We start from the raw sequence: 57,671 nt of genomic DNA, 5'->3' as shown, positions 1-57,671 counted from the left end.
TTTTATATCATGTCATCCCGTCCGGTTCTGATGCGGGAATTTATTCAGAACGGGGAATATCAGAAGATTCTGTTTCACGGACAGCAGACGCCGCACAACCGGCTGTGGATCGGCATCGGCTACGGTGATACTCCCATGGAGGCGAAATCCCGCGCGGCGATGGCGCTCAACCACTCGATCGCGGACCGCTCCGGCGCGAACTATATTGCGGAGGATGAGCATCAGTTTACCGAAATTAAGATCAATGACCCGACCGATCACACGGCGTATCTTCTGCACCGGCTTCACATCAGCAGCAGTACGTATGAAAAACTGAAAGAGATTCTGCGGTCACATGATCAGGTAATCACTTCCGCACAGCTCGCTGCAGATATGGGGATCACGGAGCGGAGCGCCAACCGGCTGATTCTGCGGCTGGAACAGGAAAACTGTGTGACCACGATCGGCAAAATCAGCGGCGGCAAGGGACGGCCGGCACGGATTATGAAAATCACTTTATAAAACATAAGAAATGGAGAATGTTTATGGATAAAAGAACGGAACAGGCATTTGCCTATCTCGAGAAAAACGAACACAGTATGATGGAGCTGCTGAAAAATCTTGTCTCCATTGAAACGCCTTCGGCTGATCGCGAGGCGAATGAGCGGATTGCGGCGCATCTCGATACGTACTGTGATGCGCTCGGCATGGAGCGTCAGATTCATCACTTTGAGAAGGCTGGCCCGACGTTTGCCGCGTGGACCCGGCCGCAGGAAAAGAAGCCGATTCTTCTGCTTGGGCATATGGATACAGTTCATGCGGTTGGAAAGTTCGGCCCGGAACCGTTTCTTGTGAAGGATGACCGCGTGTACGGTCCAGGCGTTTATGACATGAAGGGCGGCGATGTGATCGCGCTGTTTGTGCTCCGCGCACTGAATGCGGTCGGGTATGAGGACAGACAGATCAAACTGGTGCTCACCGGTGATGAGGAAGTCGCCCATGCATTTTCCCACGGCGAGGCCGGAAAGCTTGTCGAGCAGTATGCCAGCGGCTGTGAGGCGGCTTTTAATCTGGAATCGGGCTACATCAGCGGCGAAGTGACTACGAGAAGAAACGGCGGCGCGATCATTCGCGTGAAAGTAAAGGGCAAAGCGGCTCATGCAGGAAAGGAGCCGCAGAAAGGCGCGAGTGCGATTCTGCAGGCGGCGCGCATGATTACAGAGATTGAGAGCCGCTCGGTGTTCGGCTATCTTTCCTTCAACTGCGGCCGTATTTCAGGCGGAACCGGAGCCAATGTCATCCCGGATTCCTGTGAGTTTTCCATCGGTATCCGATACGCGGCAAATGCGCAGTATGAAGAAGCCATCGCTTTCTTAAAAAATCTCTGCGAACACGTCACCGTTCCTGGCACAAGCTGCACCATGGAACAGAACGGCTACTACCCCGCCATGGAAATGGTCGACGGTGCCGACCGCCTCCTCTCCCTCTATCAGGAAAGCTGTAAACTCCTCGGCGAACCAATCCCGCAGGGCATCCAGCAGAGCGGCTGCTCCGACACCTCCTTCGTCACCCGCATCGGAATCCCCGCCCTCTGCAGCCTCGGTATCCAGGGCGCAGGCGCACATTCACTTGATGAGTATGCGATTCCGTCCTCACTGCTCGTGCAGTGCAAGAAACTGGTGGCCACGATTTTGGCGATGTAAAATGCTATGCGGTTCTTGACAAAACAGGAAAGTCATTTTAGCATAAAAAAAGAAACGGGTTTTTTGTCCGGTAAGCTCATCGTGAGCCAAGGGAGTTGCTCGTTTCTTTTTTATTATCTTATTTTCTTTACCCTATCACATCCGTAACCGCATTCACCGCTTTCGCCACAAAGCTGATCGTCTTTTCGCTGAACACTTCCCCGTCTTTTGAGATCGAAACGTGTGCGAGTCCGATCTCATCTTTCTCGCTCGCTTCGGTACTGCCCATGAGGGTTGTCCATTTGATCTGGACATCGTCGGCGGTGATGGCGTGGTCGCATGTTACGATGTACTGTGCTTCATCGAACAGCGGCGAATTGGATTCCGCATAGACGATGATGTCGTTGTTTTTTTCCTGATAGACGCGCACGGTGTAATTCACCAGGTCTTTTTCATCCGTGATATAGTCCTTATTCGGCGATACGGTTTCTTCGCAGATCAGGCTTGCATCTTTTGGAATTGTATTGTTCTCTTTCTTTTTTGTCATTCCGATCATCAGCATACAGTTGCAGAGTGCTGCGATCAGAACTGCAAGCAGCAGGATTTTTATTCTAGGTTTCATTGTTTTCTCTTCCTTTTCCCATGTCATAGTTTGTCACTGATGTTTCATTTCCATTATACATGATTCCCCCAAAATAAGAAACGCAAAAATGCATCCGCCCCCATAAAACCTTTTTGAAAAAATTTCTCAATGAAAAAGTTTTCTATTTTGTTCCAAATATGTTATGCTATACTGTCTGTTAGGCAATTCTAACTCGATGTACTCTCGTAATAAAGGAGGAACTGCATGCCTTTAAATTTAACCGATTTCAATCAGTTTTACGTCATCAATAAAATCTGCGGCCAGGAAAAGCAGCGTCATTATCTGGAGTCGCTTGGGTTTGTTCCCGGGGCCAGGATTTCGATTCTGTCGGAGCTTCACGGTTATTATCTCGTCATGGTGAAGGGCAGTAAAATCGGGCTGGATAAGAGTCTGGCCAAGAAAATTATTGTGTATGCCAGCTGAACCGATGGCAGGGTTCACTTTTTGCATACGCATTTAGAAAGTATGGAGTATTATGGAAAAGAACAAAAAAATCATCAAACTGTGCTATCTGCAGATCGCATTCTATGTCGTCTTTCTGACATCGCTGCTTCTGCATTTCAAGCGTGGGCTGGATCATCGCGCCTTTGCGCTTCTGATTATCCTTACGCTGCTCGGCTGCGCCTCTGCACTGACGCTTACCGATTATCTGAAAAGCCTGATCCGCCGCTCCGGCTTTGATGTCGCCGGCGTGCACGATAAAAAGTCGCTGGAAGAAAAGCTCCTCCAGCTTCAGAACGCGGACGATACACTCGATGTCGGCGTGATGATGTTTGATATGAACAATTTAAAGATGATCAACGACACGTACGGCCACGAAGAAGGCGACGTCTTTATCCAGACCTTCGCCTCCTATCTGACCCGCATTCTGACCGAGGACAGCTTTCTGGCGCGGTTCGGCGGTGATGAATTTGTCATTGTGCAGAATCATGCAACCTGGAACCAGCTGGAGCAGATGAATCTTCAGCTGCAGACGATGATCGACACCTACAACCAGACGGCGGATCACCCGCTGAGCTATGCCGTCGGATATGAGCTGAGCTGCAAAAATCATTATTATCTGATCATGGATCTGCTGCAAATGGCGGACGAAAAAATGTACCAGGACAAGCAGTATAAAAAACAGCTCCAGAAAAACGGACCTCTCGCCGCCCGCCGCAGTATGCTTGCTGAGAGCATTTCCACGGATTCTTTAAAAGAAAAAATTTTTACGCTTCTCAATAACAGAAGCGAAGAAAAGCAGTACGCCTTTCTGATGACGGATGTCGACAATTTTCATCTGATCAACGATTACTGGGGTTATGAGATGGGTACGAACATTCTGAATTTCATCCTGAAAAAGCTGGAACTCTTTCCGCAGACACTCTTTGTGAACCGCTATCACTCCGATATCTTTGTCGGCATTATCGATATCACCGGGCAGGATCCGGCCGTGGCGCGGGAAAAGATTTCCGCCTATCACAAGCAGGCGATCCGCGAAGTGCTGGAATCGTACCCGCTGAATTACATGACGCTGAACACTGGCGTCTATTATCTGAATGACACGGACACACCAGCGGAGGAAGTCATCTCTCATGCCAACATTGCGCGGCGGCGTGCGAAGGAAACTTCCACCTGCGTCTTCGAATACAACGCCGAGCTTTCCAGCACGGAACAGAAGCGCGCGGAGACCATTCATTCCTTCCAGAATGCCCTTGCGAAAAAAGAATTTCAGATTTATTTCCAGCCGAAAATCAGCGGAAAAACGCAGGAAATTGCAAGCGCCGAGGTGCTGGTACGCTGGCTGCGCGAGGACGGCACGCTCTGGTTCCCGGACAGCTTTCTGCCGATTCTGGAGGAGACCGGAGAGATTGAGTCGCTCGACTATTATGTGTATAATGCTGCTTTCCAGTGGCTCGTTGACCGCCGGGAAAACGGACTTCCGCTGCTGCCGCTCTCGCTGAATGTGTCGCCGGTTCATTTCCGCAAGATCGATACGTTCACACAGCGGATCACACAGCTGCTCGATCATTATCAGATTCCTTCGAAGTACCTGGTTTTTGAGATCACAGAGACAACGTACATTCATAACATTGATGCCGTCAACCAGATGATCCGCTTTTTCCACGACCGGAATATCCGCATTTCCATGGACGATTTTGGGTCTGGATATTCGTCCTTAAATTCGCTGAAGGATATTCTGTTTGATGAAGTTAAAATTGACAAACATTTCCTCTCGGCGGGCCTCTCCGAAAAAGGAAAAATTGTGCTGGAAGAGATGTTCCATCTTTTAAAACGCACAGACAAATGGATTGTCTGCGAGGGTGTGGAGACGAAAGAGATGGTAGATTTTCTGATCGCCGAAGGATGCGACGAGCTGCAGGGATTCTATTATTATAAACCGATGGAACAGAAAAAATTTGAAGAGCTGATCGCTTGACAAAGTCCGAATTCTATACTATGGTTATCTCACCCGGTAGTTACTACCGATTCAAATTCATAGCGACAGATTAAAACTCGTACGGCGGGTTTCCGGAAAAGTCTGCGATTACACCGTGTGCATTGTCCAGATAGAATACCTCGAAAATCGGGTTGTCAGCGGTCTGGTACTGGCCTTTTACGATCGGGTTCTGCATGCACACTTCTTTTACAGCCATGTTATTTTCAAACACTGCGGTTCCGTGCAGACGGATCCATGCGTAGGACGGGCTGGAAACAGAGATTTCGATTTCCGGATTCTCCTGCATATCTTTGTAAACATCTTTTGTGTTGTTGGTGCAGAACCACAGTTTTCCGTCAACCTCTCCTGCAAACATGAACGGGCGGCATTTTGCCTTTCCGTCACGACCTACCGTTGCCAGATACTGTACCGGATTCTCATTTAAAAATTCTACTGCTTTGCTCATTTTACTTTCCTCCATTTTGTTTTTTTCTTTCGATGGCTTTATAATAAGTCCATAGAGTTCTTTCGTAAAGTAAGCACAATATTGTGGTGTAGTTACCCAAAAGATACTATTGTGTAAAATCAGACGTTTCCGCCATCTTTCAAATCATTATTTTCTTCAAAAAGGAGGTTTTCTCTTATGTCATCCGCAGAAAAAACACCCGTTTCTCTTGCTGATCTTCCGCCCTGCCCGGTGGAAACTACGCTGACTCTGATCAGTGATAAATGGAAAGTTCTGATCTTGCGCGATCTGCTGCTCCACGGCACCATGCGGTTCGGCGAGCTGAAAAAGTCCATCGGTCACGTCTCTCAAAAAGTTTTAACTTCCCAGCTCCGCCAGATGGAACAGAGCGGTCTGGTCAACCGTAAAGTTTACGCCGAGGTACCGCCGCGTGTCGAATATTCCCTGACGGAACTCGGCTTCAGCCTCCACCCGATCATGGATGCGATGTGGGACTGGGGCGAGGCGTATAAGAAAAAGCTGGCGCAGGAAGAAGACGCTGCCGCAAATGCATGAACGAAAAAAGTCTGTTGAGAAACAGCCCATTCCGGTTTTTCTCAACAGACTTTTCTTCTCTTCTATCTTCCTTTCAGCACAATCGTCTTCCAGCTTCCGATCGTTCCGTCATACGTTCCCTGCCATACCGGATAGCGCTCGATCGGCAGTTTGACCGCAACGGCCTCCCAGCTAAAGTTCTGGACAAACACGTACCTGGTTCCGTCCTTCTGCTCGCGCATCGTGACTTCCACACCTTCCGGAACTTCTTCCACGATCCGCTCCACACCGGCCTCTTCTGCCAGTTTCCGGCAGACTTCATCGTACAGTCCCTGTTCAAAGTCCGCACAAACGGCATACGCTTTTCCCTTTCCATACACATTCCGGGTCATCGCCGGCATGCCGTCATAGAAATCTTTTCCGTATGTCATCAGCACTTCCGCCGTCGATGGCTGTACCAGCTCGCAGAGATGACTGCAGCGGTATGCCCGTTCCAGATGCAGCGGATTTTCCGGCTCCGGAATTCCTTCGTTCCATTCGCCATCGTATAAGCCGTCAATCTCCATACTCCGGAATCCCATCACATCCATCAGGTCATGCGGTGTTCCGCCTAAGTAACAGAGATCCGTCTCATCCACAATGCCGGACCAGTAAGTCAGCAGAAAAATTCCGCCGTTTTTCACAAAGTTCCGAACCTTCTCTGTCCATCCTTCCCGCAGCAGATAAACCATCGGCGCTGCCACAACACGGTATCCGTCGAGGCTGCACGTCTCATCAATCACATCCACATTGATGCCCAGTTTCCGGAATGCCTGATATGGTTTTTCCACGGTTTCTTTATAAAAAACACCTGCATTCCGCGGACCCGCCGCATCTTCCACCGCCCAGCGGTTTTCCACATCGTAAATCACGGCTGCTTCCGCCGGGTTCTGCGAACCGTTCACTTCCTGCAGCTGCTCCAGGGCTGCGCCGACTTTCGTCACTTCACGGAATACCCTAGTATCCGATCCGCCATAATGGTCGATCACGGCTCCATGAAATTTTTCGGATGCACCGCGGCTCTGCCTCATCTGGAAATACAGCACACTATCCGACCCATGCGCAACTGCCTGCAGTGACGCGGCCTGCAGCATGCCCGGTTTTTTCAGCTTGCTGACGGACTGCCAGTTCGTTGCGGAAGGACAACTCTCCATCAGATAAAACGGCTTTTTCTGAATGCTCCGCATAATGTCATGCTGCATACCTGTATCCATCGCTGTTACCGTCTCCGCCTCTTTATGCCAGGTCGGATAATTGTCCCAGGATACAAAGTCAATCACATCGGCAAACTTGTAGTAATTCAGTCCGGTAAAGTTATACATCATATTGATGGTAGACGGCTGTTCTGCCCCAGCGTCCCGCAGCGCTTTGATTTCCCATTTTACAAAATCCGCGGTCTGATCCGTCACAAACCGTTTCCAGTCCAGATTCAGTCCGTGCAGCGAAGAATCTCCTTTCGGAGACGGGCTCTCCACCTGGTCAAAACTCTGGTAAGTATGACTCCAGAACCCGGTATTCCAGGCACGGTTCAGCCGTTCCAGTGTGCCGTATTTTTTCTTCACCCAGCCGCGGAATGCCTCCTGGCACAGCGGGCAGTGGCACTCTCCGCCGTATTCATTCGAAATATGCCATGCAATCACGCCAGGATGGTCTTTGAACATTTCCGCCAGCTTCGTATTGATGATTCTCGTTTTTTCCCGGTAAACCGGTGAGGTATAGCAGTGATTATGGCGCTCCCCGTACAGATTCCGTTCTCTCGCTGCATTGACACGGAGCACCTCCGGGTATTTTTCCGCCATCCAGCGCGGTCTTGCCGCCGTCGGCGTGGAAAGCATAACCACAATTTCGTTTTCGTACAGGCGGTCAATCACCTCTTTTAACCATTCCAGACGGAAAACTCCTTCCTCCGGCTCTAAAAATGCCCAGGAAAACATGCCAAGCGAAACCTCGTTGATTCTGGCTTTCTTGAAATACGCCAGATCCTGTTCCAGAATCTCCGGGTAATCCAGCCACTGTTCCGGGTTATAATCGCCCCCGTGCAGGAGCTTTCCAAAATTTACTTCTTTCCCCATCTGCTTTTGTCTCCTTTTCTTTCGCAGACAGCCCATCCTGTCCACGGACAGAATGGGCTGAACGCATCAGATTCCCTTAAACGTAAAGGTAAACTCCAGTTTTTTATCAATCGGAATCAGGTACTCCGGATGGGTCTGTGCACCCCAGCTGTCGTCTCCGCCAACACCCATCTGCTGTTTTGCCACGCGCACAACGGTGTAATGTACCTGCGGCAGTTCATACGGATGCATCGCATTTTCCAGCTCGTGCGGTGTGTACGGCAGTGCGGAAAATTCCATCTTGTCGCCGCTGAACATCATACCGCGGCCCTTGCGGTTCGTCACGGTTGCCCAGCGTACACCAACCTTGTTGCCGCACTCCTGCGGAACGAGATATTTCGCCATATTATCTTCGACTTTATTCTTATAAACACCGAGCTTTGCTCCGGCACAGCGGTCCACATACGTCTCCTCCGGTCCCATGCCGTACCAGGTAACGTTGTCATAATCGGCATCCAGTTTGAACATCACGCCGAATTCCGGCATATCGCCGAGCTCTTTCACCGGATCATACGTCAGCGTCGTCTGAATGCTTCCATCGCCGAAGACACGGTAGGTCAGACGGCACTCGCTCGCCGGTGTGGTCGGCATTACATAGCGGTAGCTGACTTCTGCGCAGTCCTCGTGTACTTCGATTTCCGGCGCATACAGTCCCGGATAATGGCTGCCGTTCGGATATTTGTGGGACAGATACATTGAAGCAATCTTCCACTGGCTGTAACGCATCGGCATCAGGCTTCCGCAGTCATTGTCGATCGGCGCACGCCAGAAGTTCGGTTTCGGAATCATTTTGATCATCTCAACGCCGCCGTAACGGTACGATACGAGTCCGCCGTTCAGATCGGAGAACATCACATCGAAATTTTCGCCGCGCACACCAAAATCATGGTTGGAACGGATCACTTCAAATTTCGCCGGTTTTTCTGCTTTCGCCGGTGCTTCCACTTCATAAACACCCTGTCCGAATGCAACTTCATGGCCGCGCTTGCCCCATATGGTATCTTCTTTCAGGCGGAAGGAAACGGTCACCGCATACTCGCCCGGAAGGGTCTGTACGGCAATCGGAAGCTCCACTGTTTTTTCGGAAAGCGGCTCCACGGAAATTTCCATCGGCACTTCTTTCAGTTTCTTTCCTTCTTTTTCGAGAATTACCACGCAGTCAAACGCATCGGTATTCACAAACAGGTTCTTATTTTTTACAACTGCTTTGTCTTTCTGTACATCCACAGCAATGTTCTGATAGCAGAATTTTACTTCCTGCATCTTCGGGGAAGCATCGCGCTCGCCGCCGTATACAATACCATTTCCGCTGAAATTGTAATCGCATGGATGATCATCAAAGTCTCCGCCGTACGCCTGGAACTCTTTTCCGTAGCGGTCTTTTTTGTAGATTGACTGGTCGATATAATCCCAGATAAAGCCGCCCTGGAACAGCGGTTCTTCCTCGGCAAGATCCATATATTTCTTCATGGCGCCGCAGGAATTTCCCATCGCATGTGCATACTCACAGCAGACATACGGTTTTCTTCTGTCTTTCGACAAGAATTCACGGATTTCATTGACGGTGGTGTACATCCGGCTTTCCATATCGCTGGTGTCGTTGTATCTGCGGTCGTCATTAACTCCTTCATAATGAACGAGACGGGTCGGGTCCATTTTCCGGTATAACTGGGACATTTCAAAAATAACTTTTCCGCCAAACGATTCATTTCCGCAGGACCAGATCAGAATCGCCGGATGGTTTTTGTCTCTCTGATACATCGAATTGACACGGTCGAGCATACAGTCCATCCACTCCGGGCGGTCGCATGGTACAACACCGGAGAAATCTCCGCTTCGTACCGCATCCGTATCTCTCGTTCCATGGGACTCCATGTTGCACTCCGCGATCATGTAAAGACCGTATTCATCGCACAGATCATAAATGCCGACCGCATCCGGGTAATGGCAGGTACGGATTGCATTGATGTTGTTCTGTTTCATCGTCGTCAGGTCTTTGATCAGCTCTTCTCTCGAAACGACACGGCCGGATACGGAGCTGAACTCGTGGCGGTTGACGCCTTTAAAGACAACCCGCTTTCCATTCAGCATCATGATGTGGTCTTTCATCTCAAAGCGGCGGAATCCGACTCTCTGCGGAATCAGTTCCTGCACCGTTCCATCCTCTGCGGTGACTTCCAGCAGAAGATCATACAGCACCGGTGTCTCTGCGGACCACAGTTCCGGGTGATCGACTTTCAGAACAAACTGTGTTTCCCCATCCAGCACACCTTCGGTGCTCTGCAGTGCCGTTCCGTCTTTTAACAGGGTAATTTTTACCTTTCCTGTTCCGATCGTTTTCGTATCAATGACCAGATCTGCCTTCGTAAACGTATCATCCAGCAGCGTCTGTACTTTCAGATCCGAAACGTGAACCTCCGGAATCGTGTACAGATACACATCACGGTAAATACCGGAGAAACGGAAGAAATCCTGATCCTCGCACCAGCTTCCGCTCGTCCATTTGAAAACCTGCGCAGCCAGTTTATTTTCGCCCTCTTTCAGATACGGGGTCAGTTCAAACTCGGACGGAGTAAACGTATCCTCGCTGTAGCCAAGGAACGTTCCGTTCAGCCATACGGCAATACCGCTCTCTGCTCCCTGGAAGGAAACAAAAAGCCGTTTTCCTTTCATCTGCTCCGGCACTTCAAAATATTTCACATAGGAAGCCGTCGGATTGAACCGCTCCGGAATCTCGCCCGGCTGGATCTCTTCTCTTCCTTCCCATGGGTACTGCACATTGGCATACTGCGGTGCGTCATATCCCTCCATCTGGATATGTGCCGGCACGCGGATATCGTCCCATTTTGTGCAGTCATACTCCGGTGTCTCGAATCCCGGAATCGTGCTCTCGTAGTTCTTTGCGTAATGGAATTTCCACAGTCCGTTCAGACTGTGACGGAAGTTTTCCACATGCTGCTCCATTTCTTCCACCGATCCATAATATCTGTGATCGGAATGCGCCGCCACCCGGTTTTCTCCATAGTACGTCGGGTCCTTCACTTTTTCATACTGAAATACACCCATTTTTATTTTCCTCCTTCTGGAATTTTGTTCTTTTTGATCTTTTGAAAAAAAGGTGGATATTCATCCAAATATCCACCTTTTCTGTTCGATTCTTTTTCTTATTTTACGGCACCTGTGATACCTTCTGTGAAGCTCTTCTGGAAGCAGAAGAAAATAATTGCTGTCGGGATCGTACAGATAAATACGCCGAGCATCAGCACACCATAATCTACAGTGTAGCCGCCGAGCAGGTTCGCTACCAGCATCGGCATGGTGATGGATTCATTGTTCTGTAAGATAACCTTCGGCCACAGGTAGTTGTTCCATGCGTTCATAAAGGTGATGATTGTTGCTGCCGCATACGTCGATTTCATGGTCGGCATATACATACGAAAGAAAATTCCTGTCTCGCTTAAGCCATCGAGTCTTGCCGCTTCGATGATATCGTGCGGGAAGGAACGGGAAGCCTGGCGGAACATCATGATCATGAACGGTGTTGAAATCGAAGGAAGCATGAAAGCTGCCATCGTGTTGACCATCTTTAGCTGGGAAAACATACGGAACATTGGGATCATGATGGCTGCGAACGGAATCATCATCGCAGTCAGAAGTACGGTAAATACCGCATCTTTTGCTTTATCATGATAGATCTCAAATCCATAACCGGCGATCGAGCAGACCAGAAGACAGAGAATGGTCAGCACCGTCGCATTCCGGAAGGAGTTGCACAGTGCAAGGCGCAGGTTCTGCTGCGCAATCAGCGCTTTAAAGTTGTCAATCAGATACGTACCCGGAATCAGTTTTCCGGCAATGACATCAATACTTCTGTTTGTAGACGCGCAGAACATATAGTACAGCGGAAAAACAGAAAGGATCGACGCTACCGTTAAAACCAGATACATGAAAAATTTCTTTGCTTTTCCCATTATCGCTCGTCACCTACTTTCATCTGAAGCAGTGCCAGAATGGCTACCATGATCAGGATCAGGATGGACATTGCTGCCGCATAGCCAAAGTTCGGGCTCTGTACAAAGGACATATTGTAAATATAATGAGACATGGTCATGGTTGATTTTCCAGGACCTCCGTTTGTCAGGTTCAGGGACTCATCGAACAGCTGCAGAGTACCGTTGGTAGAAGTAATTGTGGTCAGCAGAATCATCGGTTTTAACAGTGGAACGGTGATCTTGAAGAAAGTCTGCAGCGGGCTTGCGCCGTCGATTTTGGCTGCTTCGTAGATCGAATATTCAATGTTCTGCATACCGGAGAGATAGAAGACCATGTTGTATCCGGTCCATCTCCAGATCAGGGCGATGATGATAACCGCACGGGCTGTCCACGCATTGGAGAACCACATGATCGGGTTCATGCCGAGGCCGCGGAGAACGGTGTTGATAAAACCGTCATTTGCAAACAGGGAACGGAAGATCATCGCGTAAGATACGAGAGATGTTGCGCACGGCAGGAAAATGCAGGTACGGAACAGTCCCTTAAAACGCAGATCTTTGTTGTTCAGCATGGAAGCAAACATCAGGCCGAGGATCAGCATGATCGGCACCTGAATAATCAGATAAAAGAAGGTGTTGCTTAAGGTCTGTTTAAAGGTCGGGTCTTTTAAAATACGGGCATAGTTTGCAAATCCGTTGAATTTTAGGTTGATGCCCATACCTGTCTGTAAAGACAGGATGAATGCCTGAATCATCGGATAAAAGCTCATCCATGCGATCAGGATCGTTGCCGGCATCAGGAAAGCCCAGCCGGTAAGATTCTGTTTTCTTTCCAAGTTCATTCCTTTTTTCTTCTGACTGCTCATGGAATCTTCCTTTCTTTTTTTACCTGGCGTGTGTTTGAAAAAATCTTTTTGCAGACAACATTTCATGTTCTCCTGCAGAAATCATTTTTCAAACACACACCGCATAGATACAGAACGGGCCTGCTTCTGTCTGTCCAGGAAGCAGACCCGTTTCTTATCGTCCTACTTTTTTATGTATTGCAGGATATCAGCCACCCATGTTGAACTCTACAGTTTCCTGTGCGGTCTGAAGTTCGCTGTCCATATCTGCTCCTGTCTGGATGATATTGGAAAGTGCGGTTCCGACAGCATCACGTGCATCGTAGTAGAATGCTCCAGTGATGTTGGATGGAGTCTTGGTTGCGAAATCAACGATCTTTGCGTAAACCGGGTCATCGCTGAAGAATGCAACTGGCTGTGCATATGCTTCGGAATCTCCTGCCGGTGCCCAGGTTGCCAGAGCGCCTTTTGCGATGATATCATCGTAAAGAGCTGTGCTGCCTGCGAAGGTAGATTTCATAAAGTCAATGGCAAGATCCTGTTTTTTGCAGTTGGAAGAAATTGCCCAGGAAGAACCACCGTTGTTGGAGTAGTTGGTTGCTCCGTCAACGCCGTCCAGTTTCGGCATATTGGTGATTGCCCATTTGCCGGACTGATCTTCATTTGCTGTGATGGAAGCCATGATCCAGCATCCGTTGATAACGCCTGCTGTAGTTCCGTTGTTGATGGATGCGATGTACTGATCCCAGTCAGTAACCTCTACAAGAGTGCCATCTTTTACCATCTGGCTGTAAATCTCAAGGATTGGTTTCAGTGCTTTGTTGTCTACGATGTTGACAGATCCATCTTCGTTGAAAAGGGACTCACCGCAGGACTGCAGCATTTCCATAACAAGGTCCGGAGATCCGGCCTGAGATGTCAGGATCGGCTGGCCTGTTTTCTCTTTGACAACTTTTGCTTTCTCCATAAAGTCATTCCAGGTGATATCTGTGAAATCATCTACGGTGAAGCCTGCCTGCTCCAGCATATCAGTACGCAGGCACTCGATAACGGCACCATTGTCGAACGGAATTCCGTAGTTCTTCCCATCCAGAGTAGAGTAAGCAACTTTTGCGGATGAGAATTCGCTGAAATCAATTCCGGAATCGGTCAGATCGGTGAAGATGTCCGGATAGTTGGTTGCATATTTCTGGAAGGAGTTATCCTGCATCAGGAAGATATCCGGCAGAGTGCTTAAGTCTCCTGCGGAAACTGCTGTGGTCAGACGGGTTTCAATGTCGTCGGACTGTACTTCGCTGACTTCTACTTTGAATCCTTCGTGATCCTGTGCATAAATTTCAGCTGCTTTCTTGATCGCGTAAACGTTGAAGTTCGGGTCCCAGGTCCATACGGTTAAGGTGTTGTCATCATCAGAGCTGCCCTCTACTACGTCGCTGCTCTCTGATTTTGCAGTGGTTTCACTTGCTGCTGATGCATCGTTTCCGCCGTTGCTGGAACTTGTTGTAGTTCCTCCGCTGGAACCACATGCAGCCAGTCCAAATACCATTGCTGATGCCATTACGATTGATACAATTTTTCTTTTCATATTGCACATCCTCCTTAAGATGTTATTTTACAACCGGAACCTCCGCACTTTTTACAGCGCAGAAATTTTTTGGTTGTTTTGTACATTTTTTATGTTTTTATTCCCTCAACATGTACAAAGTATAACATATTTTCCCGTCGTTTGTGCGCATTTTTAACTCTATACTATGCATTTTCAACCATTTATATGCATTTTGACGGACATCACCATCCTTCCTGTGTTTTTATATCAAAATTCAACAATTTTCGTTCATAATGTTCCGGTGCACTTCGCCACTGCTGTGGAGATACACCAAGAATCCGGCGGAAATTACGGTTAAATGTAGAAATTGTTGTGAATCCGCTTCGCATTGCAATCTCATTTACAGAAATATTTGTTTTCCGCAGTTCCTTACATGCCGCCCGGATCCGGACCCAGTTAATGTACTCAACCGGCGTCATCCGCATGGATTCCTGAAAAATACGGCGCAGATGTGTTTCGCTGATATGACATACCTCTGCCAGCTCCTCAATTCGAAGAATCTCTTTATAATTTTCTCCAATATAATCCAGCGCAGGCAGAATCAGAGCGATACTGGCATCATCTACAATAGAATTCTTTTCCTGCTCCTCGTCCCTTTCATTCCATCTGGCAATCTGCATCAGAAGCGCTCTGGTCAGTCCTTTCACTTCCTCGAGATAAAATTCCCGTTTTTCACCCATGCATTTAATGATCAGTTTGATCATCTCCGCGACCTCCGGCCTTTCCTCATTTTTCACAAAATGGGCCTTCTGGTTAATACGCGCAATCAGCTTTTGTGCCATGCGCATATTGCCCTTATACAGCTCTGTAATAAATCCTTCCACATCCACAAACACCCATGCCCAGGAACATACACTGTTTTCTTTTGAGTTTGTTGTATGCGGAAAGTTTTTCGGCACCACCGTAAACATACCGCCATGATACGGCAGTTCCTCATCTTCCAAAACAATCGTTCCCTCACCGTAATAGCAGAAACCGATCTCCATCAGGTTATGAAAATGCAGATAATCAATCTGGTACCCATAATTCTGCAACCATTTTTCTCCCTGCAGCACCAGCACCGGGCATTTTTCCGGCACTTCGTAATAGCGGTATTCCATTCTGGGCTTTTTCTTTCTGCTCATATCCGTACCTGCTTATTCTACTTTTTTCTGAATCATCGCCAGAAACACGAGCGGTTCTTCCCCTGCGCAGGAAACCGCATGGCCGCTGCCGTCCTCGCAGAACGTCGTCATGCCCGCCTGCACCGGGTAGGTTTTGTCGTTATCCTGATACATACCCGCACCGGACAGGATGTGATACGCTTCTGTCTCCCCATGATGCTCATGATACGGAAGCTCATCACCCGGTAAAATCGTTACTTTTGCAAAGAGTGTCACCTTTCCGGAAAGGCGTTCGCCCTCCAGCAATTTTTCTGTTGTGTGTCTGTCTGCCATTGTTCATGTCCTCGTTTTCGTAATCTTTTTTTGTTTTCCCTGTCTCCATCCTACACCAAATAGCGTAAGATTCGATCTTCTCTGTGTTTTTATTATATTCTCTGCTTCACCGGAAGACAATGAGATTCACCAAAAACGAGCAACTTTTTTCCGTCAGCCTACAATCTTTCCTCTGTCAATCTCCACCGTCGTATCGCACAGTGCTGCAATGTCTTCCCGGTTGTGGCTGGCAAGAAGAATGGTTTTTCCTTCGTCTTTCAGTTTCAAAAACAGCTGCCGCATCTCCTGCACGCCCTGGTTGTCGAGACCGTTCATCGGTTCATCCAGAATCAGAAGGGAAGGTTCCTCCATAATCGCCTGTGCAATACCGAGACGCTGGCGCATGCCGAGCGAATACTTGCCGACATGCTTTTTCGCTTCCGGATCCAGTCCGACTTTTCGGATGGCCGCATCGATCTCCTTTTTTCCGATCTTCCTGCGGATGCCGGCGAGAAACTGCAGATTCTGTCTGGCACTGTAGCCCGGAAGAAAGCCCGGTGTCTCGATGATGGCGCCAATACTCTCCGGCGCTTCGATCTCTTTCCCAATCTGTTTTCCATCCACAAAAACCGCTCCATCGTCCACCCGGAGAAATCCGCAGATGCATTTGAACAGTACCGTCTTCCCACTTCCGTTTCTTCCGATCATTCCGTGAATTTTTCCTTTTTCGAAGCTCAGGCTGATCCCGTCCAACGCCGCGTAGCTGCCAAACTTTTTTGTCACGTTTTCTATTCTTATCTTTTCTTCCATTCTTTCAGATTTCCTCCACAAAGTTCAGATCCTTTTTCCGGATCCCGAGATACGAAAGGATCGTGCATGCGCCGATGACAATCGCAAAGACACTGTAAACATATGCCATCGACGGCCCGTTTCCATATCCCTGCCACTTGTAGCTCGCAATATTCATCCAAAGCGGCGGCGCGCAGTAATAGCCGATTGTGATGCTGGAAAATTTGCTGAGCAGAAGCGCAGTGAGTGCGATGCCGCAGTTGATGACGATTCCAAATCCCCTGTGTACCAGAAAATTTCCGGCATAACTCACAACGCCTGTCATAACCGACAGGCACCAGATCGCAAGCATTGTGAGTCCCATTGCCTCCTGCGGCGAAAATCTCGAAAGGATCAGATAATCCAACGGTTCCTGGTCAAAGGTATATGCCGCATTCGTCTGAGCCAGCGTACTGATCACCTTCCCCCATCCGGTTTCCCACCCTACATTCGGAAACACAAGCAGTACCGGAATCATACTTAAGCATATGGTGTAAAAAAAGGAAACAACCACAATGTACAGCATGTTTCCCCAAAACCAGCTTTTCCGCCCGGCCCGCAAAATCTGCCACCCGCTGTTCGGTTCCAGAAACGGAGCATCACAGAAAAGCAGCAGAGCCCCAAGAACAATGATAATCTGGTCTCCATTATATCTGGTCATAAACGGCAGCATCCAAAAAGTCACATCAACTCCGGTCTGCTCGCAGAAGCCTCGAATACCCACCGTCATTACATGAAAAAGGATCGCAATCCACAACAGCGCAACATAAAACCGTGGTGTTGTGAATGTTTTCCGCAAACGTATCTGACATACCCGAAGGCTCATCCGTATTCTATCCATTCTGCGCCCTCCTCTTTACCACTCGCACGAAAATTACACCTTCCATTCCTGTCAGAATAAGGAAATAACCAGCTATCACAAAAAAATCCTTAAAATTCCGGATACTTCCCCCATGGAGCTGGTACCATCTCATCTGGCCCGGCAGCTGCAGCGCTTCTGCTACAAGCTGGCTTGCATAATAAAAAAGAGCCGGTGTGCTGACCAGCACAAACAGATTTTTTATTTTTCCCGATATCATAAGCGCAAAAACTGCCATAAATGCATACTTGACAGCCTCAACTCCAAATCTTGCGGCAAGGTAAAACGGCAGAACGAGTCCATTTCCATAGCTTAAACTGCCTGTTAATGTTTCAAGCTCTTCTTTTTTTATCCACGGTATTTTTAATGCCAAAACGCCATAAACAACTGCCATTCCCAGAAAAATACTGATCACAGAACCGAAAAAGGCAACCACCAGATGCGACCAGCAATATGCTGTTCTCCCTATGCGTGTCTCAATGCATCTAAGATAGCCATTTCTGCTGTCTTCCCAATAGCTCAGCGCAAACGGCAGCACAGCCAGCACAGAAAACACTTCAAAAAATGCCCCCACACCATGACTGCTGACAACCAGGTAATATACCGATGCATTCCACCGGCTCTGCATTGCTTCCTGACTGATGTTTAACACGGTAACCAGCATCGCACCTGCGATGGCAAAATAAAATTTTCCTGATAAAAACATTCTTTTAAAATCCATTTTTATCATTCGAAAAAAATTCATGAAAGATCACCTTCTTGTCCTTCCGCAACAATCTCTTATCCTCTTCGTCTTTTAAAAAGATGTGACCCGCTTAGCCCGGAGTCACATCTTCCGCAAAACAATTTATTCTTTGAGTAACTCGTAAATCTCAGACAAACTCACCCTGCAATTTCCCGTCCATCCAGTGCATTGATGTAAACATACTGTTCGATCTCATCTTCTATAAATCGAAACTGCCACGCAGGAATCATATCACACATCCAATGCCCTGTTTCATTTCTTCCCGTTGTCATCGGGTAATAAATCAGTTTCATCTGATTCAGCGTAATCGGCTCTGCAATTGCCAAATCATACTTATTTCTCAGCGTTTCCAAAATAATATCTTTTTCCGCAAGAGATACCGGTTCCTTTTCCCGAATAGCATAGTGATTAACTGCTTGAAGATATTGAATTCCGCCCTCCGTTATAACAGCCTGTATTTTAGATGACGGAATATAAAGATCATCCTGCCGGTTAATTTCATTGCATAATACAGGAACCCCATTCAGATAACCCTGAAAAAACAACAGGAAACAATCATCTGCTTTTGACCACTCATATTTCTGAATCTTCTGAGGCTTTAGCAATTCTCCATTCTCGATTGCCTGTTCCATTAATTCCTGCTGTTTTTCCATCTGTTCATACGAAAAACTGTATTTACTGGTCAATTCAACTTTTTCCCAGTCTCCAATCCATCTAACAAACTCTTTTCCTTCCTCTATCAGCTTTTCTTCGTCTTCCAATGAAATTTCCTGCTCATTGTCTCTGACCAAAATCCCTTCACCATAGGCTGATGTAATATATTCAACAGGCAAATTATAATAAACTTTTTTTCCTTCTTCCGTTTCCACTCCTAATATATTGCTGACAGACACCGTTCCATTTTGATTTTTTAATTGTTCGCCAAGTATTCCCTCATACGAATAACAAACGTCCGGCTCTCCTGTGTCTCCTTTTCTTGTTTCCAATCCACTTTCCGGAATTTTCCCAAGTATTTTATTGAACACACTTTCTCCTTGAAATCCATCCACTTCTATCACACATTTTTCAAACTCATTCCATTTTTTGTCCGGCATGTCAACAATCGCATCAATTTTGGCCTGACTGCCAAGCTGAAAACGGATGTGCTCACCATTGCTTAATTCCTGATCATTTTCAGGTGTCACATTTGTTTCCGTTTCATCATTGCTGATAGAACTATTCCGTTCTTCTCCATTTTCCTGTTTTTCTACCTGCTGCAAATTTTCTGACTCATTTCCCATATTCTGACAACCTGTAAAGAACAGTAATATTACCATAATTCCCAATACTTTCTTTCCCATATATCCCCTCTTTTCAAAATTTCGTTCTTTCTCTTCTGTTACTCGAAGCATAGCGAAATTTTTCTCCATCGTCAACGGATCTGGGATATCATGCTCTATCTGGGATAATCAGTACAGATAGCAAAAAATAAAACTTTGTTCTTTGAAATCCGCATTCTTTTTGCTTCCTTCATACAAATAAAGTCTTTTTTATTACGTTTTATCTTATTTTATCGGAAATACTGCCTCTGCGCAAAACAAATCTCCTGTCTCATAATACTTTAACGCGCCACCTACCTTTTGCATCGTCCGTTTTACACTTTTGTGCCCAATCCCGTGGCTGCTTGTATCTTTCTTCGTCGTATTCAAACTTGAATTTTCATTTAAAACAGATTTTTCTATTTTGTTTTGAATCTCCAACCGAAGATATCCCATTTTTTCCTCTACAAAAATTATAATTTCTTTCTTCTCTGTAACTTTCCGCTCTGCTTCAATCGCATTATCCATGAGATTTCCAAACACAGAGCAAAATTCCAAATCATCAATTCCTTCCATTTTGCTCAGAATCGTACACTTCACATCTACTTTTTCACTTCTCGCAAGAGTAATTTTTGTATTAATCATAGAATCCACATAACTGTTTCCTGTCTGAATTAGTGTCTGCACATCTTCAATTTTCTGATTAATTTTTTCCCATACCTTTACCATTTCCGACTGCGGCATGGTCTCCATTGCCTCTTGCAGAGGTAAAAGATAATTTTTCAAATCATGTTTAAATTCTCGTAATTCTTCATTACTTCTCTTAATAATTTCCATACTTTCCTTTGAATATTTCTCTTTTTCTTTCATCAGTTCATATTCTAGCTTTGTTTGATTATCCTTGCTCATTTGCTGTACTATAAAGTACATAATCAGGCACATCAGCCAGATACAGCATACGCACAGCAAAATCCATTTCTGTTCCTGCATCTGCACACTTGGCAGATCTCTTACTACCAAAATAATAGTATTTCCCGCAATAATTGAGAAAACAAGGTTGCATCCCATGACAATCCATTGCCAGCTTATCAGATTCTCTCGTTCAAACAAAAGACTATTTAGTAATTTACCAACAAAAAAATAAGAAATTTTTGATAATAGCATGATCGCAATTCTTACTGTATCCTGATCTTGAATAAACGATGCAACACTTTCTTGAAGGATAAAACTGCCGCCGAAAAGGATCGCTGTGTTTACCATCATCAATACTGCTCTCGCAACTACCGCTGCAGTAACCTTTCTCAGAACACTTCCCTGTGTACCCACCATCAAATAGACAAAAAGCCAAATCAATGTGATCCACATTTCCCACCTGTCATATAACGCAGGATACTTTTCCAACGCAGGAAAGATTAGCCCAAATAGCACTGCAATTCCCCACAAAATTTTACCTTTTTTCCCTTTGGGTTTCTGCTGCATAAAATCCATGCAGAATTCCAACAAAAGTATGTTTTCCCAAACAGAAATTGCAAGTTCAAAAACCTTCCAAAATGTTGCACTCATTCCATCACCACTCCCATAATTTTCATTCGAACCTGATTCAGATAATTTCTGCTGACAGGAATGCTTTTCCCGTTCAATAGCAGAAGTTCTTTTTCGCGCAACCGATATACATAGTTCATGTTAACCAAATATCCTTTATGTGTCCTTACAAATTTATGCGCTTCTAGTTTTTTCTCCGCTTCTGACATTTTCATTCTTACACGAATCGCCTCATCCCTCGTATCTTTTTCCCGATAGAAAAGCAGATAGTTCTTCTCGCTCTCCACAAACCAGATATCACGCAATGCAAGTTTTACACTCTGACGCCCTGTCTGCAGTTCTATTTGGGGAACTTTCTTTCCTGCCTTTTTCTGCAGTTCCAGCAACTGCGGCTCCAGTTCCTCATCCAGATGTGCCTTGCGGATAAAAAAGAATGGATGATACACCAATGACTGAAACACCAGATCATCCTTATTCGATACAAACACAATACAACATTCTCTGTTCCACTTTTTCAGATACGATGCAACCTCAAATCCATTCACTTCCGGCATATCGATATCAATAAAAAAAACAGAAATCTCATCAAGATTTTTGATTCCTTCCAGCATCTCCTTCGCAGATACGTAGCACTCCATTTTCACTGCAATCTTATGTTTCTGACATAAACCTCGAATTCTGATTTCCAGTTTATTTAAAAACACTTTATCATCATCACATAAAATTAAATTCATTATTTTCCCCCGTGCTTCTTATCGAAGATTCTACTTCTCAATAGCATACCAAATTTTTTCTTTTCTCTCAAGTAACCTGGGATAACATGAATGATCTGGGACAAACATCAGATCATTCTGCTCTGAGAGCTTTTTTGCCTGACGGGAAAATGTAACGAGATTTTCCCTCGAAAAAAAACAACACCTGAACCGTTTTGCCAACTCAGGTGTTGTTACAATAAATTTATATCGCCCGCAAAGGCTGTTACGCAACTATATCCTCAAACTGCGAATTGTAAAGGTTTGCATAGAACCCATTCTTCGCAAGCAGTTCTTCATGGTTGCCCTGCTCGATGATATCTCCGTCCTTCATGACAAGAATCAGATCCGCATCACGAATCGTGGACAGCCGATGGGCAATGACAAAGCTTGTTCTACCCTTCATCAGGTTATCCATTGCTTTCTGGATCTCGATCTCTGTTCTGGTATCAACGGATGAGGTCGCCTCATCGAGAATCAGGATCTTATTGTCTGCAAGAATTGCTCTTGCGATCGTCAGAAGCTGTTTCTGTCCCTGGGATACATTGCTTGCATCCTCATTCAGCTCCATCTGGTAGCCGCCCGGCAGGGTCTGAATGAAATGGTGTGCCCGCGCAGCCTTCGCCGCTGCAATAACCTCCTCATCCGTGGCATCGAGCCGGCCGTAGCGGATATTTTCCATGATACTGCCCTTGAACAGCCACGTATCCTGCAGCACCATACCAAAGGCATCGCGAAGCTCTCTGCGGTTGAAATCCCTGATATTGTGGTCATCCAGAAGAATGGCTCCGCTGTTTACATCATAATAACGCATCAGCAGCTTAACCATTGTCGTTTTTCCTGCTCCAGTCGGGCCGACAATGGCAATTTTCTGACCCGGTTTTACCTTCGCACAGAAATCATGGATGATGATCTGATCCGGATTGTATCCGAACTGTACATGGTCAAAGGTTACTGCTCCTGTTACCGTCTCAATGTCCGCCGGATTTTCCGTGGTCTGATCCTCTTCCTCTTCGTTCAGGAATTCAAAGACACGCTCGGATGCCGCCGACATCGACTGTACCATGTTGATAACCTGCGCAATCTGCTGGATCGGCTGGGTAAAGTTTTTCACATACTGGATAAATGCCTGGATATCACCGATCGTGATCACGTTTTTGATCGCCAGAAGTCCGCCGGTCAATGCCACGCAGGCGTAGCCTAAATTTCCGACAAACGTCATAATCGGCTGCATCATACCGGATAAAAACTGGGATTTCCATGCGGAATCGTAAAGAATATTGTTGGTTTTTTCAAACTCTTCGATCGTATCCTTCTCGCGGTTGAATGCCTTGATGACGAGATGGCCGCCGTAAACCTCCTCAACCTGACCGTTGATGTGGCCTAAGTATTCCTGCTGGGCACGGAAGAATTTCTGTGATTTCTTTGTCACGAGTCCGATGAGTCCCATTGAAATCGGCAGGATCACAAGCGCGATCAGCGTCATCAATGGGGAGATACTCAGCATCATGATCAGAACACCGATGAGCGTTGCCACCGAGGTGATGATCGTCGTGATACTCTGGTTCAGTCCCTGGCCAAGCGTATCGACATCGTTTGTGATGCGTGAGAGCACTTCACCGTATGTGCGGCTCTCAAAATATTTCATCGGCATACGGTTGATCTTTTCCGAAATCTCTTTTCGAAGCTGATAGCACACCTTCTGCGTCACGCCCGTCATGATCCATCCCTGGATGAAGCTGAACAGGGCGCTCATCAGATACAGGCCAAGTACAAACAGCAGAATCGTTCCGATTCTTGCAAAATCAATGCTTCCTGTGCCCCGGATCTTTTCCATCAGTCCCTCGGACAGTACGGTCGTAGCTTTTCCGAGAATCTTTGGTCCGGCAACGTTGAACACCGTTGAGCATGCGGCACAGATCATAACGATAAAAATCGCAATTTTATATTTTCCGATGTACTGGGCGAGCTGTTTGATCGATTTTTTCAGATCTTTCGGCTTCTCGCCCGGCTGCATGCCGCGGCCCATCCGTCCCATCGGTCCTCTTTTGCGCGGCTGCTGGTTCATTTCATTACTCATGGTCAGCCACCTCACTTTCCTTCAGTCCAAGCTCTTTCTCTGACAGCTGGGATTTCGCAATCTCCTGGTAAACCTCGCAGCTTCTCAGCAGTTCCTCATGCGTACCTTTTCCGACTACTTTTCCGTCATCGAGCACCAGAATCTGCTCCGCATGGAGAATCGTGCTGATCCGCTGTGCCACGATGATCACGGTGCTGTCTTTGACATTCTCCGCCAGTGCTTTTCGAAGCGCCGCATCCGTTTTCAGGTCAAGTGCAGAAAAACTGTCGTCGAAAATAAAGATTTTCGGGTCTTTTGCAATCGCACGCGCAATCGCCAGACGCTGTTTCTGTCCGCCGGATACGTTCGTTCCGCCCTGTGCAATCGCGGTTTCGTATTTGTCATCTTTTGCCTCGATAAACTCGGTTGCCTGCGCAATTGCGGCTGCCTTTTCGATCTCCGCATCCGTCGCATCGTCTTTTCCGAAGCGCAGGTTGGATGCGATCGTTCCCGAGAACAGCACACCTTTCTGCGGCACGAAACCGATCTCATCGCGCAGATCCTTCATCGTAATGTTTCGAATATCTTTTCCGTCGAGCGTAATCTTTCCGCCCGTCACATCATAGAGACGTGGGATCAGGTTGACCAGCGTCGATTTACCGCAGCCGGTGCTTCCGATGATCGCCGTCGTCTTGCCAGGCTCGGCAACGAAGTCGATGTCATGCAGCACATCCTCCTCGGCGCCCGGATAACGGAAGTTGACGTGATCGAAGCGGACAACTCCGTTGTGAACCTCCAGCTGCTCCGGATTTTTGACATCCTGAATGGAGGATTCTGTCTGAATGACTTCATCGATACGGCCGGCGGCAACAGCGGCACGCGGCAGCATGATTGACATCATTGTCAGCATCAGGAAAGACATGACGATCATCATGGCGTAGGTAATAAATGCAGTCATTGCACCGACCTGCATCGTGCCGGCATCGATTTTATGTGCACCGACCCATACGATTCCGACGGTCAGCACGTTCATAATCATCATCATACCAGGCATCATAAAGGTCATGACGCGGTTGGTGAACAGGGTTGTTTTGGTCAGTTCCTTATTCGCACCGTCGAAGCGCTCTTCCTCTTTGTCCTCTCTTCCGAACGCACGGATGACAGAGAGTCCGGTCAGGATTTCACGCGATACGAGGTTGATGTTGTCGACCAGTTTCTGCATCAGCTTGAATTTCGGCATCGCAAGGGAGACAAGCAGCATCACGTAGCCGAGAATGACGATGATCGCAAGAACAATGATCCATTCCATACCGGCTCCCGTTTTCATGACTTTCAGCACACCGCCGATGCCAAGGATCGGAGCGTAGGCAATCATTCGCAGCACCATGACGGAGACCATCTGGATCTGCTGGATATCGTTCGTGCTTCGGGTAATCAGCGATGCGGTGGAGAACTGATCCATCTCCGCATTGGAGAATCCGACAACCCGTTTGAATACTTTTTCGCGCAGATCGCGGCCGATTCCGGCGCCGACGCGGGAGGCAAACAGTCCGACGAGAACAGTTACCACACCCATCAGGAGTGCCATGCCGACCATCTTGAGGCCTGCGGTCAGAAGGTACGTTTTCTGAATCTGGTCTACATCGAGGCCCGCCGCTTTGTCTGCGGAAACTGCATACGCAATGCCCATCGATTTTACCAGGGAGCTTCCCATCGTATCAAGCGTTTTTTCCATGCTGTCGCGCATCGAGAGCACGGTGTCTTTATCCATCTGTCCGCTCTCGAGCATCGCTGCAAAGATTGGACGGACATCCACACAGGTGACTTTGACTTTGTTTCCATCGTCATCCTCTTTTTCCTGCTGGAAGCTCTTCAGCTCCACATGCATCATCTCGCCGATCTGCTCAATCGTCATGTTTTCAAACACCGACGCATCCTGACCGGTCTGCTGTGCCATGAGTTGTTTAAAGGTATCCTCCTCCATCGCACCCATCTGGTAATTCATCAGCAGTGCAACGGTCAGTGTATCGTCTGCTTCATCAAGTTCTTTTTCAGAAGCTTTGTTCCGTTCATAATAGCCGTCCTTTTTCGTATAGAGGCTTTCCCATAAATCCACCTCATCATCCGTCATGATAAACTCGGCCGTCTGAAATTCTTCCTCTGTGATTCGTTTCGGTGTAACGTGCTCAACACCGCTGTTCTGAATGCCCACATCGATGATATCAGATGTGTACGACGGGAGCGACAGGTCGCACCACGCCTGGACAAACAGAAGCACAAGAATCACGAGAATCGATTTCCAGTACGGGATCATGTTCTTGAAAATCTTACTCATTTTTTCCCCTTTCTGTCTTTTTTTGTGTACCAGCTTGCCGGCACACTAATTCTGTCGTTTTCGGGTGTCAATTTCTTTTTCTGCGATCTCATAGATACGATCCAGATAAGCAACCAGCTGATCTATATCCTCTTCCTTTAACTGTGACATCACAGAGCAGCCAAAGTCCTGCATTCTGTCCCGTACCTCTTCCCCCTTTTTCCAGCCCTTCTCTGTCAGACTGATATATGTATTCCTGCGGTCTTTTTTGTCAACGCTCCGCTCTACATATCCTTTTTCCTCCAATCCGCGCAGTGTGCGCGACACAGCCGGCGGAAGTGTTTTGGTCTTCGCCGCCAGCTCTGAGCTTGTAATTTTTCCGTTTTCTCCCATTTGCAAAATCGCACCCATAACGGAAAATTCGGAACTGCTGAGTCCCGGAATCAGGTCTGATACGTTCAGTTTTTTAAACTGGTGCACCGCACGAAACAGTTTTTCAAATGCATCTTTCATGTTTTCCCCCTCCTTTTGCCGCAAATGCTTAACAGTGTTATTTATTTACGCGTGTTAAATAATAACACCGGCAAATTTCTATGTCAAGAAATCTGCCGGTGTTTATGTTTTTTTTAGAATTTACGCCACTCAAATAGAATTTGACAAACGCTGCCATTTTGTTTAGATTAGAAGCAAATACGAAAGGACACCTTCATTCCCATGCCAGGTTTTATTTTACATCTTACCGCAGCCCAAATGCTGTTAAAGCACCTCCCGTCCCACCCGGATTTTCCATATCCGATTTCATCGGTAAATGATTTTCTGATCGGAAATCTTCTGCCGGATGCGACGCAGCAGAAAGAATCCTCCCATTTCCGCGATCCGCTTTACCGCGAAAAAATGATGGTATTCCCGGATCTTACACAGTTTACAGCGAAATACCGTTCACTTCTGCCAGATTCGAGCGCACTGGGATATTATTTTCATCTTTATATTGACCGGAAATTTTTTAAGGATTTCATTCCGCAGATTGTGGAATTTTATAATGCGGATGGGGAAATTACAGATATGAGAGATGAGATTGCAACGGTTTATATCAAAAAATCGCGGACATCCATTCCTTTTTCCAGATATCTCACGGAGGAGTATTATTACGGGGACTATACACGAATGAATACATATCTTGTCAACCGCTATTGCATCCCGCTCGATCTCAATCCTAACGTCACGAACCCTGGAATCACAGAAATTCAGTATGAGAACGTCCAACAGGTACTTGACCTCCTCCATCACTTCCTCTCCGTCCCGCCGGAAGCTGCGCAGGATCTGAAGGTCTTTCCGCTTGAAGAGCTGCTTGCGGCACTGGAGCAATATGTAGAAGAGTTTTTGGTTGTGCCGAATAAGTATATTCCATAATTCTCCATTTAAAAAGGAGCAGAACCCACACCAGATTCCGCTCCTTTTTCAGAATGTAATTTTTCCGTTTCCTCTTACACTACATCTTGAACAATCCATTCTCTGTCATCCGTATTCATTTGTTTTTTTCTTCGATATTCCGTTGGTGTCCTTCCATAATATTTCTTAAATGTCTTGCAAAAATAATCCATATTTTCAAATCCCGTCTCGCCGGAAATTACAGTTATCTTTTTCTCCGTCGTGGCCAGAAGCTTTGCAGCCTCCTGCAGACGATACTTCACCAGATAATGCACCGGCGTATCGTGAAGATATCTTCGGAAAAGATTCAATGCCGTACTCTTGCTCACCATAGCCTGCCCGGCAATATCCTCCAAGGTAAGATTCTGTCGGAAATTTTGATGAATATATTGCATCATCAGCTGTGTTCTTCCCTGTGAGGATGCCGTATTTTCTCTTTTTTTCTGCAGCACTTCCGAATCCATGTGCAAATAAAGCAAGTGCCACAATTCCTGCGTCAGAAATAAAGTAACCAGTTCCCGGTCTTTGTCTGATTCCTGCGCTTTGAGAATTTTCTGCATGAGCTCCAGTGCTTCTGCCTGCCATTTTATTTCCCTGCAAAAGACAATGCAGTCCACCTTACACGCCTGTATCGGTGCAATGTATTTTTTGTAAATCAGGCTGTCTGCCGGAGCGAGAAATGTCGGTTTCAGAACGAAATTTGGCACAATCGCATGGCCTTCAGAAAAATAGCGATGCAAAATCTTTGAGTTAATAAAAATGCCCGTTCCCTGTCCCAGTGAAAACTGCTTTTCGCCAACCCAGAAGGTTGCTGTTCCCTCCTGTACAAAAACAAACTCAAACTCCACATGCCAGTGCCATTCTACACAATGAAAATCAAACAACGCAAGATCGTCGTAATACAATTGAAACGGATACTCACTGTTTCCATGCTGTATCGTTTCCATCATGCTTTCATCCGTTTGGATCTTGTTATAAAATGTATTAAATTCCATCTTTCCCCGCCTCCGTTTTTCAGGCACGCCCCTCTCTATTTTACGATATTATACAATAAACAGACGATATATTCCAGTGAAAGCGACACTATTTTACGTTATTATACAAAAAGAATCGTTGTCGCTCCATGGAACACGGTGAACGGCAACGAAACGAACACTACGGCCGCAGCAGTTCTGCCATTTTAAAAAACGGAGTATATCACTATGAAAAAGAACTACCACAAAACCTTAATTGCCTGTTATCTTGGATTTATCACGCAGGCAATTTCTGCAAATTTTGCACCTTTACTATTTCTTACCTTTCACAGAACTTACCATATTTCTCTTGGAAAAATTGCGTTTATCTCGACAATATTCTTTTTCACACAACTTCTTGTCGATTTGTTCTGTGCCAGATATGTCGATAAAATCGGTTATCGCAGGTGTGTCGTTGCTTCTGAGATTCTTTCCGCATGCGGCCTGATTGGACTTGCCTTTCTGCCCAATATTCTGCCAAATGCCTATGCAGGAATTTTGCTCAGTGCCATGATCTATGCCGCCGGAAGCGGACTGATTGAGGTTCTTGTCAGCCCAATCGTAGAAGCTTGTCCGTTTGACAATAAGGACAGCGTTATGAGTCTGCTTCATTCCTTTTACTGCTGGGGGTCTGTAGGCGTCATCTTACTCTCCACTGCTTTTTTGGCAGTTTTTGGTATGGAACGCTGGCCGATCCTCGCATGTATCTGGGCTGTACTTCCACTGTACAATACGTTTAATTTTCTTTCCTGCCCGATTGAATCACTGACCGGAAGCGAAGAAGGACTTACCATTCGTCAGCTGTGCCGTCTTCCCATTTTCTGGATTTCCCTTGTTCTTATGGTCTGCGCCGGAGCAAGCGAGATTTCGATGGCGCAATGGGCTTCCGCTTATGCCGAGTCTGCATTAGGTCTCTCAAAAAGCATTGGAGACATTGCAGGACCGTGCCTGTTTGCTGTGATGATGGGCATCAGCAGAACCTTCTATGGTAAATACGGGGAAAAAATTGACTTAACAAAATTTATGATCGCATCCGGTACACTTTGCCTGATCTGTTATCTGGCTGCAGCTCTCGCACCATATCCTCTTTTAAATCTTATAGGCTGCGTTGTGTGTGGTTTCTCCGTAGGAATTATGTGGCCGGGAACCATCAGTATTTCATCCTCTAAAATTCCACTCGGCGGAACTGCACTGTTCGCACTTCTCGCCATGGCCGGAGATATGGGTGGTTCCATTGGCCCATTTGTTATTGGATTTGTCACACAAAACACCGGCGACGATCTGAAGGCAGGTATGCTGGCCGGCTGCATTTTCCCTGCTGTACTGATTTTGTCTGTTTTTCTGCTCCGACAAAGGAACGCAGAGCAAAAATAAGCACAAAAGAGATACTGTAACGTGTCTCAGACACAGGAGCCGGACAGTCCGACTCCTTTTTTTCATGTCTCTGCAATATTTCTCACAACTCCCGAAAACAGAATCGATCCGTCCTGCCCCGTGACAAGAAACAGGAATGGACGATCCAGTACGAAGTCGATTTCGTCGTCCGGTATTTCTGCTGCGGTTTCTGAAATGCCGAGTTCTGTATACGCTGCTCCGGTTACTCCGTTTTCGTCGATTTCAAGCGTGGCGGCATGATCTGCTTTGCTCAGGTATAAATTCTCTTTGTCCCCTGTTAATGGACTGAAATCTGCCAGATCCGTATCCAGCGCATCCGTTACACCTAGTGCGCGCACCGTTTCGATCAGGTCTGTTTTTTCCGATACTTTAAATTTAGGAACAGACAGGTTCACCATAGGGGAATACCAGTTATCACTGCTTTCATCCCGCCGTATAACCTTCATCAGATCCGGCGATGATACCAGTTCATTGACATCGGTATTTTCATCCGGAAGCAGGAAATACATGGAGCCGCTGTCCTGAAGGCTAAGGCTGGCTGCACGGAAATGTTCGCCCTGGTAGACATCCATCCATTCCGTTTTTTTCATCATGTCCACAGTGGTATCTCCCGCAGCTCCGTGGAAGGTTTCCTTCTCTGTATCTACTTCCCAGAAATTTTCCCTCCACATCGCCTTATAATAGATGGTTGATACCAGTTCAAATACCGTTTCCGGGGCGATCGCCATGTCTTTCGTATATTCCTTCAAAAGTCCGCCGGTATTATCATCCGTCCACGTCCGCAATGCCTGATTCATCTCTTCCGATCCAGGCATTCCTCTGAATGTCGATGCATAGTACTGTTCCGCCAGCCGCTGCAGCGTTGTGTCATTGTATGTTTCCTCACCATCCAGCCACAGCGAATTTGCCAGCACACTTTTCAGCGCAGGCGTATCTGCATAATTACTTTCCCAGAGCGAAGAAACATTTTCCCGCAACGTATCCATATCCTGAGCACCAAGCATGTCGAGAATCTGTTGCCGTGTATTTCCATCTGAAGTTTCTGCCAGCATCGCAAACGCAATATACAGATTGATCGGCGAGCAGACGGTATTTTCATTATCGGAAACCAGCATCTGTTCCATCAGTTTCTGATAATACGCATCCATTCCCGACTGCAGTTCCGCTGATTTTGTCGTCAGTTCCCTGTAGGAATTCCACCAGTCCCAGTGCGCATCACTTTCCATAAATTCCTGTGCATCCATCGTCTGCGCCACAGATGCCGGATAAGCTGCCATAACCGTCTTTAGCCCCGACGGGTAACGGACTGCCGAACTCTCCTGTCCATTTCTCCATGTCGTAACCCCCAGCACAGCTCCGCCGATGATCACCGCGCAGGCTGCCGCGGCCGTCCATTTTTTCCATGCAGCCCCTTGGGAACGCTGATAGTCCCGCGCCTTTTTCACCATAGCAGGATCCAGGTCACTCAGTGTTTCAAACAGTTCTTCTTTCTTCATACTTCGAACCCCCTTTCCGTCAAGTGTGTGTGCAGTTTCCCACGGATCCGGTTCAGCGTAACTGAAACATAGTTTTCGCTTCTGCCCAGACGCCCCGCGATTTCGCCGATACTGTCCACATACCAGTACCGCAGGACAAACATGCATCGTTTCTCCTCCGGCAGCTTCTGCAGAAACTGATTGATTTCCGCTACCAGTTCTTTCATCTCCCACTGCCGCTCAATATTATCTTTCCCCGAAACGCATTCTTCCAACTCGTCCAACACCGCATCAACCTGACTTCCTCCGCGTTTTCCGCGATGCATTTTTCTATACAGATCAAAAGAAAGATTTCTTGTTATCTTTCCAAGAAATGTCGATAACAGAGACGGCCGGTGCGGCGGCATGGCGTTCCACGCGTGAAGCCAGGTGTCATTGACGCATTCTTCTGCATCCGCCGGATTCTTCAGAATATTCTGTGCAATAGATGTACAGTATGCACCATATTTCATCGAGGATTCGCTGATCGCGGCTTCATCTCTGTCCCAATACAGCAGGACAATTCTTTCATCTTCCATATGGAACTTCCCCCTTTCATCTATCATCACGCTGTTCTGCAGAAAATCTTACACTTTTCGAAAAAAAATTCAGGTTCGAAAAAGGGCGCAGCCGAAGCCACGCCCTTCTATTCTTTTTTATTTTCTTTATGCCAGAATCGGTTTTAAAGCCTCTGCGAGTTTTTCTTTCTCTGCTTCTGCCTCTGCCAGATCCTTACCAAGTGTTGTGTAGTATACTTTGATCTTCGGCTCTGTTCCGGACGGGCGGACGATGACGGTTTCACCGTTTGCCAGTTTGTAGATCAGAACGTTTGCGGATGGGAGTCCGGTCTCTTCTGGTTTCTCGTAATCGGTTACTTTGACAACAGCGGAACCTGCGATCTCGGTCAGCGGCTCTTTTCTGAGGCCATCCATGATGCCTGCCATCTTGTCCATGCCGCTCAGACCCGGGAATTCAAAGCTGTCTACTTTGTTCAGGTAGCGGCCGTACTCAGCATAGATCTCTTCCAGTCTCTGTTTCAGAGAGCTTCCGATGCTTCTGTAGTAAGCTGCCATCTCGCAGATCAGCATGGAGCCGATGACTGCGTCTTTATCTCTTACATACGGGCCAGCCAGGTATCCGTAGCTCTCCTCGAATCCGAAGATGAAGCGGTCTACTTCGCCGTCTGCCTCCAGGTTTGCAATCTGATCGCCGATCCATTTGAATCCGGTCAGAACGCTGCGGAGTTCCACGCCGTAGTGCTCTGCAACAGCATCTGCCAGCGGTGTGGATACGATGGATTTGACAGCAACCGGTTTCTCCGGCATGGTACCTTTCTCGATGCGGCCTGCGCAGATGTAGTCGAGAAGCAGAACGCCGACTTCGTTTCCGGTTACCAGCTCATAACTTCCATCCGGGCATTTCATGGCGATACCAACACGGTCTGCATCCGGGTCGGTTGCCAGCATCAGATCTGCGCCGGTCTCTTTTGCAAGATCCAGGCCTTTTTCCAGTGCTGCAAAGATTTCCGGGTTCGGATAGCTGCAGGTGGTGAAGTATCCGTTCGGGTACTCCTGCTCCGGAACGATCGTGATATCGGTGATGCCGATGTCTTTTAATACACGGGTAACCGGTACAAGACCAGATCCGTTCAGCGGGCTGTAAACGAGTTTCAGTCCAGCGGTCTTGCAGAGACCTGGACGAACCTGACGGGATTCGATGGCTTCGTACAGTGCATTCTTGCAGTCATCGCCGACGAAACGGATCAGTCCCTCTTCTACTCCCTGTGCAAACGGCATATATTTTACGCCGGTCAGGATATCGGTTTTCTGAATCTCTGCGTATACGATTGCTGCAGCATCATCGGTCATCTGGCATCCGTCCGGGCCGTAGGCTTTGTAGCCGTTGTATTTTGCCGGGTTGTGGGATGCAGTTACCATGATACCTGCGTTGCAGTTGTAATAACGGGTTGCAAAGGAAAGTGCCGGTACCGGCATCAGTGCGTCGTAAATTCTGACTTTGATTCCGTTTGCTGCCAGAACGCCTGCTGCTGTTTTTGCGAATACATCGCTCTTAATACGGCTGTCATAGCTGATGGCTACGGTCTGGTTTCCGCCCTGTGTTTTTACCCAGTTTGCAAGGCCCTGTGTTGCCTGACGTACTACATAGATATTCATACGGTTTGTTCCTGCGCCAAGTACACCACGAAGTCCTGCGGTTCCGAATTTCAGAGATACAGCAAAACGGTCCTTGATCTCCTCATCGTTTCCTTCAATCCGTGCCAGCTCCGGGTTCAGATCTGCGTCTTCCAGATCAGCTGCCAGCCATCTCTTATACTCTTCCAGATACATATCTTTTTTTCTCCTGTTCTATTCTTTATTTGTAACTATTCAGCGCCATGCGAAAGAGAAGAAAATCGTGAATCATGCTTGCATGAATGCGCGGTTTTCTGGAATTTCATATGGCGAGAAGCAACATCGAGATGCAGCGCAAGCGGAATCGAGATGGGGTTCTGAATAGTTACCTTTCTTTTATGTCTCACTCTTATGTCCCCATGTAGCGCCACATAAATGTATGTATAGTCATAATATACCATAACTGTCCCAAAACAGCAATTATTTTTGGTAATTTAAGCAAAATTTTACCGATTCTTTTTCTCTTTTTTCGACTCTGTCCGCTGTTTTCAGACAGAATTAGCTAAAACTCTTTTCGTCCAGCCATATCTTTTTGTCATTCGAATATAAAATTCCCGCTGCAAGTTATCCTCGCATTTTTCCATAATGATAATATTATTGTTCCAACTAATTTCTCGCACCAGTGGTGCGAGTTTCTATCCTTCCGACAACTTTCCATTCCGACAAGCTCTGGTTAATTATGATATCGCTTAGTGGGTTACAAAAGCAGAAATCTGCACGTCTCGCGAAAACGCAAATTTCTGCTTTTGTTATGGTATTTATATTAGTTTTTATTCCTCTCCCGGTCTGTGATTGTAGTCAAATCCGCATTTCTCCAAAAACGCCCGCGCAATCACGGTTGCACCGATCTGGTTCGGGTGAATCCGATCCCATGCAATGTAGGAAGAATGACGGTATTGGAAGTAATCATTAAAAACAGCCTGCAGATCGATAAAACAGCAGCCATATTTTTCGGCCAGCTCACGGCAGATTGCCCCATACGTATCCATACGTTTTCTCATCCAGTCCTCTGCATTTGGCTCCATATAATATGGGGTCATGAGAAAAACACCTTTTACGTTATCTTTTACGGAGAGAATCATCTGTTCGACGTTAGAACGGTACTCCTCCGGAGATACCTGGACATCCGGCATAGCCGGGCTGTCGAACTGTCTCCAGACATCGTTGATACCGATGCAAATAGAAACCCAGTCCGGGTTCAGGGAAACAACGTCGCGGTCAAACCGCTGCAGCAGATCGCGGCTTGTGTTTCCACTGATACCGGAGTTTGTCACACGAATGTATACCTCCGGGTAAAATGCAGACAGCATGTTCTCAACAATTCTGACGTAGCTCTTTCCGACATTTTCAAATAAACCTTCCCCCACCGGCTGTGCACTCTCCATATCCGTTACGGAATCCCCTGCAAATACAATCCGGTCCATGTGTTTAAAAATCATTTTTTTGCCTCCCATAAATTTAGAAAAACCATCTGAACCCATTATAGTCTTACAGTTTCGACCGTGCAAGGCAAATTTTGTGTAAAAAAATCCGGCCGCGAAACACTGTTTTTCAGTGCCCCGCAGCCGGGAATTTCATTTTCTTTTCTTACTCAATTCCATCCATATACGCATTGTAAATCGCCGGATCAATATTCTCTTTGATCGACTCATACACGCTCTGGGATGCCTCGCGGATGTCAGCTCTTGTCTGGTCATCGAGTGTCAGAATCTTCGTTCCGCTCTCCTCGATTTTCGCGATCTTGTCGACAATACGGGCATCGGACTGCTCTCTTGCGTACTCGGTCGCAATCTTTGCGGCCTCGGTCATGATCTCCTGCTCGTCTGCAGGCAGATCCTGGAAGAAATCATCGTTGACGATCAGGGAAATCAGATGCGGCAGATGGTTCGTCTCCACTACGTAATCCTGCTGCTCATACAGATTATTCGAAACGATGACCTCATACGGGTTCTCCTGTGCATCAATCGTGTGCTGCTGCAGGCCGATGTAAACCTCACTGAAGCTCATCGGCGTCGGGTTGGCACCGATGGCTTTCCAGAATGCCAGATGGTAGCTGTTCTCCATGGTACGGATCTTCTGACCCTTGAAATCCGAAAAGCTGTAAACCGGCTTATTCGTACTCATGACACGAAATCCCTGATCTGCCATACCGAGCAGGTGATAGCCTCCCTCCGTATAAACGTTGCTGATCAGCTCGTAAAACTCCGGATTATCGATCTTCTCACGGCATTCATCGAGAGAATCAAACACACACGGCAGATCAAACACGGCAAGATCACCCATAAAGGAAACCTGCGGTGCCGTATTCTGTACGACAAACGGAATATCGCCGTCGGCACACGTTTCCAGCAGATCGCGGTCGCCGCCGAGCGTTGAGTTTGCGTAAACCTGAATTTTCATCCTTCCATCGCTCAGCTCCGAAATCTCTTCCGCGAACTTCTCAGCGAAGATCTGCGTTACCGTGTCCTCCGGGCTCGCCGTTGCCAGCGGCCAGGAATAGCGCTGTGTCGTCTCTTCTCCGGAAGAGCCGCAGCCGGCAAGCGATGCGCCAAGCGCAATGACAGCGGCAAGTGCCGTCACTTTTCGGAAAAGCTTTTTCTTTTTTGTCATCTTTTTCATTGTCCTTCGCTCCTCCCTATAAAATTCCAATCGAAATCGCCGGAATAAACGTAATCAGCAGCAGTGCCGCAAGGAAGAAACCGATCATCGGCATAGCCTTCTTTGCGATCTGCATGACCGGAACCTCGGTCAGGGAGCTTGCCACGAACAGGTTGACGCCGATCGGCGGTGTTACGAAGCCGATCGCAAGGTTGACAACCATGATCACACCAAACTGAATTGGATCCATACCGATTGCCTGTACGATCGGCAGAAGGATCGGGGTCAGAATCAGGATTGCCGGTGTGGTATCCATCACCATTCCGACAATCAGCAGGAATACGTTGATGATCAGAAGGATCGCAACCGGGCTGTGGAAATTGTTCAGAATGAACTCACTGACCGTCTGCGGCACCTGCATCAGCGTCAGGACACGGGAAAATGCTGTCGATGCCGCCAGGATGAACAGGATCGGAGTGAAGGTACGAATCGCCTCAACCAGAATGGACCAGATGTCGTGGATGCGGATACTCCTGTATACAAAAAGGCTGACAAGCAGTGCATAGAATACGGAGATAACAGCCGCCTCGGTCGGGGAAGCAACGCCGCTGTAGATACAGCCAAGAATGATCACCGGGCTGAGCAGTGCAAAAAAGCTCTCTTTTAAAACGCAAAGCAGGCCCTTGTCATGCAGCACTTTGACTTCTGCATGGATCTTCTCTTTGTCCTCCCCATACCGTTTGCAGTGATAAACGGCATAAAGCATCAGCAGCAGACCGATCATCAAACCCGGTACAATTCCGGCAAGGAACAGGTCACTGACCGAAGCACCGGAAGCCATACCGTACATGATGAACGGAATACTCGGGGGAATGATAACGCCAAGGCCGCCGGCAACTGCCACAATCGCTGTGGAGAATGTCAGATCATAACCAAGGGTAGTCAGAATCGGGATTGTCATGCTTCCGACAGCAGCAACGGTCGCCGGAGCGGAACCGGAAATCGCACCATAGAAAAGGCAGGTGACGATAACGGCGCACGGCATACCTGCGGTGAATTTTCCGAGAAAATAGGCAAAGACATCAAACAGTTTTTTGGAGATGCCTCCCTTAGCCATGATGATACCGGAGAGGACGAACATCGGGACTGCCAGCAGGGGGAAGGAATCGAGACCTCCGAACATGGCACGGATCAGATATTTGGCTCCTACCGTAAAGGACGGGTCAAACACCGACGGAAGCACAGATGTGATTCCAAGGGTAATCGATACCGGAACAGCGATGACCAGCAAAGCAACAAAAATCAAAAATAATACTACGACCGGCATTAGCGTTCCTCCTCGTTTGAATTTTTAATCGTATGAATGCGGTTGTCGATACCCGCGTTCAGGGCATTTTCTGTGGCGTTATCTGCTCCAGCATTTGCCTCAATGAAGGATTCCGGCGTATTGCGCTCCGGATGGGCCGGGTCGAAAACGTTCTCACCGCGTGCCACGCGGAACTCGATCATCCACCGCTGCAGAACACGAAAGGCAACCAGCACAAAGGAGACGAGCGGTGCTGCCTGGATAAAGTACATCGGAATTTTGCAGGCCGGGGAAAGCTGGCCGCTTTTAACCGACGACATCATATAGGAAAAAGCAAACGGAATCATATAGATGAAAAAAATCAGTTCAAATGTATGATTCACAATTTTGAAGATGGCTTTTCCTCTCCGCGGGAAAATCGCAACAAACTGCTCGATCTTGATGGAAAGGCATTTCTTACTGCAGTAGCTGACGCTTAAAAAACCGCACCAGATAAAAATATATCTGGTCAGCTCTTCCGACCACGACAGCGACATGCCAAGAACGTAACGACAGAAAACCTGGACTCCCATGATCAGCGTCATGGCGATCAGACCGATCACAAGAAGAAATTCTTCGAGATTTTCATCCAGCCAGTGAAATATTCTCTTCATAAAAGGCATACCTCCGTTAAATTTATAACAGAACAATAATACAAAAGGGACATCGGCATCAACAGCAAAGCTAAAAATACCGGTGTCCCCTAAAGAAAAAACGGTTACATGGCTTTGTGAAGCAGATCCAGAACGGTGCTCAGATCATTCACACCCATCTGACCCGGTGCGGATGCTTTCTTTGCCGCGCCGAAGGTCATGGAAGAGCCAAACACCTCACCGCAGAGACGGCTGATTACACCGGTGCCTGCCATAGACATGGTGATGATCGGTCTGTCCGCATAATTGGTGGCCATTTCCTCTGTTGCTGCAAGCAGGGTCAGGACGTCTTTCCTGTTCTGCGGCATAACAGCAATCTTCGGAATATCTGCGTTCATATCCTGCATCTTGCGCAGTCTGTAGATGATGTCTGCTTTTGCAGGAGTTTTGAAGAAATCATGATTGGAAGCGATGACCTTTACACCTGCTGCGTGTGCACCATCGATGATTTTTTTTACGATCTCGTCTCCGGTAAAAATTTCAACATCGATCAGATCTACATATCCGGTCTGTGCTGCTTTGATGTTCAGCTCCGCATAGGCTGCCGGCTCGATAGCTTTTTCGCCGCCTTCTTTGGAGGTACGGAACGTCATCAGAAGCGGAATATTGCCGAGTGCTTCGCGGAGGTCTTTTAACACATCCTCTACCTGCGCAAAGTCGAATACGCCTTCAAACCAGTCTACACGCCATTCTACAACATCAACCGGAATCGAATGGAAGGTTTTTGCTTCTTCGATGATATCGTTTTTGGTAACACCTACGATCGGAACGATGATTTTCGGTGCGCCGGCACCGATTTCAATATCACGAACTTTTACTGTATTCATGTGTTTTTCCTTCTTTCTTCAATTTAACCCTGACTTTTCTTTGCAGGCTTTTCTTTTTCACGTCCAGATTACCTGGTACTTCGTACTTCCGCAATCCTTAACCTCATTTTAATTGTCCTGCTGTGCAAGTTCAACCATTTTTTTATAGCGGATGTTTACAAACAGTCCAAGTGCAACACCAACTGCGGTCAGAACGATATTCATGGTCATAACGCCGGACGGCTGCATTTTAGATGCTGCGGTCAGGATGGTGTAGTTGCAAAGAGAAGATGCGATCATAACCAGTGCGGTTACGGTTCCTTTGATTTTCGGGAACAGCATATTGCAAACGGAAGTTGCGATCTGAAGCAGTCCGCCTGCGCCTGCCCATCCGATGATAAATGCACCGGCGATCATCAGCGGTTTGCTCTGTCCCATCAGGACAGCGATCATGGTTACAAGGCAGATAGCCGGGTAAACAACGATGAAACGAACGTCTTTGATTTTTCTGGTCAGGAATGCGGTTACAACGAGTGCCAGCATGGTTCCTGCTGAATAATAGGTCTGCATGATGGACGGATTCGCCCAGCCTACATTTTCTTTTGCAAAGTTCTGCGCGCAGTTCAGCCACAGCTGGAAGGTACCGGTGCAGGTGAATCCGATCAGGATCATGGCGATGGACTCGAAAGAAAAATGGGTATGCTTCAGACTGTCGATCAGACCCTCTTTTGTGCCGGATGCTTTCTGGTCAGCATCTGGCAGCGGGAACAGGAATACCAGTACAAAAAGTACGATATACGCAATTCCGCATCCATAGAATAACGGATTGTAGGAGGTAAATCCGGCTGCGGTAGAAGTAACCGCTACACCAAGAACAAATGGAAGCAGCATCTGTGCGATTGCGATGAAGAATTTGATTCCCATAGTAGCAACGCCCGGAGCTTTGTAAATAATTTCGGATACTGCCGGGTAAATACCGGTATCCAGAAAGGAGTTTGCGATACCGCCGATAATGGCGCATACGTAAGCGATGGTATAACCACCGTGTGTTCCTGCATTAAATGCAAGGGCAAGGCCGATCAGATAAATTGCATAAGAAGCACTTCCGATTGCGGTGGAAATGCGACGTCCGAGCTTGTCGGACAGAGGACCTGCAAATGGCAGTGCGATCAGACGGCCAAGACCGAGTGCTGCGGAAATTGCGGTAATTGCCATTGCTTCCACTCCCCATGCTGCTGCCAGAGCCTCTTTGATGACTGCCTGGCCCAGAATAGAGCATCCAACACCGTGGATAAAGTAGTTCAAGTACAAAATTAATGCACTTGGCAGGTATTTCTTGTTCATGGTTTCTCTCCTTTTTAAATAGATCATGTGTTGAGGTCAAATTGTCTTTTTCCTCTGTTCGGTTCATCATTTTGTTTTGTCACAAACAACAGATTACCAGTTTCGTGAATGTTAAAAAAATAACATTTGCCTTTATTTTAACAGTGAAAGTGTGTGCGGTCTAATGCTTTTAAAGGAAAAAATCAATGCATTGAATGCATTGATATGGTATACTTGAGTTATCATAATAAGAGGAAGCAAAGACTTTCTTACGGAACCATTTTTTCAGGAGGAAAAACCACATGACACTGAATCAGATTCTCTATTTCCGAAAGGTCGCCCGGCTGGAAAATTATCACCAGGCGGCAGAGGAGCTTTATATTTCCCAGCCATCCCTGAGCCGTTCGATGGCCGCCCTTGAAAGTGAGCTTGGAATCACGCTGTTTGAAAAGAAAGGGCGCGGTGTTGTCCTTACCAATGCCGGCCGTCTTTTCCTGGAGCATGCAGACCGGATCGCAGGCGACTGTGACATTGCGGCAGGCAAGATGAAAGAGCTCGCCTCCGGTGGCGGAAAAATCAACATCGGTTATATTTTTCCACTTGCCGGACATTATATTCCGCACAATGTCCGCACCTTTCTGGACCAAGAAGAAAACAAAAATGTTGCCTTTAGCTTCTGGCAGAACCATACCCCGGCCATTGCACAGAAGGTGAAATCCGGCGAACTCGATCTTGGGTTTGGCGGCTTTTTAAAGCGCGACGACATGGAGTTTTTTCCGTTGATCCAGCAGCCGCTTGTCATCGTGTCCCCGGAACAGCATCCGATTGCCGATGAACCGGAGGTTCCGCTTGTAAAGCTTACCCGTTATCCGGTGATCGGCTACGACCGCGCATCCTGGATGGGGGCCTACACCGGTCATCTCTACCGCAAATATCAGCTTCATCCGAATATTATCATGGAATGCCCGGATGAATATTCGATTGTGGCACTGGTACGCGAAAACTTCGGCATCGCGCTCATGCCGCGAACCGATATTCTGGAACAGGCAGACGGTATCCGCATCCACACACTGAAAGGTCTCGAGATTTATCATCAGACTTTTATGTTCTGGATGAAGAACCGCTACCGGCTTCCGGCTGTCGAACGGTTTACCGAATACATGAAACAGCACGCTGACATTATCGAAGAGTCCAGAAACGATAGCGAAAACGTATCAAAAGTTTATCTGAAAGATATTGTTAATTTTTAGTCGAAAGAGTTATGATGGATTTGTCACAAACAGAGGATTACCGCTCATGTAATGAATAAGGAGAAATTTTCATGAAGAGTGCTTACCCAAAAATTTTCGAGCCAATTACCATCAAACGAACAACGATTAAAAACCGTATTGCAATGACCCCGATGGGAACCAACTACGGTGAGACAAGCGGTGAGATGAGTAACCGTCATATGAATTATTACTCTCTCCGCGCAAAAGGCGGCGTTGGTCTTATTATTCTGGAGAACGCCAACATCGAGTACCCGGTCGGTTCCAACGGAACCAGCCAGATCCGTATCGACCACGACAGCTTTATGCCGCGCTACTATCAGTTAGTCGAAAACCTTCATAAAAACGGTGCTACCGTAGCAATTCAGATCAACCACGCCGGAGCTTCCGCATCTTCCGCAAGAACCGGTATGGAAACCGTTTCTTCTTCCAACATCCCGACAAAAGCCGGCGGAGAAACCCCTCGCCCGATGACAAAAGAAGAAATCATGACAACCGTGAAAAAATACGGCGAGGCTGCAAAACGTGTGCAGGCCATCGGCTTTGATGCCATTGAAATCCACTGCGGCCACTCCTACCTGATGAGCCAGTTCATCTCCCCGTATTACAATAAAAGAACCGATGAATTCGGTGGTTCTGTAGAAAACCGCCTGCGCTTCCCGCGTATGGTTCTCGAAGAAGTACGTAAAAACGTCGGACCATGGTTCCCGATCATCGTTCGTATCTCTGCCGAGGAGCGTGTTCCGGGCGGAAACACCCTGGAAGATACCCTGGAATACCTGGAGTACCTGGATGAATTCGTAGATATGTACGACGTATCCTGCGGCCTCAACCCATCCCTGCAGTATCAGATCGATTCCAACTTCCTGCCGGACGGATGGCGTTCCTACATGGCAAGAGCCGTAAAAGATAAATTCAAAAAACCTGTGATCAACGCTGGTAACTACCGCGATCCGAAGATCGTTGAAAAAGTTCTCGAGAGCGGTGATGTAGATATCATCGGCATGGGACGCGGCCTGATCGCTGAACCGAACTGGGTAAAGAAGGTAGAGAACGGCGAGGAAGATCTTCTTCGGAAATGTATCTCCTGTAACGTCGGATGTGCAGGAAACCGTATCGGCGTCAACCGCCCGATCCGTTGTACCGTAAACCCGGCTGTTCCGGAAGGCGATATTTACAAAGCACTGAAAGTAAATAAAAACTGTAACGTTGTTGTTGTCGGCGCCGGTACTGCCGGTATGGAAGCAGCCTGCACCGCAGCAGAAGTCGGATGCAACGTTTTCGTACTTGAGAAAAACGATCACATCGGCGGTCTTTCCACTTTCATCTCCGATCTTCCAAGCAAGACCCGTATGAAAGATTTCCCGAAATACCTTGAGGCAAGAGCTGCCAGACTGAAAAACCTGTATATTTTCCTCAACACCGAAGCTACGGTGGATAAGATTAAACAGTTCAAACCGGACATCATTGTAAACTCCACCGGTTCCGTTCCGCTTGTTCCGCCGATCAAAGGCCTGAAAGAGAACATCGATGCCGGAAACGTAAATACCATCTTTGGTATGATCAACAATGTAAACGCCGGAAAATATCCGGAAGAAGCCTGTCAGGGCAAGAAAGTCGTTGTAGTCGGCGGCGGTTCCGTAGGACTTGACGTTATTGAATACTTTGCACCGAGAGGCGCCGAGTGTACCATCATCGATATGCTGCCGCAGATCGGTATGCTTGCAGACCCGATCACCAAATGCTCCATGCGTGAGACACACGACAAATACGGTGTAAAAGAATATGTCAACACCGCTCTTCAGGAAGTAAAAGAAAACGCATTCACTGTAAAGCTTCCGGACGGAACCATCCAGGATCTCACCTTCGATTATGGATTCAACTGCCTTGGAATGCGCTCCAACAACCCGATTCTTCCGGAGCTTCAGGAAGCATTCGCCGATACCCATACTTATATTTATACCATCGGCGATTCCGTACGCGCACGCCGCATCATGGAAGGTACCATGGAAGGCCGCGCTATCCTGAATGTACTGGAGTCCCAGGGATACCTGCATCTGGAGCCGCTTGAGTAATCCCCAGCATCGCTTTCTTACCCAGCGAAATAACAAGTGTTTCACTGCATAAGGGAACGATAACGATTCCACTACTTTAAGCAGCCCGACAAAAACTGTATATCATCTGCTACGCTGTTTCTTTTTCAAAATGACAAGATACCAGGGTCAAAAGGTCAAAAAACCTTTTGACTCCAACATCAATGACAACAGCGCAGCATAAAAAAAGAAAAGAGGAAAATATCATGCCAAACGTAACAGGACATACCGAATTAGTTGGATTAATGGCTTACCCGATCCGTCATACCCAGTCTCCGACAACCCACAACCTTGCATACGACAAAAACGGAGATGATGTCATTCAGCTTGCTTTCGAAGTTGATAACGATTCTTTAAAAGATGCTGTGCAGAGTATCCGCGCGCTGAAAATGCTCGGTTCCAATATTTCCATGCCAAACAAAACTGTTGTCCACAAATATCTGGACGAAGTAGATGAAGCAGCTAAGTTATGCGGCGCTATCAATACCGTAGTCAACCTCCGCGACGAAAACGGTCAGGTAACCGGAAAACTGAAAGGCTACAACACCGATGGTATGGGATACTGGCAGGCACTGACCGAAGAGGGCATCGATTTCAAGGGAATGAAGATGGTCCTGATCGGAACCGGCGGTGCTGCTACTGCAATTGCAGTGCGCGGTGCTCTGGATGGAGTTGCAGAAATTGAAATCTTCAACATCAAAGACAAATTCTACAGCCGTGGAGAGGAAATTGTTGATCTGATCAATAAGAACACCAACTGCAAGGCTACCATGAACGATCTGGCAGACAAAGACCTCCTGAAAGAAAAAATGCACGCAGCTGACCTGTTCTGCGATGCTACCGGCGTAGGAATGCATCCACTCGAAGACCTTTCCAACATTCCTGATCCTTCCTTCTTTAAAAAAGATCTCATCGTAACGGATACCGTTTACGCTCCGCGCGAAACCGTTATGATGAAACAGGCAAAAGAAGCAGGATGTGAGAAAGTATTCAACGGCATGGGCATGATGCTGTTCCAGGCACTCATCGCAATCAAGCTGTACACCGGAAAAGATACTCCGGTTGACTACATGAAAGAGAAACTTGGAATCTGATTTCCGGGCGAATCTTTTCCATCTTAAACCTTAATCAAAAACCAACACGAAAAGAGGAAATGAACTTTGCGTCATTTCCTCTTTTTTTCTTGCTTTCTTTCGGCATCTGGAGTATAATTCACTTCATATAGTAGCAGTTTAAAGTGCTACAGCACGATTTATCATCATGCGGAAATACGAGGAGAGAGAGGATTTCAAATTATGTCAAAACACATCACAGGACACACCGGATTATTATGTTTACTCGGAAGCCCGGTTGCACACAGTGTTTCTCCGGAAATGCACAACGAAGCATGCGACCAGCTCGGCCTTGATTATAGCTACCTTGCCTTTGATGTACCGGAAGACAAAATGCCGCAGGCAGTCGAAGGACTCCGCACCATGGGTGCAAGAGGCTGGAATATCACCATGCCTGGCAAAAATATCATGTGCAAATTGGCAGACAAGGTTTCTCCTGCTTCGGAGATCTCCGGCGCATGTAATACCATCGTCAACGACAACGGCGTTCTCACCGCTTACACCACCGACGGTGTCGGCTTCATGAGAGCAGTTGCAGAAAACGGCGTAGACATCATCGGCAAAAAGATGACTCTGCTCGGTGCCGGCGGCGCTGCTACTGCAATCCTGGTACAGGCAGCCCTCGACGGCGTGGCTGAGATCAATGTATTCAACGTCAGAGACAATTTCTTCGGAAGAGCCGAGGAAATCGTTGCAAAACTGAATGAGCGTACTTCCTGCAAGGTTACCCTGCACGACTTCTCCGATCCGGAAGTCCTTCGCGCATCCATCGCAGACAGCGCCATTCTTGTCAATGGAACTTCCGTCGGAATGGCTCCAAAAACCGAGAACACCATCATCACCGACACAACGATGTTCCACAAAGACCTCTTCGTTTTCGATGTGATCTACAATCCGCAGGAAACCCGCCTGCTGCGTGAGGCAAAAGAGGCTGGATGCAAGACCGGAAACGGTATGTACATGCTGTTATACCAGGGAGCTGCTTCCTTCAAACTGTGGACTGGCGAGGATATGCCGGTTGAGATCATCAAAGAGAAATACTTCTCCGGAAAATAAAATATCACGCAATTTCAAAAGGCTTCTGCCCCGGATTTTCATCCGCCGGCAGAAGCCTTTTTTATCATCCTGAAGTATGGGTCAGCCCGCTTTCTGTACTTCGTCGAGCTGTGCCGTATACAGTTTGTAGTAATATCCCTTCTTTGTCATCAGTTCGTCGTGCGTTCCGCTCTCCATGATGCCGCCGTTGTCGATATACATGATCTTATCGCAGTTGCGGATCGTGGACAGACGGTGGGCGATAATGAACGATGTTCTGCCCTTCAGCATCGCATTGAGGCCCGTCTGCAGTGCTTTCTCGGTCTGCACGTCGATACTCGAGGTTGCCTCATCGAGAATCAGAATCGCCGGATCCGAAAGCAACGTTCTGGCAAACGAGATCAGCTGTTTCTGGCCCTGGCTCAGCATGGAACCGCGCTCGCGCACCTCTGTCTGGTAGCCGTCCGGCATTTTGCTGATGAATTCGTCCGCACACACGGTTTTGCTCGCATTGACAATCTCCTCCAGTGTCGCATCGAGTTTTCCGTAACGGATGTTGTCCTCAATGTCTCCCGAGAAAATAAAGCTGTCCTGCATCATAATACCCATCTGTTCACGCAGCGAATGAATTGTCACCTGTGAGATGTCCTGGCCGTCGATCAGGACGCGGCCGCCGTTGACATTGTAGAACCGGGAGATCAGATTGACAATCGTACTCTTTCCGGCTCCCGTCGGTCCGACAAGCGCCACACTCTCACCCGGTTTTACCGTAAACGAAACGTCTTTTAAAATCTGCTTCGATTCATCGTACGAGAAGTTGACATGGTCAAACGTCACCTCACCGCGGATCTCCGGCATTTTTACGGCGTTCTCCGCATCTTTTACCGTTACCGGCTCGTCCATTGTCTCGAAGATACGCTCCAGGTAAGCGATATTGTTGATAAAGTTGTTGAAGATATTTCCAAGGTTCATGATCGGCTGCCAGAAGTACGATGCGTAGCTGGAAATCGCCACGATGGTACCGAGTGATTTGCTGCCCTGTCCGAACAGCACAAGGCCTGCTAAGAAGATCGCCGCGCGCACGCAGACGGAAATCGAATCGATGCCCGGCCATACCAGGTTGGAATAACGCACCGCCGTGTTCCACGTTCTGCGGCAGTCCTGTGAAAGATCTTTGAAAATCTCCGCATTTTCATCCTCTCTTGCAAAGATCTGTGTAATGCGGGCTCCGACGATATTTTCCTGCAGATACGCATTCAGGTTCGAGTTCTTATTTGAAACTGCCTGCCATGCCCGTCTCTGTTTATTCTTGATCCAGACCATGAACACGCACAGCACCGGCACGCCGCAGAGAACGACGAGCGCCATCTGCACATCGACCAGGAACATGAAAATGACGATGAACAGCAGGTTGAAACACTCCAGCACAATGTTGATCAGTCCATTCGAAAGCATATCCGATACCGAGTTGACGTAGTTGACCACACGGATCAGAATTTTGCCGTGCGGGCGGTCGTCGTAATACTGGAACGGCAGCTCCTGCAGATGCTCAAACAGGTCTTTTCGGATATCGTAGATGATATTCTGGCTGACATCCACCATGATACGGCTTCGGATCGTCGTGAAAATGACGCTGACGACGTAGATGCCGACAAGCATTCCGACCAGAGAAAACAGAAGTTTCTCGTTTTTGTCCGGAATCGCAAGGTCCAGTGCCCGCTGGATAATCATCGGCGCAACGTAGCCGAACGCGCCGCCGATGCCGCTTAAGAGAATCGCCACAACCATCCGGCCCGCGTATTTTTTAATATAAGATGATGCCCGGAGTAAGTGTCTGATGTCAAAAGGTTCTTCGAGCACTTCATCCTGCTTGTATGTATTTTTTGCCATTGCTTCCCCCTCCTACAGTTCATCCACACCGGTCTGCAGTTTCACCAGTTCGTAGTAATAGCCCTTCTTTTCCATCAGCTCCTCGTGCGTTCCCATCTCCTTGATGTAACCGTTCTGCAGCACGATAATTTTGTCCGCCGTCTTTGTGGTGGAGATTCGCTGCGCGATGATAACTTTCGTGCACGGGAAATCCAGTTCTCGTAAGGAATGCTGGATCTGTTTTTCCGTCTCCATATCGACGGCCGATGTCGTGTCGTCAAGAATCAGGATCGACGGACGGATGGCCAGCGCTCTCGCCAGGGAAATTCTCTGCTTCTGGCCGCCTGAAAGACCGACGCCGCGCTCACCGACCAGAGTGTCATAGCCCTCCGGCATCTTCGAAATAAAGTCTGCCGCGGCAGAATATTTTGCAAATTTAATGACCTCATTCATCTTGATCGAGTCATCGCCGTAAGCAATATTGCCCTCGATCGTATCAGAATACAGCAGGACATCCTGCGTCGCAAGTCCGATGTGTTTCCGGAGGTCATACAGCTTCAGATCTTCCGCCGGAATACCGTCGATGCGGATCTGGCCTTCTGTCGGCTCGTAGAAACGCGGAATCAGGTTGATGAGGGATGTCTTTCCGCATCCCGTCTCTCCCATGACCGCCACGGTCTCATTCGGGTTAACCGTAAACGAAATGTTATGCAGAACCGGCAGATCACCGTCCTCATACTGGAACGAAACGTTGTCGAACTCGATTTTTCCCTCGAAGCGTTCCGGGTGTGCCACTGCATTTTCCTCGTCCTTGATCTTCGCCTCGGAGTAATACAGCTCCATGACTTTTTTTGAAGCTGCAGAGAACCGCTGGAACTCGTTCATGATATTTCCCATCTGGCGCATCGGGTTTGCGATTGCCCAGATGAGGCCGGAGAATGCCACATAATCACCCATGGTCAGCTGGCCCTTAATCATAAAGACACCGCCGACTGCCAGCAGGACAACCGGCATCAGGTTAGCGATACTCTCGACAAACGGGAAGAATTTCAGCCATACCATCGCGGTTGCTTTGTTTGTCTCCGCGTAATCGGTATTAGCGCGGTCGAATTTCTCGATCTCGTACTCTTCTCTTGCAAACGCCTTGACGACGCGGTTTCCGGAGATATTCTCCTGCGCACACGTATTCATCTGTGCCAGCTTTTCACGCAGTGCCGCATGCATCGGGGCAACACGGTTGCGGAACAGGTAGATGATCCAGAATACGAACGGCGAAATCACAAGTATGCAGAGCGCCAGCTTCCAGTTCGTGTACAGGAAGAAAATGGCCGCTGCCGCGAACAGGGAAAACGACTCAATCACCATTCGGATGACCCATGCGACCATATGGCGGACGGCATCGAGGTCTCCGGTCAGACGCGTCATCAGATCGCCGGTACGGTACGTGCTGTAAAACGTCATATCCTGCCGCTGGATTTTGTCATACAGGTAATTCCGCACCCGGTACAGGACGCTCTGTGATACGTGCTCGTAAATCATACAGCTGCCGTAGACAATAACGACACGCAGAAACGTGAAGCCAATCATCGCAATCAGCAGACGGTAAAACAGATCCCGGTGTGTCTGCAGATTCTGCACTGCATTTTCACCTGTCAGAAACAGGTCAACAATTTTTCCCGAAAAATATGGAATCGTAAGCTGCAGAACGTTATATAATACCGTTCCGATCATGCCGATCAGATACAGCGCACGCTTTCCTTCCATGTTTTCCCACAGCCATTGGATTTTGGTTTTCGGGAATGGTTTTGTGCTGCTTTTCATTTTTTCATATCCCCCCCTTATCTTCTGAAAATCAAAAGGTTTCTGCATTTTTCTCTTTCAAATGCTTTCGCCATTGTATCAATTTTCATTTCATTATGATATAATGCGACTGTATAAAAATAGAACGTTTCTATCTTCATGCATGATTCTTTTGAATAATCCTCGTAATTTTTTGCAGAACTTTTTAACCGGAACAGGAGGAATTTACTTTTGAAAAATCTATTTGAATACAGTGATATCCTGCGCTCACCGATCGAGGCATTTTCCTGCAGCTCGGAAACCTTTTCCATGCCGGTGGTATCACACTGGCACTATTTTACTGAAGTACTTTATCTGCAGGAAGGCTCGCTCCTTGTGAGCTGCAACGATGTTGTCTATCCGATGGAGGCCGGCTCTTTCATCCTTTTTCCGCCGCAGGCAGTCCATGCGCTTGCCGCGGATCATGACAAACCGTTTCGCTTTTTCTGCGTAAAATTCAATCTGAACCGGATTCATCTTACCGGAAGCTATCTTCCGAACCTGAGCTTTGCGTTCCATAAGGTTGCCTCCATGACGCATCCTTCCCTGCTCTTTACGCAGATGGATCTTCCGGGGCTCGACCTGAACGATTTTTTCACAACCATTGAAAAAGAATCCCATGCGAAACAGTACGGATACGACGCGTATATTTATTCGCTGTTTTCGACACTGTTCCTGCGCCTTCTGCGGACGTGGCACTGCCAGGGAATCTGTTTTGATCTCGAAACCATCTCCGAGAGTGAAGAGAAAAGTATGCAGGACATTCTCGTCTACATCGACCGTCATTCACAGGAGAATATCAACATCGAAGAGCTGGCGCATAAATACAATATGAGCTATTCGTACTTTGCCAAGCTGTTTTTAAAACACTATGGGCAGAGCTGCAAGCAGTATATCGAATTTATCCGTTTGAACAAGGTCGAGAACCTGCTCCTCTTTACCGATTATGACCTGAACTTTATTGCCACCGAGACCGGCTTTGCAGACTGCAGCCACCTGATCCGTACGTTCAAAAAACGGTATCAGATCACCCCGCGGCAGTTCCGGCAGGAGCATCAGTCCACAGTGTCCTCGTCGCTTCCGGCGAAGCTGGGATAATCCCATAATATAGTAATAAAAAAGGCGGCATACCGTTTTCCCCCTGAAACTTTCAGAAAGAAAATCCGGTATGCCGCCTTTTCATATCTTAAATTTTCTGATTTAAACTTCTTAGATGTTGAGCAGATCGCTGAATACTTTCAGCGCTCCGTCTGTCTCGTGAGCCAGAACGCGTTTTGCAAGGACTTTACCAAGCTGTACGCCTTCCTGGTCGAAGCTGTTTACGTTCCACAGGAATCCCTGGAACATGATCTTATTCTCGAAGTGTGCAAGCAGTGCTCCCAGCGTCTTCGGATTTACCTGATCTCCGATGATGATGCTGGACGGACGGCCGCCTTCGAAGTTTTTGTTTTTATTCTCATCTGCTTTACCGCAGGCAAATGCAACGATCTGAGCTGCTACGTTTGCGCAGAGTTTCTGCTGGCTGGTGCTGCCCTGGATGTCGACATCGGTCTCCATCTGGTTATTGCGGAATCCTACAAACTGCAGCGGAACGATATCAGTTCCCTGATGCAGCAGCTGATAGAAAGAATGCTGTCCGTTGGTACCTGGCTCGCCGAAGAGAACCGGACCGGTCGGGTAATTGACCGGCTCGCCGAAACGGTTGACCGATTTACCGTTGGACTCCATATCTACCTGCTGTAAGTGAGCCGGGAAACGGTTCAGTGCCTGGGAGTACGGAAGAACTGCAGTGCTTGGATAGCCAAGAACGTTTCTCTCGTAAACACCGATCAGCGCATCAAGCATCTCCGGGTTCTGTAATACGTCTTTGTTTGCAGAAAGTTTATCTTCTGCTGCAGCGCCCTCGAGGAATGCTGCGAATACTTCCGGTCCGAAAGCCAGGGACAGAACAGCGCCGCCGACTGCGGATGTGGAAGAATAACGGCCTCCGATGTAGTCATCCATGAAGAATGCTGCCAGATAGTCGTCGCTCTTTGCCAGCGGAGAAGTCTCACTGGTAACGGCGATCATGTGCTTGGATGCATCCAGGCCTGCATTTTTCAGAGCGTCTTTTACGAAGGACTCGTTGGTCAGAGTCTCCAGTGTGGTTCCGGATTTGGATACCAGAACGAAGATGGAATGTGCTACGTCGATCGAATTCAGAACAGCTGCTGCGTCATCCGGGTCAACGTTGCTGATGAATTTTGCTTCCATTTTGAAGCAGCCGTTTTTCTTTGCCCAGTTTTCCAGAGCCAGATACATCGCACGCGGGCCAAGGTCGCTTCCGCCGATACCGATCTGCACAACGGTGGTGAATTTTTCACCTGCTGCGTTGGTGATCTCACCTGCATGTACTTTGTTCGCGAACTCTGCGATGCGGTTCTGCTGCTCTACGTAGAAAGCACGTTTGTCTACGCCGTCTGCCGTAACGGTGTTTCCGAGCTGGCCGCGGGTCAGCTGATGAAGCACGAGACGGTTCTCTCCGGTGTTGATGACAGCACCGTTGTAAAGCTCCTCAAATTTTTCAGAAAGCTGTGCCTCTTCTGCCAGTTTTACGAGTGCGGCAAGGACATCCTCATTCACCTGTTTTGCTGCGTAGTTATACGCAAGTCCTTCTGCCATCGGAACGCTGTAAGATTTTACGCGCTCTGCTCCGTTTTCGCCGGACATAACCTCGGCAAGATTGACACGCTCCACTTTTTTCAGCTCCTCAAAAGAAGCCAGTTTATCAAGATTGTTCCAGGTAACCATTGTTAAGTTCCTCCTGTTTTTTATTTTGTCTCTCTATTCCGTCCGCGGAAACATTTTTATTCCCGCTATTATACCAATGAAACAGACTGCTTGCTAAAAACAGTCTGTTTCGTGATACTTTTTTATTTTGTATAGTTATAAGAAAGAGCTCTTGCGATCTCCCACTGATATTCCGGCAGAGTCTTTGTCATGGACAGTGCCTCATCGATATCGTAATCTACATACTCACCGTTCTTGTATGCAACAACGCGGTCTGTTTTGCCTTCCAAAAGAAGGTCAACTGCGTAAGCACCCATGATGGACGCATATACACGGTCTTTACATGTCGGGCTTCCTCCACGCTGCATATGTCCAAGGATCGTTGCACGGGTCTCGATGCCGGTTGCAGCTTCGATTCTGCGCGCCATGCTGGTGGAATGGCCGATGCCCTCAGCATTTACGATGATATGATGTTTTTTGCCTTTTCTACGGTTCTCGATGATGTTGTTGATGATCTTCTGCTCATCGTAATCGTATTTCTCCGGAAGAAGAATATCCTCTGCGCCGTTTGCGATACCGCACCACAGAGCGATATATCCGGCATTACGTCCCATAACCTCGATGATCGAGCATCTCTCATGGGAAGTGGAAGTATCTCTTACTTTATCAATGGCTTCCATTGCAGTGTTTACCGCGGTATCAAAACCGATGGTATATTCTGTGCAGGCGATATCCAGGTCGATGGTTCCCGGTACACCTACGGTGTTAATTCCAAGAGCTGCCAGTTTCTGCGCTCCTGCAAAAGATCCGTCTCCGCCGATAACTACCAGTCCGTCGATGCCGTGTTTTCTGCAGACATCTGCAGCACGTTTCTGGCCTTCCGGTGTACGCATCTCTGCGCAGCGGGCGGTATAAAGGATGGTACCTCCGCGCTCGATGGTGTCGGATACATCGCGGGCTGTCATGTCGATGATTTCTTCGTTCATCAGTCCGTCGTAGCCTTTCAGGATACCTTTCATCTGAACGCCCTTCTGCAGACCTCTTCTTACGGCTGCACGGATCGCTGCGTTCATACCTGGTGCATCACCACCGCTGGTAAGCACTCCGATTGTCTTTACCTTGTTAGTCGTTGCCATATGAATTCCTCCATCTCATCACACACATTAATAAACGAGTAGTTTTATTTATTAATCACACACAGTTTTATTTTAAAGCATTCAGGCCCTTTTTTCAATACTCTTTTCTACAACTTTCACGTTTCCGGTACCGAATTTTGCCTGAAGTGACGCCACCATACGGGCATCTGCCTGCACATTGCGGCTCGGCGGCAGTTTTTTCATTGCCTTGATCGATTTGATGTAGAGAATCACACTGTCCTTGCCGTCGGATTCATGCAGCATCTGGTACAGATCCGCCACTTCTCTCTCGTACGTTTCCTTGTCCGGGAACTGGATCCAGAGCTCTTTCGGGATGCCTGCAAACGGGAAAATTTTCTCGCAGATCAGCTTGCTCGGCTTATCATCCTCCGCGGAAACACGGCCCTGGATGAAGACACGCGCATCGGTCTGCATCATCGCTGCGTTTTTCTCGTAATCGCGCGGGAATACGACGATTTCCATACTGCCGACGAGGTCCTCGAGTGTGAGAAATGCCATTGTCTTGTTATTCTTTGTATATTTGATTTTTTTATCCGTGATAATGCCGCCGACAATCTCTTTCGCGCCGTCGGTGACGGATGGGAAACCCGTCTCCTCATCCGGCTGGAAGTCTGTCGTTACCGCGGAAATGTTCTTCCGCCAGCACTCCTCCTGCTCCTCGAGCGGATGACCGCTGACGTAGATGCCGAGCACCTCTTTTTCGAGCGCCAAAAGATCACTCTTTTCGTACTCTCCGACATCCGGGTACACCGTTTCATACGACCGTTTGGTCGTCTCATCTACAAAATCAAACAGACTCATCTGGCCGCTTAACGAATCTTTTTTCTCACGCGCCACATCATCGAGCACATTGGCGTAGACGAACATGAGCTGCTTTCTCGTCACGCCGAAGCAGTCGAATGCACCCGCCTTGATAAAGTTCTCGACAGTCCGCTTGTTGACTTCTTTTCCGCTCAGGCGCTCCGCGAAATCCTTTAACGAGCGGAACGGTCCGTTTGCACTCCGCTCCTCCACGATCGCCTCCATGACCGGCTTTCCGATGCCTTTGACCGCCGCCATGCCATAGCGGATCGCCTGGCCGTCCACCGTGAATTTTCCTTCGCTTCGGTTGATGTCCGGCGGCAGAATGGAAATACCCATCTGGCGGGAACTCAAGATATACTCTGCGACTTTTCCCGGGTTATCGATGCAGGAGGTCATCAGAGCCGCCATGAACTCAACCGGGTAATAGTATTTCAGCCATGCCGTCTGGTACGATACGAACGCGTACGCCGCCGCATGGGATTTGTTGAAGGCGTATTTCGCGAAGTCGATCATCTCGTCGTAGATCTTGTTCGCTGTCTTCTCATCAATGCCGTTTTTGATACAGCCCGGCACGCCCTCGGCCTCGTTTCCATAAACGAAATTCTGGCGCTCTTTTTCCATGACGGATGCCTTTTTCTTCGACATCGCGCGGCGCACCAGATCGGCCCGTCCAAGCGAATAGCCCGCCAGTGCCTGTACGATCTGCATAACCTGTTCCTGGTAGACGATACAGCCATACGTCGGCTCCAGAATCGGTTTTAAGAGCGGTGTATCGTACGTAACGGATTCCGGGTTGTTTTTTCCTTTGATGTACTGCGGAATAAAATCCATCGGGCCCGGCCGGTACAGGGAAATTCCGGCGATGATATCCTCGAGGCTCTGCGGTTTTAACTCCTTCATGAAGTTTTTCATTCCCGCACTCTCGAGCTGGAACACACCGACCGTTTTCGATGCGCCGATCATGCCGAGCACTTTCGGATCGTTGTAATCGATGTGAAGCAGATCAATTTTCTTATTGCTGTAACGCTCTGCGAGCTTTGTCGCATTCTGAATGACGGTCAGGGTCCGAAGCCCTAAGAAGTCCATTTTCAGAAGTCCCAGTTCCTCAAGCGTCGTCATCGTGAACTGCGTGACGATCGTTCCGTCGCTTCCTCGCGAGAGCGGCACAAATTCCACCAGCGGACGCGAGCCGATGACAACACCGGCGGCGTGCATCGACGTGTGGCGCGGCAGACCTTCAAGTCTCCGTGACATGTCGATCAGATGTGCAACCTCTTCATTGCCCTGGTACAGCTCCCGCAGCTCGTGGTTCATCTGCAGTGCCTTGTCGATCGTGATATTCAGCTCATTCGGAATCATCTTCGCGATCGAATCGACCTGTGCATACGGCATATCCAGCACACGGCCGACATCGCGGATGACACCGCGCGCCGCCAGTGTACCGAATGTGACGATCTGTACAACGCGGTCCTTGCCGTATTTTCTCGTTACATAGTCGATGACCTCCGGGCGGCGTTCGAAGCAGAAATCCACGTCGATATCAGGCATGGTAACTCGTTCCGGGTTCAGGAAACGCTCGAACAGGAGCTGGTACCGCATCGGATCCAGCTGTGTGATGCCAAGGGTGTAGGAAACAATACTTCCGGCCGCCGATCCTCGTCCCGGTCCGACCATGATGTCGTGATCGCGCGCAAATTTGATGAAATCCCACACGATCAGGAAGTAATCGACGTAACCCATCGTTTTGATCGTATCAAGCTCGTATTTCAGCCGCGCTTTCAGTTCATCCGTCGCCGGGTGATACCGTTCCTCGAGGCCGTCGTAGCAGAGCTTATTTAAGTATTCCCAGGAAGTGTATCCTTCCGGCACATCGAATTTCGGAAGTTTCGTGACACCAAATTCGATCTCCACATTACACCGGTCTGCAATTTTCTGTGTATTTTCGATTGCCTGCGGTGCATACGGGAAGAGCGATGCCATCTCCGCCTCGGATTTCACGAAATACTGGCCGCCCTCGTAGCGCATGCGGTCCTCATCCGTGATCTTCTTTCCGGTCTGCAGGCACAGAAGAATATCGTGGGAATCCGCATCTTCTGCGTACGTGTAGTGAATATCATTCGTCGCCACCAGCTCGATGCCGGTTTCTGCCGAGAGGCGCATCAGCTGCTGATTGACCATCCGCTGCTCCGAGATGCCGTGATCCTGCAGTTCCAGGAAGAAATTACCTTTTCCGAAAATCTTCTCATACCGCAGTGCGGCCTCTTTTCCCAGCTCGTACTGGTTCCGCACCATCGCACGCGCCACCTCACCTGCAAGGCAGGCGGAAAGCGCGATAATGCCCTCGTGATACTTTTCCAGAATCTCCATGTCGACACGCGGCTTATAGTAAAATCCATCGATAAAGCCCGCCGAAACAATCTTCATCAGATTGGAATAGCCCGTATTATTTTCCGCCAGCAGAACCAGATGGTAGTACCGGTCCTCTCCGCGGCTGGTTTCGCGGTCGAAACGGGAACCCGGCGCCACGTAAACCTCACAGCCGAGGATCGGCTTGATGCCCTGCGCGCGGGCTTCTTTATAAAAATCGATACAGCCGAACATGACGCCGTGATCGGTGATCGCGGCGCTGTTCATGCCAAGCTCCTTGACTCTGGCAACGTACTCTTTGATCTTGTTCGATCCGTCCAGAAGGCTGTATTCGGTATGTACATGTAAATGCGTAAAACTCATCGTTTTCTCCTCTATTTTCCAAAGGCATGTTCCGTTGTCTCCAAGATCGTCTGCACCAGGCTGTCCGGCTCGATCGGCTTGGTCAGATGGCTGTTCATGCCCGCTGCGCGGCATCCCTCTTTGCTCTCTTCGGAGGACTGCGCCGTCATCGGGATGATCGGGACTTGTTTTGCTTCCGGAAGCTCCATGGTGCGGATCTGCCGCGCTGCCTCAAGGCCGCCCATCACAGGCATCATCAGATCCATTAAAATCACATCAAATTTCTGCGGATTCGCCGCATACTTTTCGACCGCCTCGCGGCCGTTCCATGCCTCTTCCACCGTCGCACCGTGATCGGTCAGGTAAAACTCGGCGATTTCCATGTTGATCTCATTATCCTCGACAAGCAGAACGTGGAAGCGGACAAGCTCTTTTCCTGCGATCCGTGTCTTTACTTCCTGAATCCGCTGTCCCTCGCAGTCAATATAAAACGGAAGCCGGAATACATACGTCGTTCCGACGCCCTGCTGGCTCGTTACCTCGATCGTGCCCTGCATTTTTTCGATCAGTTCTTTGACGATCGACATGCCAAGGCCCGTTCCCTTGTACTGCGTTCTCGCA

47 protein-coding genes (2 of these 47 cut by a window edge) are annotated in these 57,671 nt (G+C 48.0%); 12 read left to right on the top strand and 35 right to left on the bottom strand.

Annotation, left to right across the window (positions count from 1 at the left end):
• Both DW915_RS11145 and DW915_RS11140 read left to right on the top strand, forming a co-directional pair.
• A protein-coding gene (locus DW915_RS11145; RefSeq protein ID WP_118742143.1) for a hypothetical protein crosses the window boundary here: on the top strand, nucleotides 1-501 show its 3' portion. Its footprint begins 786 nt before the window's first position; 501 of the gene's 1,287 nt are visible here — the last part of the coding sequence; its start codon lies beyond the left edge, outside the window; the stop codon is at nucleotides 499-501.
• A gap of 23 nt (nucleotides 502-524) precedes the next feature.
• On the top strand, nucleotides 525-1,682 hold the full coding sequence (locus tag DW915_RS11140) for a M20/M25/M40 family metallo-hydrolase (RefSeq protein ID WP_158581055.1): 1,158 nt from the start codon (nucleotides 525-527) through the stop codon (nucleotides 1,680-1,682).
• Nucleotides 1,683-1,809: 127 nt separating this feature from the next.
• On the opposite strand, the gene DW915_RS11135 is transcribed toward DW915_RS11140, so the two are convergent.
• On the bottom strand, nucleotides 1,810-2,283 hold the full coding sequence (locus DW915_RS11135; protein WP_118742141.1) for a hypothetical protein: 474 nt from the start codon (nucleotides 2,281-2,283) through the stop codon (nucleotides 1,810-1,812).
• Between the two features lie 225 nt (nucleotides 2,284-2,508).
• Here DW915_RS11135 and DW915_RS11130 point away from each other — a divergent pair, with 225 nt between their 5' ends.
• Complete coding sequence (locus DW915_RS11130; RefSeq protein ID WP_022461332.1) at nucleotides 2,509-2,727, top strand: FeoA family protein; 219 nt, start codon at nucleotides 2,509-2,511, stop codon at nucleotides 2,725-2,727.
• 52 nt (nucleotides 2,728-2,779) lie between these two features.
• Entirely contained in the window at nucleotides 2,780-4,723 is a 1,944-nt protein-coding gene (locus tag DW915_RS11125; RefSeq protein ID WP_118742140.1) for a bifunctional diguanylate cyclase/phosphodiesterase, read from the top strand.
• Between the two features lie 70 nt (nucleotides 4,724-4,793).
• Here DW915_RS11125 and DW915_RS11120 read toward each other — a convergent pair whose 3' ends face one another.
• Nucleotides 4,794-5,189: a pyridoxamine 5'-phosphate oxidase family protein gene (locus tag DW915_RS11120; RefSeq protein WP_118742139.1), complete on the bottom strand. Its 396-nt coding sequence runs from the start codon at nucleotides 5,187-5,189 to the stop codon at nucleotides 4,794-4,796.
• Between the two features lie 177 nt (nucleotides 5,190-5,366).
• On the opposite strand from DW915_RS11120, the gene DW915_RS11115 reads away from it, so the two are divergent.
• Entirely contained in the window at nucleotides 5,367-5,744 is a 378-nt protein-coding gene (locus DW915_RS11115; RefSeq protein ID WP_022461803.1) for a winged helix-turn-helix transcriptional regulator, read from the top strand.
• A gap of 62 nt (nucleotides 5,745-5,806) precedes the next feature.
• Here DW915_RS11115 and DW915_RS11110 read toward each other — a convergent pair whose 3' ends face one another.
• From DW915_RS11110 to DW915_RS11035, 16 genes are all read right to left on the bottom strand, one after another.
• Entirely contained in the window at nucleotides 5,807-7,834 is a 2,028-nt protein-coding gene (locus tag DW915_RS11110; RefSeq protein WP_118742138.1) for a beta-galactosidase, read from the bottom strand.
• A 66-nt stretch (nucleotides 7,835-7,900) separates the two neighbouring features.
• Nucleotides 7,901-10,939: a glycoside hydrolase family 2 TIM barrel-domain containing protein gene (locus tag DW915_RS11105; RefSeq protein ID WP_118742137.1), complete on the bottom strand. Its 3,039-nt coding sequence runs from the start codon at nucleotides 10,937-10,939 to the stop codon at nucleotides 7,901-7,903.
• A gap of 98 nt (nucleotides 10,940-11,037) precedes the next feature.
• Nucleotides 11,038-11,844: a carbohydrate ABC transporter permease gene (locus DW915_RS11100; protein WP_243033822.1), complete on the bottom strand. Its 807-nt coding sequence runs from the start codon at nucleotides 11,842-11,844 to the stop codon at nucleotides 11,038-11,040.
• Nucleotides 11,844-12,731 (bottom strand): carbohydrate ABC transporter permease, encoded by an 888-nt coding sequence (locus DW915_RS11095; RefSeq protein WP_022461293.1) that lies wholly within the window; start codon nucleotides 12,729-12,731, stop codon nucleotides 11,844-11,846. The genes DW915_RS11100 and DW915_RS11095 overlap by 1 nt, the downstream gene beginning before the upstream one ends.
• A gap of 187 nt (nucleotides 12,732-12,918) precedes the next feature.
• On the bottom strand, nucleotides 12,919-14,295 hold the full coding sequence (locus DW915_RS11090; RefSeq protein ID WP_022461294.1) for an ABC transporter substrate-binding protein: 1,377 nt from the start codon (nucleotides 14,293-14,295) through the stop codon (nucleotides 12,919-12,921).
• Nucleotides 14,296-14,498: 203 nt separating this feature from the next.
• Nucleotides 14,499-15,440, bottom strand: a complete 942-nt coding sequence (locus DW915_RS11085) for an AraC family transcriptional regulator (protein ID WP_022461295.1) — start codon at nucleotides 15,438-15,440, stop codon at nucleotides 14,499-14,501.
• Nucleotides 15,441-15,452: 12 nt separating this feature from the next.
• Nucleotides 15,453-15,752 carry a cupin domain-containing protein gene (locus DW915_RS11080; protein WP_022461296.1) on the bottom strand — a complete coding sequence of 100 codons (300 nt, stop codon included), beginning with the start codon at nucleotides 15,750-15,752 and terminating at the stop codon, nucleotides 15,453-15,455.
• A gap of 153 nt (nucleotides 15,753-15,905) precedes the next feature.
• Entirely contained in the window at nucleotides 15,906-16,541 is a 636-nt protein-coding gene (locus DW915_RS11075) for an ABC transporter ATP-binding protein (protein WP_022461297.1), read from the bottom strand.
• Between the two features lie 4 nt (nucleotides 16,542-16,545).
• Nucleotides 16,546-17,400 carry a hypothetical protein gene (locus DW915_RS11070; protein WP_055226291.1) on the bottom strand — a complete coding sequence of 285 codons (855 nt, stop codon included), beginning with the start codon at nucleotides 17,398-17,400 and terminating at the stop codon, nucleotides 16,546-16,548.
• Complete coding sequence (locus tag DW915_RS11065) at nucleotides 17,393-18,163, bottom strand: hypothetical protein (RefSeq protein WP_022461299.1); 771 nt, start codon at nucleotides 18,161-18,163, stop codon at nucleotides 17,393-17,395. The genes DW915_RS11070 and DW915_RS11065 overlap by 8 nt, the downstream gene beginning before the upstream one ends.
• 137 nt (nucleotides 18,164-18,300) lie before the next feature.
• Nucleotides 18,301-19,503 (bottom strand): hypothetical protein, encoded by a 1,203-nt coding sequence (locus tag DW915_RS11060; RefSeq protein ID WP_022461300.1) that lies wholly within the window; start codon nucleotides 19,501-19,503, stop codon nucleotides 18,301-18,303.
• Nucleotides 19,504-19,707: 204 nt separating this feature from the next.
• Nucleotides 19,708-21,024 carry a GHKL domain-containing protein gene (locus DW915_RS11055; protein WP_022461301.1) on the bottom strand — a complete coding sequence of 439 codons (1,317 nt, stop codon included), beginning with the start codon at nucleotides 21,022-21,024 and terminating at the stop codon, nucleotides 19,708-19,710.
• Nucleotides 21,021-21,737: a LytR/AlgR family response regulator transcription factor gene (locus DW915_RS11050; protein WP_022461302.1), complete on the bottom strand. Its 717-nt coding sequence runs from the start codon at nucleotides 21,735-21,737 to the stop codon at nucleotides 21,021-21,023. The genes DW915_RS11055 and DW915_RS11050 overlap by 4 nt, the downstream gene beginning before the upstream one ends.
• Nucleotides 21,738-21,981: 244 nt before the next feature.
• Nucleotides 21,982-23,835, bottom strand: coding sequence for an ABC transporter ATP-binding protein (locus DW915_RS11045; RefSeq protein WP_118742136.1), 1,854 nt, complete (start codon nucleotides 23,833-23,835; stop codon nucleotides 21,982-21,984).
• On the bottom strand, nucleotides 23,828-26,149 hold the full coding sequence (locus tag DW915_RS11040) for an ABC transporter ATP-binding protein (RefSeq protein ID WP_117761865.1): 2,322 nt from the start codon (nucleotides 26,147-26,149) through the stop codon (nucleotides 23,828-23,830). The genes DW915_RS11045 and DW915_RS11040 overlap by 8 nt, the downstream gene beginning before the upstream one ends.
• 45 nt (nucleotides 26,150-26,194) lie before the next feature.
• Nucleotides 26,195-26,641: a MarR family winged helix-turn-helix transcriptional regulator gene (locus tag DW915_RS11035; RefSeq protein WP_022461451.1), complete on the bottom strand. Its 447-nt coding sequence runs from the start codon at nucleotides 26,639-26,641 to the stop codon at nucleotides 26,195-26,197.
• Between the two features lie 201 nt (nucleotides 26,642-26,842).
• Between DW915_RS11035 and DW915_RS11030 the strand changes: the two genes are divergently transcribed.
• A complete protein-coding gene (locus tag DW915_RS11030; RefSeq protein ID WP_118742135.1) occupies nucleotides 26,843-27,538 on the top strand; it encodes a hypothetical protein in 696 nt (231 codons plus the stop codon).
• 74 nt (nucleotides 27,539-27,612) lie between these two features.
• Here the strand turns inward: DW915_RS11030 and DW915_RS11025 are convergent, their stop codons facing one another.
• Complete coding sequence (locus DW915_RS11025; RefSeq protein ID WP_118742134.1) at nucleotides 27,613-28,551, bottom strand: AraC family transcriptional regulator; 939 nt, start codon at nucleotides 28,549-28,551, stop codon at nucleotides 27,613-27,615.
• Between the two features lie 207 nt (nucleotides 28,552-28,758).
• Between DW915_RS11025 and DW915_RS11020 the strand changes: the two genes are divergently transcribed.
• Complete coding sequence (locus tag DW915_RS11020; RefSeq protein WP_022461454.1) at nucleotides 28,759-29,943, top strand: MFS transporter; 1,185 nt, start codon at nucleotides 28,759-28,761, stop codon at nucleotides 29,941-29,943.
• A 62-nt stretch (nucleotides 29,944-30,005) separates the two neighbouring features.
• Here the strand turns inward: DW915_RS11020 and DW915_RS11015 are convergent, their stop codons facing one another.
• The 10 genes from DW915_RS11015 to DW915_RS10970 form a co-directional block, all read right to left on the bottom strand.
• Nucleotides 30,006-31,460, bottom strand: coding sequence for a serpin family protein (locus DW915_RS11015; protein WP_118742133.1), 1,455 nt, complete (start codon nucleotides 31,458-31,460; stop codon nucleotides 30,006-30,008).
• On the bottom strand, nucleotides 31,457-32,017 hold the full coding sequence (locus DW915_RS11010) for an RNA polymerase sigma factor (RefSeq protein WP_055267808.1): 561 nt from the start codon (nucleotides 32,015-32,017) through the stop codon (nucleotides 31,457-31,459). Before DW915_RS11010 ends, DW915_RS11015 begins: the two co-directional genes overlap by 4 nt.
• A 126-nt stretch (nucleotides 32,018-32,143) precedes the next feature.
• On the bottom strand, nucleotides 32,144-33,826 hold the full coding sequence (locus DW915_RS11005) for a phospho-sugar mutase (protein ID WP_055218946.1): 1,683 nt from the start codon (nucleotides 33,824-33,826) through the stop codon (nucleotides 32,144-32,146).
• Nucleotides 33,827-34,158: 332 nt separating this feature from the next.
• Complete coding sequence (locus DW915_RS16465) at nucleotides 34,159-34,290, bottom strand: DUF1016 N-terminal domain-containing protein (protein ID WP_279220269.1); 132 nt, start codon at nucleotides 34,288-34,290, stop codon at nucleotides 34,159-34,161.
• Between the two features lie 150 nt (nucleotides 34,291-34,440).
• Complete coding sequence (locus tag DW915_RS10995) at nucleotides 34,441-35,109, bottom strand: SGNH/GDSL hydrolase family protein (protein ID WP_055218948.1); 669 nt, start codon at nucleotides 35,107-35,109, stop codon at nucleotides 34,441-34,443.
• 148 nt (nucleotides 35,110-35,257) lie between these two features.
• Nucleotides 35,258-36,289: a TRAP transporter substrate-binding protein gene (locus DW915_RS10990; protein WP_242998349.1), complete on the bottom strand. Its 1,032-nt coding sequence runs from the start codon at nucleotides 36,287-36,289 to the stop codon at nucleotides 35,258-35,260.
• Between the two features lie 16 nt (nucleotides 36,290-36,305).
• A complete protein-coding gene (locus tag DW915_RS10985; RefSeq protein WP_118742132.1) occupies nucleotides 36,306-37,595 on the bottom strand; it encodes a TRAP transporter large permease in 1,290 nt (429 codons plus the stop codon).
• The gene (locus DW915_RS10980) at nucleotides 37,595-38,227 is read right to left on the bottom strand and encodes a TRAP transporter small permease (RefSeq protein ID WP_055218952.1); all 633 of its coding nucleotides are present in this window, start codon (nucleotides 38,225-38,227) and stop codon (nucleotides 37,595-37,597) included. The genes DW915_RS10985 and DW915_RS10980 overlap by 1 nt, the downstream gene beginning before the upstream one ends.
• Nucleotides 38,228-38,331: 104 nt before the next feature.
• Complete coding sequence (gene aroD, locus DW915_RS10975; RefSeq protein WP_055218954.1) at nucleotides 38,332-39,093, bottom strand: type I 3-dehydroquinate dehydratase; 762 nt, start codon at nucleotides 39,091-39,093, stop codon at nucleotides 38,332-38,334.
• 108 nt (nucleotides 39,094-39,201) lie between these two features.
• Nucleotides 39,202-40,416, bottom strand: coding sequence for an MFS transporter (locus DW915_RS10970; protein WP_118742131.1), 1,215 nt, complete (start codon nucleotides 40,414-40,416; stop codon nucleotides 39,202-39,204).
• A 281-nt stretch (nucleotides 40,417-40,697) separates the two neighbouring features.
• Between DW915_RS10970 and DW915_RS10965 the strand changes: the two genes are divergently transcribed.
• The 4 genes from DW915_RS10965 to aroE all read left to right on the top strand — a co-directional run bounded on the left by DW915_RS10965 (nucleotide 40,698) and on the right by aroE (nucleotide 45,924).
• Nucleotides 40,698-41,645 carry a LysR family transcriptional regulator gene (locus tag DW915_RS10965; protein ID WP_055218958.1) on the top strand — a complete coding sequence of 316 codons (948 nt, stop codon included), beginning with the start codon at nucleotides 40,698-40,700 and terminating at the stop codon, nucleotides 41,643-41,645.
• Between the two features lie 71 nt (nucleotides 41,646-41,716).
• Entirely contained in the window at nucleotides 41,717-43,738 is a 2,022-nt protein-coding gene (locus DW915_RS10960; RefSeq protein WP_118742130.1) for an oxidoreductase, read from the top strand.
• A 221-nt stretch (nucleotides 43,739-43,959) separates the two neighbouring features.
• On the top strand, nucleotides 43,960-44,850 hold the full coding sequence (locus tag DW915_RS10955; RefSeq protein WP_334294803.1) for a quinate/shikimate dehydrogenase: 891 nt from the start codon (nucleotides 43,960-43,962) through the stop codon (nucleotides 44,848-44,850).
• A 201-nt stretch (nucleotides 44,851-45,051) separates the two neighbouring features.
• Complete coding sequence (aroE, locus tag DW915_RS10950) at nucleotides 45,052-45,924, top strand: shikimate dehydrogenase (RefSeq protein WP_055218962.1); 873 nt, start codon at nucleotides 45,052-45,054, stop codon at nucleotides 45,922-45,924.
• Nucleotides 45,925-46,005: 81 nt separating this feature from the next.
• Here aroE and DW915_RS10945 read toward each other — a convergent pair whose 3' ends face one another.
• A complete protein-coding gene (locus DW915_RS10945) occupies nucleotides 46,006-47,793 on the bottom strand; it encodes an ABC transporter ATP-binding protein (RefSeq protein WP_118742129.1) in 1,788 nt (595 codons plus the stop codon).
• A gap of 12 nt (nucleotides 47,794-47,805) precedes the next feature.
• Nucleotides 47,806-49,593 (bottom strand): ABC transporter ATP-binding protein, encoded by a 1,788-nt coding sequence (locus tag DW915_RS10940; protein WP_118742128.1) that lies wholly within the window; start codon nucleotides 49,591-49,593, stop codon nucleotides 47,806-47,808.
• 210 nt (nucleotides 49,594-49,803) lie between these two features.
• On the opposite strand from DW915_RS10940, the gene DW915_RS10935 reads away from it, so the two are divergent.
• Nucleotides 49,804-50,709: a helix-turn-helix domain-containing protein gene (locus DW915_RS10935; RefSeq protein WP_118742127.1), complete on the top strand. Its 906-nt coding sequence runs from the start codon at nucleotides 49,804-49,806 to the stop codon at nucleotides 50,707-50,709.
• A gap of 111 nt (nucleotides 50,710-50,820) precedes the next feature.
• On the opposite strand, the gene DW915_RS10930 is transcribed toward DW915_RS10935, so the two are convergent.
• From DW915_RS10930 to DW915_RS10915, 4 genes are all read right to left on the bottom strand, one after another.
• Entirely contained in the window at nucleotides 50,821-52,401 is a 1,581-nt protein-coding gene (locus tag DW915_RS10930; protein WP_022462042.1) for a glucose-6-phosphate isomerase, read from the bottom strand.
• A gap of 122 nt (nucleotides 52,402-52,523) precedes the next feature.
• A complete protein-coding gene (pfkA, locus tag DW915_RS10925; RefSeq protein WP_022462041.1) occupies nucleotides 52,524-53,516 on the bottom strand; it encodes a 6-phosphofructokinase in 993 nt (330 codons plus the stop codon).
• A gap of 81 nt (nucleotides 53,517-53,597) precedes the next feature.
• Nucleotides 53,598-57,071 carry a DNA polymerase III subunit alpha gene (locus DW915_RS10920; RefSeq protein ID WP_118742126.1) on the bottom strand — a complete coding sequence of 1,158 codons (3,474 nt, stop codon included), beginning with the start codon at nucleotides 57,069-57,071 and terminating at the stop codon, nucleotides 53,598-53,600.
• A gap of 11 nt (nucleotides 57,072-57,082) precedes the next feature.
• On the bottom strand, nucleotides 57,083-57,671 hold the 3' end of the coding sequence (locus DW915_RS10915) for an ATP-binding protein (protein WP_118742125.1). 2,588 nt of this gene lie beyond the right edge of the window; 589 of the gene's 3,177 nt are visible here — the last part of the coding sequence; the start codon falls outside the window, past its right edge — the gene reads right to left on this strand; it ends in the stop codon at nucleotides 57,083-57,085.

It is taken from the genome of Blautia sp. AM42-2 (assembly GCF_003480245.1).
Taxonomy (GTDB): domain Bacteria; phylum Bacillota; class Clostridia; order Lachnospirales; family Lachnospiraceae; genus Fusicatenibacter; species Fusicatenibacter saccharivorans.
Note: the sequence above shows the minus strand (reverse complement) of the source record. Positions and strands in the feature narration are given on the sequence as shown.

Coding starts and splice junctions, on each gene's coding strand:
- DW915_RS11140 (WP_158581055.1), top strand. CDS start 525: ATGGATAAAAGAACGGAACAGGCATTTGCCTATCTCGAGAAAAACGAA.
- DW915_RS11135 (WP_118742141.1), bottom strand. CDS start 2,283: ATGAAACCTAGAATAAAAATCCTGCTGCTTGCAGTTCTGATCGCAGCA.
- DW915_RS11130 (WP_022461332.1), top strand. CDS start 2,509: ATGCCTTTAAATTTAACCGATTTCAATCAGTTTTACGTCATCAATAAA.
- DW915_RS11125 (WP_118742140.1), top strand. CDS start 2,780: ATGGAAAAGAACAAAAAAATCATCAAACTGTGCTATCTGCAGATCGCA.
- DW915_RS11120 (WP_118742139.1), bottom strand. CDS start 5,189: ATGAGCAAAGCAGTAGAATTTTTAAATGAGAATCCGGTACAGTATCTG.
- DW915_RS11115 (WP_022461803.1), top strand. CDS start 5,367: ATGTCATCCGCAGAAAAAACACCCGTTTCTCTTGCTGATCTTCCGCCC.
- DW915_RS11110 (WP_118742138.1), bottom strand. CDS start 7,834: ATGGGGAAAGAAGTAAATTTTGGAAAGCTCCTGCACGGGGGCGATTAT.
- DW915_RS11105 (WP_118742137.1), bottom strand. CDS start 10,939: ATGGGTGTATTTCAGTATGAAAAAGTGAAGGACCCGACGTACTATGGA.
- DW915_RS11100 (WP_243033822.1), bottom strand. CDS start 11,844: ATGGGAAAAGCAAAGAAATTTTTCATGTATCTGGTTTTAACGGTAGCG.
- DW915_RS11095 (WP_022461293.1), bottom strand. CDS start 12,731: ATGAGCAGTCAGAAGAAAAAAGGAATGAACTTGGAAAGAAAACAGAAT.
- DW915_RS11090 (WP_022461294.1), bottom strand. CDS start 14,295: ATGAAAAGAAAAATTGTATCAATCGTAATGGCATCAGCAATGGTATTT.
- DW915_RS11085 (WP_022461295.1), bottom strand. CDS start 15,440: ATGAGCAGAAAGAAAAAGCCCAGAATGGAATACCGCTATTACGAAGTG.
- DW915_RS11080 (WP_022461296.1), bottom strand. CDS start 15,752: ATGGCAGACAGACACACAACAGAAAAATTGCTGGAGGGCGAACGCCTT.
- DW915_RS11075 (WP_022461297.1), bottom strand. CDS start 16,541: ATGGAAGAAAAGATAAGAATAGAAAACGTGACAAAAAAGTTTGGCAGC.
- DW915_RS11070 (WP_055226291.1), bottom strand. CDS start 17,400: ATGGATAGAATACGGATGAGCCTTCGGGTATGTCAGATACGTTTGCGG.
- DW915_RS11065 (WP_022461299.1), bottom strand. CDS start 18,163: ATGAATTTTTTTCGAATGATAAAAATGGATTTTAAAAGAATGTTTTTA.
- DW915_RS11060 (WP_022461300.1), bottom strand. CDS start 19,503: ATGGGAAAGAAAGTATTGGGAATTATGGTAATATTACTGTTCTTTACA.
- DW915_RS11055 (WP_022461301.1), bottom strand. CDS start 21,024: ATGAGTGCAACATTTTGGAAGGTTTTTGAACTTGCAATTTCTGTTTGG.
- DW915_RS11050 (WP_022461302.1), bottom strand. CDS start 21,737: ATGAATTTAATTTTATGTGATGATGATAAAGTGTTTTTAAATAAACTG.
- DW915_RS11045 (WP_118742136.1), bottom strand. CDS start 23,835: ATGAGTAATGAAATGAACCAGCAGCCGCGCAAAAGAGGACCGATGGGA.
- DW915_RS11040 (WP_117761865.1), bottom strand. CDS start 26,149: ATGAGTAAGATTTTCAAGAACATGATCCCGTACTGGAAATCGATTCTC.
- DW915_RS11035 (WP_022461451.1), bottom strand. CDS start 26,641: ATGAAAGATGCATTTGAAAAACTGTTTCGTGCGGTGCACCAGTTTAAA.
- DW915_RS11030 (WP_118742135.1), top strand. CDS start 26,843: ATGCCAGGTTTTATTTTACATCTTACCGCAGCCCAAATGCTGTTAAAG.
- DW915_RS11025 (WP_118742134.1), bottom strand. CDS start 28,551: ATGGAATTTAATACATTTTATAACAAGATCCAAACGGATGAAAGCATG.
- DW915_RS11020 (WP_022461454.1), top strand. CDS start 28,759: ATGAAAAAGAACTACCACAAAACCTTAATTGCCTGTTATCTTGGATTT.
- DW915_RS11015 (WP_118742133.1), bottom strand. CDS start 31,460: ATGAAGAAAGAAGAACTGTTTGAAACACTGAGTGACCTGGATCCTGCT.
- DW915_RS11010 (WP_055267808.1), bottom strand. CDS start 32,017: ATGGAAGATGAAAGAATTGTCCTGCTGTATTGGGACAGAGATGAAGCC.
- DW915_RS11005 (WP_055218946.1), bottom strand. CDS start 33,826: ATGTATCTGGAAGAGTATAAGAGATGGCTGGCAGCTGATCTGGAAGAC.
- DW915_RS10995 (WP_055218948.1), bottom strand. CDS start 35,109: ATGATTTTTAAACACATGGACCGGATTGTATTTGCAGGGGATTCCGTA.
- DW915_RS10990 (WP_242998349.1), bottom strand. CDS start 36,289: ATGAAAAAGATGACAAAAAAGAAAAAGCTTTTCCGAAAAGTGACGGCA.
- DW915_RS10985 (WP_118742132.1), bottom strand. CDS start 37,595: ATGCCGGTCGTAGTATTATTTTTGATTTTTGTTGCTTTGCTGGTCATC.
- DW915_RS10980 (WP_055218952.1), bottom strand. CDS start 38,227: ATGAAGAGAATATTTCACTGGCTGGATGAAAATCTCGAAGAATTTCTT.
- aroD (WP_055218954.1), bottom strand. CDS start 39,093: ATGAATACAGTAAAAGTTCGTGATATTGAAATCGGTGCCGGCGCACCG.
- DW915_RS10970 (WP_118742131.1), bottom strand. CDS start 40,416: ATGAACAAGAAATACCTGCCAAGTGCATTAATTTTGTACTTGAACTAC.
- DW915_RS10965 (WP_055218958.1), top strand. CDS start 40,698: ATGACACTGAATCAGATTCTCTATTTCCGAAAGGTCGCCCGGCTGGAA.
- DW915_RS10960 (WP_118742130.1), top strand. CDS start 41,717: ATGAAGAGTGCTTACCCAAAAATTTTCGAGCCAATTACCATCAAACGA.
- aroE (WP_055218962.1), top strand. CDS start 45,052: ATGTCAAAACACATCACAGGACACACCGGATTATTATGTTTACTCGGA.
- DW915_RS10945 (WP_118742129.1), bottom strand. CDS start 47,793: ATGGCAAAAAATACATACAAGCAGGATGAAGTGCTCGAAGAACCTTTT.
- DW915_RS10940 (WP_118742128.1), bottom strand. CDS start 49,593: ATGAAAAGCAGCACAAAACCATTCCCGAAAACCAAAATCCAATGGCTG.
- DW915_RS10930 (WP_022462042.1), bottom strand. CDS start 52,401: ATGGTTACCTGGAACAATCTTGATAAACTGGCTTCTTTTGAGGAGCTG.
- pfkA (WP_022462041.1), bottom strand. CDS start 53,516: ATGGCAACGACTAACAAGGTAAAGACAATCGGAGTGCTTACCAGCGGT.
- DW915_RS10920 (WP_118742126.1), bottom strand. CDS start 57,071: ATGAGTTTTACGCATTTACATGTACATACCGAATACAGCCTTCTGGAC.